Annotated in this window: 51 protein-coding genes and 2 pseudogenes (2 of these 53 running past the window's edge); 23 read left to right on the top strand and 30 right to left on the bottom strand. The window is 68.2% G+C overall.

The genetic code is table 11. The features are described 5' to 3' along the window. On the top strand, positions 1-307 hold the end of the coding sequence (locus ACXJJ9_RS10950) for a peptidoglycan DD-metalloendopeptidase family protein (protein ID WP_457097203.1). Its footprint begins 1154 nt before the window's first position; only the last 307 of its 1461 coding nucleotides appear in the window; its start codon lies off the left edge, out of view; its stop codon occupies positions 305-307. Between the two features lie 79 nt (positions 308-386). Continuing rightward, on the top strand, positions 387-1541 hold the full coding sequence (locus ACXJJ9_RS10945; protein ID WP_457097202.1) for an anhydro-N-acetylmuramic acid kinase: 1155 nt from the start codon (positions 387-389) through the stop codon (positions 1539-1541). Positions 1542-1680: 139 nt separating this feature from the next. Here ACXJJ9_RS10945 and ACXJJ9_RS10940 read toward each other — a convergent pair. The 3 genes and pseudogenes from ACXJJ9_RS10940 to ACXJJ9_RS10930 form a co-directional block, all read right to left on the bottom strand. Then, positions 1681-1899: pseudogene (locus ACXJJ9_RS10940) on the bottom strand (hypothetical protein); the annotation flags it as partial. Positions 1900-1969: 70 nt separating this feature from the next. Then, positions 1970-3328: an AmpG family muropeptide MFS transporter gene (locus ACXJJ9_RS10935; protein ID WP_457097201.1), complete on the bottom strand. Its 1359-nt coding sequence runs from the start codon at positions 3326-3328 to the stop codon at positions 1970-1972. After that, the gene (locus tag ACXJJ9_RS10930) at positions 3325-4131 is read right to left on the bottom strand and encodes an exodeoxyribonuclease III (protein ID WP_457097200.1); all 807 of its coding nucleotides are present in this window, start codon (positions 4129-4131) and stop codon (positions 3325-3327) included. The genes ACXJJ9_RS10935 and ACXJJ9_RS10930 overlap by 4 nt, the downstream gene beginning before the upstream one ends. A gap of 179 nt (positions 4132-4310) precedes the next feature. On the opposite strand from ACXJJ9_RS10930, the gene pyrE reads away from it, so the two are divergent. Together pyrE and ACXJJ9_RS10920 are read left to right on the top strand one after the other, a co-directional pair. Further along, the gene (gene pyrE / locus ACXJJ9_RS10925) at positions 4311-4976 is read left to right on the top strand and encodes an orotate phosphoribosyltransferase (protein ID WP_457097199.1); all 666 of its coding nucleotides are present in this window, start codon (positions 4311-4313) and stop codon (positions 4974-4976) included. A 76-nt stretch (positions 4977-5052) separates the two neighbouring features. Beyond that, on the top strand, positions 5053-5718 hold the full coding sequence (locus ACXJJ9_RS10920; protein WP_457097198.1) for a hypothetical protein: 666 nt from the start codon (positions 5053-5055) through the stop codon (positions 5716-5718). Positions 5719-5803: 85 nt separating this feature from the next. Here ACXJJ9_RS10920 and ACXJJ9_RS10915 read toward each other — a convergent pair whose 3' ends face one another. From ACXJJ9_RS10915 to coaBC, 3 genes and pseudogenes are all read right to left on the bottom strand, one after another. Further along, positions 5804-8122, bottom strand: a complete 2319-nt coding sequence (locus tag ACXJJ9_RS10915) for a phosphomannomutase/phosphoglucomutase (protein ID WP_457097197.1) — start codon at positions 8120-8122, stop codon at positions 5804-5806. A 27-nt stretch (positions 8123-8149) separates the two neighbouring features. Then, complete coding sequence (gene dut, locus ACXJJ9_RS10910; RefSeq protein ID WP_457097196.1) at positions 8150-8608, bottom strand: dUTP diphosphatase; 459 nt, start codon at positions 8606-8608, stop codon at positions 8150-8152. A gap of 104 nt (positions 8609-8712) precedes the next feature. Then, a pseudogene (coaBC, locus tag ACXJJ9_RS10905) lies at positions 8713-9923 on the bottom strand (bifunctional phosphopantothenoylcysteine decarboxylase/phosphopantothenate--cysteine ligase CoaBC). Between the two features lie 208 nt (positions 9924-10131). On the opposite strand from coaBC, the gene radC reads away from it, so the two are divergent. The 4 genes from radC to ACXJJ9_RS10885 all read left to right on the top strand — a co-directional run bounded on the left by radC (position 10132) and on the right by ACXJJ9_RS10885 (position 14331). Next, entirely contained in the window at positions 10132-10806 is a 675-nt protein-coding gene (gene radC, locus ACXJJ9_RS10900) for a RadC family protein (RefSeq protein WP_457097195.1), read from the top strand. A gap of 148 nt (positions 10807-10954) precedes the next feature. Further along, on the top strand, positions 10955-12643 hold the full coding sequence (gene argS / locus ACXJJ9_RS10895; protein WP_457097194.1) for an arginine--tRNA ligase: 1689 nt from the start codon (positions 10955-10957) through the stop codon (positions 12641-12643). Between the two features lie 76 nt (positions 12644-12719). Further along, positions 12720-13535 (top strand): SPOR domain-containing protein, encoded by an 816-nt coding sequence (locus tag ACXJJ9_RS10890; protein ID WP_457097217.1) that lies wholly within the window; start codon positions 12720-12722, stop codon positions 13533-13535. A gap of 43 nt (positions 13536-13578) precedes the next feature. After that, on the top strand, positions 13579-14331 hold the full coding sequence (locus tag ACXJJ9_RS10885) for an SDR family NAD(P)-dependent oxidoreductase (RefSeq protein WP_457097193.1): 753 nt from the start codon (positions 13579-13581) through the stop codon (positions 14329-14331). On the opposite strand, the gene ACXJJ9_RS10880 is transcribed toward ACXJJ9_RS10885, so the two are convergent. Beyond that, complete coding sequence (locus ACXJJ9_RS10880) at positions 14292-14606, bottom strand: YciI family protein (protein ID WP_457097192.1); 315 nt, start codon at positions 14604-14606, stop codon at positions 14292-14294. The genes ACXJJ9_RS10885 and ACXJJ9_RS10880 overlap by 40 nt on opposite strands. Before the next feature lie 14 nt (positions 14607-14620). Beyond that, positions 14621-16510, bottom strand: coding sequence for an arginine decarboxylase (speA, locus tag ACXJJ9_RS10875; RefSeq protein WP_457097191.1), 1890 nt, complete (start codon positions 16508-16510; stop codon positions 14621-14623). A 291-nt stretch (positions 16511-16801) separates the two neighbouring features. Between speA and speE the strand changes: the two genes are divergently transcribed. From speE to ACXJJ9_RS10860, 3 genes are all read left to right on the top strand, one after another. Then, positions 16802-17650 carry a polyamine aminopropyltransferase gene (gene speE / locus ACXJJ9_RS10870; RefSeq protein WP_457097190.1) on the top strand — a complete coding sequence of 283 codons (849 nt, stop codon included), beginning with the start codon at positions 16802-16804 and terminating at the stop codon, positions 17648-17650. Between the two features lie 130 nt (positions 17651-17780). After that, the gene (locus tag ACXJJ9_RS10865) at positions 17781-19703 is read left to right on the top strand and encodes a diguanylate cyclase (protein ID WP_457097189.1); all 1923 of its coding nucleotides are present in this window, start codon (positions 17781-17783) and stop codon (positions 19701-19703) included. A gap of 136 nt (positions 19704-19839) precedes the next feature. Next, positions 19840-20376: a hypothetical protein gene (locus tag ACXJJ9_RS10860; protein WP_457097188.1), complete on the top strand. Its 537-nt coding sequence runs from the start codon at positions 19840-19842 to the stop codon at positions 20374-20376. Here the strand turns inward: ACXJJ9_RS10860 and ACXJJ9_RS10855 are convergent. Continuing rightward, positions 20373-20711, bottom strand: a complete 339-nt coding sequence (locus ACXJJ9_RS10855) for a P-II family nitrogen regulator (RefSeq protein WP_310055055.1) — start codon at positions 20709-20711, stop codon at positions 20373-20375. The genes ACXJJ9_RS10860 and ACXJJ9_RS10855 overlap by 4 nt on opposite strands. Positions 20712-20925: 214 nt before the next feature. On the opposite strand from ACXJJ9_RS10855, the gene ubiK reads away from it, so the two are divergent. Both ubiK and ACXJJ9_RS10845 read left to right on the top strand, forming a co-directional pair. Beyond that, the gene (ubiK, locus tag ACXJJ9_RS10850) at positions 20926-21201 is read left to right on the top strand and encodes a ubiquinone biosynthesis accessory factor UbiK (protein WP_457097187.1); all 276 of its coding nucleotides are present in this window, start codon (positions 20926-20928) and stop codon (positions 21199-21201) included. Between the two features lie 9 nt (positions 21202-21210). Beyond that, entirely contained in the window at positions 21211-22725 is a 1515-nt protein-coding gene (locus ACXJJ9_RS10845) for a YifB family Mg chelatase-like AAA ATPase (RefSeq protein ID WP_457097186.1), read from the top strand. Positions 22726-22761: 36 nt separating this feature from the next. Here ACXJJ9_RS10845 and ACXJJ9_RS10840 read toward each other — a convergent pair whose 3' ends face one another. From ACXJJ9_RS10840 to ACXJJ9_RS10830, 3 genes are all read right to left on the bottom strand, one after another. Beyond that, entirely contained in the window at positions 22762-23238 is a 477-nt protein-coding gene (locus ACXJJ9_RS10840) for a hypothetical protein (protein WP_457097185.1), read from the bottom strand. Between the two features lie 152 nt (positions 23239-23390). Continuing rightward, positions 23391-23846: a hypothetical protein gene (locus ACXJJ9_RS10835; protein ID WP_457097184.1), complete on the bottom strand. Its 456-nt coding sequence runs from the start codon at positions 23844-23846 to the stop codon at positions 23391-23393. 109 nt (positions 23847-23955) lie between these two features. Next, a complete protein-coding gene (locus ACXJJ9_RS10830; protein ID WP_457097183.1) occupies positions 23956-25161 on the bottom strand; it encodes a putative peptide maturation dehydrogenase in 1206 nt (401 codons plus the stop codon). Between the two features lie 172 nt (positions 25162-25333). On the opposite strand from ACXJJ9_RS10830, the gene ACXJJ9_RS10825 reads away from it, so the two are divergent. After that, positions 25334-25681, top strand: coding sequence for an NHLP-related RiPP peptide (locus tag ACXJJ9_RS10825; RefSeq protein ID WP_457097182.1), 348 nt, complete (start codon positions 25334-25336; stop codon positions 25679-25681). On the opposite strand, the gene ACXJJ9_RS10820 is transcribed toward ACXJJ9_RS10825, so the two are convergent. The 4 genes from ACXJJ9_RS10820 to aceB all read right to left on the bottom strand — a co-directional run bounded on the left by ACXJJ9_RS10820 (position 25666) and on the right by aceB (position 32510). Beyond that, positions 25666-28275, bottom strand: a complete 2610-nt coding sequence (locus ACXJJ9_RS10820) for a putative peptide modification system cyclase (RefSeq protein WP_457097181.1) — start codon at positions 28273-28275, stop codon at positions 25666-25668. The genes ACXJJ9_RS10825 and ACXJJ9_RS10820 overlap by 16 nt on opposite strands. Before the next feature lie 14 nt (positions 28276-28289). Continuing rightward, a complete protein-coding gene (locus tag ACXJJ9_RS10815; protein ID WP_310055041.1) occupies positions 28290-29342 on the bottom strand; it encodes a GGDEF domain-containing protein in 1053 nt (350 codons plus the stop codon). Positions 29343-29511: 169 nt separating this feature from the next. Beyond that, a complete protein-coding gene (aceA, locus tag ACXJJ9_RS10810; protein ID WP_457097180.1) occupies positions 29512-30804 on the bottom strand; it encodes an isocitrate lyase in 1293 nt (430 codons plus the stop codon). Positions 30805-30866: 62 nt separating this feature from the next. After that, positions 30867-32510 (bottom strand): malate synthase A, encoded by a 1644-nt coding sequence (gene aceB / locus ACXJJ9_RS10805; RefSeq protein ID WP_457097179.1) that lies wholly within the window; start codon positions 32508-32510, stop codon positions 30867-30869. A gap of 105 nt (positions 32511-32615) precedes the next feature. Between aceB and ACXJJ9_RS10800 the strand changes: the two genes are divergently transcribed. Next, on the top strand, positions 32616-33584 hold the full coding sequence (locus ACXJJ9_RS10800; RefSeq protein ID WP_457097178.1) for a LysR family transcriptional regulator: 969 nt from the start codon (positions 32616-32618) through the stop codon (positions 33582-33584). A gap of 37 nt (positions 33585-33621) precedes the next feature. Here the strand turns inward: ACXJJ9_RS10800 and ACXJJ9_RS10795 are convergent, their stop codons facing one another. From ACXJJ9_RS10795 to oleC, 8 genes are all read right to left on the bottom strand, one after another. Further along, positions 33622-34233, bottom strand: a complete 612-nt coding sequence (locus ACXJJ9_RS10795; RefSeq protein WP_457097177.1) for a lysophospholipid acyltransferase family protein — start codon at positions 34231-34233, stop codon at positions 33622-33624. A 44-nt stretch (positions 34234-34277) separates the two neighbouring features. Further along, a complete protein-coding gene (gene arfB, locus ACXJJ9_RS10790) occupies positions 34278-34697 on the bottom strand; it encodes an alternative ribosome rescue aminoacyl-tRNA hydrolase ArfB (RefSeq protein ID WP_457097176.1) in 420 nt (139 codons plus the stop codon). 152 nt (positions 34698-34849) lie between these two features. Continuing rightward, positions 34850-35572 carry a pseudouridine synthase gene (locus ACXJJ9_RS10785; RefSeq protein ID WP_457097175.1) on the bottom strand — a complete coding sequence of 241 codons (723 nt, stop codon included), beginning with the start codon at positions 35570-35572 and terminating at the stop codon, positions 34850-34852. A 16-nt stretch (positions 35573-35588) separates the two neighbouring features. Continuing rightward, positions 35589-37265, bottom strand: coding sequence for a ubiquinone biosynthesis regulatory protein kinase UbiB (gene ubiB / locus ACXJJ9_RS10780; RefSeq protein ID WP_457097174.1), 1677 nt, complete (start codon positions 37263-37265; stop codon positions 35589-35591). Continuing rightward, positions 37262-37918 (bottom strand): ubiquinone biosynthesis accessory factor UbiJ, encoded by a 657-nt coding sequence (locus ACXJJ9_RS10775; protein WP_457097173.1) that lies wholly within the window; start codon positions 37916-37918, stop codon positions 37262-37264. Before ACXJJ9_RS10775 ends, ubiB begins: the two co-directional genes overlap by 4 nt. A 57-nt stretch (positions 37919-37975) precedes the next feature. After that, positions 37976-38134 carry a DUF1328 domain-containing protein gene (locus tag ACXJJ9_RS10770; RefSeq protein ID WP_310055029.1) on the bottom strand — a complete coding sequence of 53 codons (159 nt, stop codon included), beginning with the start codon at positions 38132-38134 and terminating at the stop codon, positions 37976-37978. 346 nt (positions 38135-38480) lie between these two features. Beyond that, complete coding sequence (oleD, locus tag ACXJJ9_RS10765; protein WP_457097172.1) at positions 38481-39473, bottom strand: 2-alkyl-3-oxoalkanoate reductase; 993 nt, start codon at positions 39471-39473, stop codon at positions 38481-38483. Then, positions 39470-41146 carry an olefin beta-lactone synthetase gene (gene oleC / locus ACXJJ9_RS10760; protein WP_457097171.1) on the bottom strand — a complete coding sequence of 559 codons (1677 nt, stop codon included), beginning with the start codon at positions 41144-41146 and terminating at the stop codon, positions 39470-39472. Before oleC ends, oleD begins: the two co-directional genes overlap by 4 nt. Positions 41147-41237: 91 nt before the next feature. Here oleC and ACXJJ9_RS10755 point away from each other — a divergent pair, with 91 nt between their 5' ends. Next, on the top strand, positions 41238-41597 hold the full coding sequence (locus tag ACXJJ9_RS10755; RefSeq protein WP_457097170.1) for a YkgJ family cysteine cluster protein: 360 nt from the start codon (positions 41238-41240) through the stop codon (positions 41595-41597). Positions 41598-41602: 5 nt separating this feature from the next. On the opposite strand, the gene ACXJJ9_RS10750 is transcribed toward ACXJJ9_RS10755, so the two are convergent. The 4 genes from ACXJJ9_RS10750 to ACXJJ9_RS10735 form a co-directional block, all read right to left on the bottom strand. Then, complete coding sequence (locus ACXJJ9_RS10750; RefSeq protein WP_457097169.1) at positions 41603-42511, bottom strand: alpha/beta fold hydrolase; 909 nt, start codon at positions 42509-42511, stop codon at positions 41603-41605. Positions 42512-42593: 82 nt separating this feature from the next. Next, positions 42594-43616, bottom strand: coding sequence for a 3-oxoacyl-ACP synthase III (locus ACXJJ9_RS10745; RefSeq protein ID WP_310055020.1), 1023 nt, complete (start codon positions 43614-43616; stop codon positions 42594-42596). 182 nt (positions 43617-43798) lie between these two features. Beyond that, on the bottom strand, positions 43799-44119 hold the full coding sequence (locus ACXJJ9_RS10740) for a DUF4156 domain-containing protein (RefSeq protein WP_457097168.1): 321 nt from the start codon (positions 44117-44119) through the stop codon (positions 43799-43801). 189 nt (positions 44120-44308) lie between these two features. Then, a complete protein-coding gene (locus ACXJJ9_RS10735) occupies positions 44309-47191 on the bottom strand; it encodes a M16 family metallopeptidase (protein ID WP_457097167.1) in 2883 nt (960 codons plus the stop codon). Between the two features lie 266 nt (positions 47192-47457). On the opposite strand from ACXJJ9_RS10735, the gene ACXJJ9_RS10730 reads away from it, so the two are divergent. The 6 genes from ACXJJ9_RS10730 to ACXJJ9_RS10705 all read left to right on the top strand — a co-directional run bounded on the left by ACXJJ9_RS10730 (position 47458) and on the right by ACXJJ9_RS10705 (position 53699). Next, positions 47458-48162: an SDR family oxidoreductase gene (locus ACXJJ9_RS10730; protein WP_457097166.1), complete on the top strand. Its 705-nt coding sequence runs from the start codon at positions 47458-47460 to the stop codon at positions 48160-48162. 14 nt (positions 48163-48176) lie between these two features. Next, positions 48177-48656 carry a tRNA (cytidine(34)-2'-O)-methyltransferase gene (locus tag ACXJJ9_RS10725; RefSeq protein ID WP_457097216.1) on the top strand — a complete coding sequence of 160 codons (480 nt, stop codon included), beginning with the start codon at positions 48177-48179 and terminating at the stop codon, positions 48654-48656. A 70-nt stretch (positions 48657-48726) separates the two neighbouring features. Then, the gene (locus ACXJJ9_RS10720) at positions 48727-49623 is read left to right on the top strand and encodes a helix-turn-helix transcriptional regulator (RefSeq protein WP_457097165.1); all 897 of its coding nucleotides are present in this window, start codon (positions 48727-48729) and stop codon (positions 49621-49623) included. Between the two features lie 71 nt (positions 49624-49694). Then, entirely contained in the window at positions 49695-50054 is a 360-nt protein-coding gene (locus tag ACXJJ9_RS10715; protein WP_310055011.1) for a VOC family protein, read from the top strand. A gap of 68 nt (positions 50055-50122) precedes the next feature. Beyond that, the gene (locus tag ACXJJ9_RS10710) at positions 50123-52255 is read left to right on the top strand and encodes a TonB-dependent receptor family protein (protein WP_457097164.1); all 2133 of its coding nucleotides are present in this window, start codon (positions 50123-50125) and stop codon (positions 52253-52255) included. Between the two features lie 115 nt (positions 52256-52370). Further along, a complete protein-coding gene (locus ACXJJ9_RS10705) occupies positions 52371-53699 on the top strand; it encodes a PQQ-dependent sugar dehydrogenase (protein ID WP_457097163.1) in 1329 nt (442 codons plus the stop codon). 22 nt (positions 53700-53721) lie between these two features. On the opposite strand, the gene ACXJJ9_RS10700 is transcribed toward ACXJJ9_RS10705, so the two are convergent. Further along, positions 53722-54585, bottom strand: coding sequence for a right-handed parallel beta-helix repeat-containing protein (locus ACXJJ9_RS10700; RefSeq protein ID WP_457097162.1), 864 nt, complete (start codon positions 54583-54585; stop codon positions 53722-53724). Between the two features lie 452 nt (positions 54586-55037). Here ACXJJ9_RS10700 and ACXJJ9_RS10695 point away from each other — a divergent pair, with 452 nt between their 5' ends. Continuing rightward, complete coding sequence (locus ACXJJ9_RS10695) at positions 55038-55571, top strand: outer membrane beta-barrel protein (protein ID WP_457097161.1); 534 nt, start codon at positions 55038-55040, stop codon at positions 55569-55571. Between the two features lie 190 nt (positions 55572-55761). Here ACXJJ9_RS10695 and ACXJJ9_RS10690 read toward each other — a convergent pair whose 3' ends face one another. After that, on the bottom strand, positions 55762-56548 hold the 3' portion of the coding sequence (locus ACXJJ9_RS10690; RefSeq protein ID WP_457097160.1) for a rhodanese-like domain-containing protein. It continues 152 nt past the right edge of the window; 787 of the gene's 939 nt are visible here — the last part of the coding sequence; its start codon lies off the right edge, out of view; the stop codon is at positions 55762-55764.

Here is a 56548-nt window from a genome sequence, read left to right as displayed (position 1 = left end):
GATCAGGCCCGGCCAGCGCATCGCCCAGGGCACGGTGATTGGCTATGTCGGCACCACGGGCATGTCGACCGGTCCGCACCTGCACTACGAATTCCGCATCAACGGCGTGCATCGCAATCCCCTGTCGGTCACGATGCCGCCGCCGGAGCCGCTGAGTGGCGTGGCGCTGGCGCAGTTCCGCCAGCAGACCTCGGTCGCACTCGCCCGCATCCGCAAGGTCGAGAACATCATCTATGCCGACGCCGACAGCACACCGAAGCAACCGGTGGCGGCTGTGGGCATGAAGCGGAACGGCCGCTCCGGCTGACCGTCGGCGGCGAACGACACGGCGGTACTTCCTTGACGCATGCCCTGCCGGCACTGCACCGGCGCGGCATACTGCGCCGATGCCGCCCCACTTCCCCGAACCGCAACTCTTCCTCGGCCTGATCTCGGGCACCAGTGCCGATGGCATCGATGCCGCGCTGGTGCGCCTGGGCTCCGACGACACCGACACCCACTGCGAACTGGTCCATGGCCGCACCTATGCATGGCCGGACGACCTCCGCTCACGCCTGATTGCACTCGGCCAGGGCGCCGCGATCCATTCGCTCGACGAGGTCGGCACGCTCGACGTCCGCCTCGGAGAGCATTTTGCGAGCGCGGCCCTGAGCCTTGCGCGCGAGGCCGGGGTCGCGGCAGCTGACATCCGCGCGATCGGCTCGCACGGGCAGACCGTGCGACATCGGCCGGCGGGCGCGGCCTTCGATGGCGTCCATCCCTTCACCCTGCAACTGGGCGACGGCCACGTGATTGCAGAACGCACGGGCATCGCCACGGTGGCCGATTTTCGCCGTCGCGATGTCGCTGCCGGTGGCCACGGCGCGCCACTGTTGCCGGCACTGCACAACGCCCTGCTGCATTCGGCGGACGAAGACCGCGCCGTGTTGAATCTCGGCGGCATTGCCAATTTCACGCTGTTGCCGCGGACGGGCGAGGTGCGCGGCTTCGACACGGGCCCGGCGAACGCCTTGATGGACGCGTGGTGCGCGCGGCATACCGGACAGGCATTCGATGCCGACGGCGCGTTTGCCGCGCAGGGAGCGAGCAATGCCCCGTTGCTGCAGCGGCTGCTGGACGAACCATGGTTCGCGTTGGCGCCGCCCAAGAGCACCGGGCGCGAAGTGTTCCATCTCGACTGGGTGCAGGCGCGGCTATGCGGCGACGAATCACCGGCCGAGGTGCAGGCGACCCTGCTGGAACTCACGGCAGTGAGCGTTGCCGAGGCATTGCGTGCGCAGCAACCGGGGACCCGGCGCGTGCTGGTGTGCGGTGGTGGCGTGCACAACGCCCGCCTGCTGCAACGTCTCGCCGCCAACCTGCCGGAACTGTGCGTGGAATCCAGCGCCGCGTACGGCGTGGACCCGGACTTCGTCGAAGCGATGGGTTTCGCCTGGCTGGCAAGGCAGGCCCTGGCCCAACGCCCGGGCAACCTGCCCAGCGTCACCGGCGCCCGCGGTCCGCGCGTGTTGGGCGTGGTCTACCCGGCGGCGTCAGCCTAGGACAGGGCCGTCGAAACGACCGCGCTCCGGCTCAGACCGGATCCTTGCGCCCCAGGAATTCGGACATGACGAAGTTCGAGTCGACGCTTGGGGACTCCGGTTCTGGCGCCCGCTCCACCCGGCCGATCAGGGAAAACCCGGGATCGTTCGGGACGCCTTCCAGTGCCGCGATCGCAGCGCGCAGCGCATCGCTGTCGGTATCGCTGAAACGCACGTTCATGTCGGCTTCGACCGCGTAAAGCCCCTGCTCCAGCAGGTACAGCAGTGTCTGCGGCAGGTCCCATCGGCGCGCGTCGGCCACGCGGCGGATACGATCCGCCAGCACGGGGTCGATGTCGCGGAGCACGATCTCGGTCATTGGGGACGATGCTGGCATGCTTCTACGCCCAATGCTAACTCGCCTCCTATGCTGGTCGCACTTCCGGCACCTAACTCGCAGGTGACGGTGCGGGTGCCGGCCGGTCGTGACGGATCAGCCACAACACCAGAACCAGCGCGGGTACGCCGATCACCGCTGTGTACACAAAGAACGGCGGATATCCCCAAGCGTCGACGATCTTGCCCCACTGACTGGCGATGCTCTTTGCCGGCAGGCTCCACAGCGTGCCAAACAGCGCGTACTGCGTCGCGGTGTAGGCGGTATTGGTCAACGACGACATGTACGCGATGAAGGCGGTGCCGGCGATGCCGTTGGCGACGTTGTCCGCGCTCACTACCGCGGCCAGCCAGCCCAGGCCCGGGTGGATGGTCGCAATATGCGCATACAGCAGGTTGGCCACCGTCAGCAGCACCCAGCCGACCATCAGCGTTTTGGCAATGCCGACCCGTCGGATCAGCACGCCAGCCAGCAAGGCACCAGCCATGGTCATAAGTACGCCGTAGACCTTGGATACCAGTGCGATCTGGTCGAGGGTGAAGCCCATGTCCAGGTAGAAGGTGTTGGCGGCCACGCCCATCGTGGTGTAGTTGAGCCGATAAGTGATGATCAGCAGCAGGATCGGCACGCCGGTGCGCAGACCATTGCGCGAGAAGAAGTCGACGAACGGACAGACCACCGCACCGATCAGCCAAGCGACCGCATTCTGCAACGTCGCCGGCCAATGCGCGGAACGCTCCAGGAATGCCACCACCCGCGCCTCCTGGGCTAGCGTCGAGCGATCGATAGACGCGTCGGGCTCCGCGATGATCAGCGTGGTGGCCACGCCGACGAGCCCGCAGGCAGCCATCAGGAAGTAGGACATGGTCCAGCCATAACCAGCTGCCGCCACCAGCGCGCCGGCGCCGGCACAGATCAGCGCCACCTGGTAACCCATCTGGTAGGCCGCCGCCATTGCGCCCTGCGACTCTTTGCCGGCCGCCTCGATGCGATAAGCGTCAACCGAGATGTCCTGTGTCGCCGATGCGAAAGCGGTGAACACCGCCAGCAGGGCGACATGCTCGGCATCCACCGCCGGATCCGCCAACGCCAACAGCACCAAGCCGACGATGACGCCGCACTGCGCCAGCAGCATCCAGCTGCGGCGACGCCCGAGTCGATGCAAGCCGGGGAGCGGCAGGCGATCGACGATAGGCGACCAGAAATACTTCAACGAGTAAGCGAGGCCGACCAGGCTGAAATAGCCGATCGTGGTTCGGTCGATGCCGGCCATGCGCAGTCGCGCCGACAGCGTCGTCAACACCAGCGGGAGCGGCAGCCCGGACGCGAAACCGAGGAACAACATCGCGCGCACGCGCGGATTGGCATACACATCGAAGGATTTCCACCAATTGCGCAATGCTTGGGTCATAGGGCGTAATCCACGGCAAATGGAGCATGGTCGGAAAAGCGCGGCGACGCCTGGATGGAGCAGGCCGTCAGCTTGTCCCGCAGCGACGGCGTGACGAACTGGTAATCGATGCGCCATCCCACGTTGTTGGCGCGCGCCGCACCGCGATTGCTCCACCACGTGTAGTCCTGGCCTTCGGCGTGCAGTTGGCGATAGGTGTCGACCCAGCCACTGCCGTTGGCCGCCGCCGGGTCCATGCACAGCCCATTGAGCCAGTCGCGCTCCTGCGGCAGGCAGCCGGAGTTCTTCTGGTTGCTGGTCCAGTTCTTGATGTCGAGCCGGCTACGGACGATGTTCCAGTCGCCGCACAACACATAGTCGCGGCCGGAGGCGAGCCACTGCTGCAGGATCGGCGCCAGCCACCGCATGACTTCGAACTTGAACTCCTGGCGCAGTTCACCCGATGAACCCGATGGAATGTAGAAGGACACGACGCTGAGATTGCCGAAGCGCGCCTCGATGTAGCGGCCCTCGTCATCGAACGCGGGCCAGCCCAGCGCGGTGAGCACCTCGTCCGGTTCGCGCCTGGCGTAGATCGCGACGCCGCTATAGCCCTTCTTGGTGCTCGCATCCTTGAAAAAGCTGCGATAGCCGGGCGGACGGAAGACGTTGTCGACGGGCGCGTCCGGATCGCCGAGCTGGTGTTCCTGCGCCTTGGTTTCCTGCAGGCACAGCACATCGGCATCCTGGGTGCGGAACCAGTCGAAGAAACCCTTGTTTGCCGCGGAACGGATGCCGTTGGCGTTGAAGCTGATGATTCTCATGGCGCGTAGAGTGGGATTCGCGAGGGCGCGCTGAGACTAACCGATGCGGTTGTTCCGGCGCTTGCGAGGCGCCTGCTGCCGGACGACAGGAACAGCTGTCCCGGGGCCAATCGCCAGCAGGACGATCCGGCCGCGACGGCAATGCGACAATCCGGATCCCGAACCCATCTCCAGACCCCGTGCCGCACGATCACCGCTCCCGCTTCCTCCAACTCGCCCTGCGCGCGGACGCGCTGCGTTTTGGTGACTTCACCCTTAAGTCCGGCCGCCGCAGCCCCTATTTCTTCAACGCCGGACTCTTCAACTCCGGTGCCTTGCTGGCAGAGCTCGCCGGCTGCTATGCCGATGCGATCGAGGCGCACGGCCTGGGCTTCGACCTGCTGTTCGGGCCCGCCTACAAGGGCATCCCGCTCGCCACCGCCGTGGCCTGCGAATACGCGCGCCGCGGCCGCGACCTGCCACTGGCCTTCAACCGCAAGGAAGCCAAGGCACATGGGGAAGGCGGCACCCTGATCGGCGCGCCGATGGCAGGAAAGCGCGTGCTGATCGTCGACGACGTGATCACCGCCGGTACCGCGATCCGCGAGGCGCTGACGATCATCCGTGACGCCGGCGGCATCGCCGCGGGCATCGTCATCGCCCTGGACCGGCAGGAGGCCGTCGCCCCCGATGTCTCGCGACGCTCTGCGGCACAAACTGTCGCGGACGAACACGGCTTGCCGGTGGTGTCCGTCGCCAGCCTCGCCGACCTGCTGGAATTCGCCGGAGGCAATGCCGACCTGGTCGCGCAACGCGAGCGGTTGTTGGCCTACCGTGCCGCTTACGGAAGCGAAACCACAAGCTGAGAAGCGGCCCTCGACGCAACAGTTGGCGTGATACTTGCGTGCACGTTCGGCATCGGGCGAACCCTCACAGGACTCCATGAACAAGCTGTATGCCCCCATCGCGCTGGCTCTGACGGCCGCAGTGCTGTCCGCTCCCGCAGGCGCACAGGAAGCGGTCAAGAAGAAGCTGTATTGCTGGAACGAAGCTGGACGCAGAGTCTGTGGCGATGCCTTGCCGGCCTCCGCAACCGACAGTGCGCGCACCGAATTCAGCGCCAAGAGCGGCATGACGACCAGCCAGGTCGGGCGTGCGCTGACCCCGGAAGAGCGCGCCGCCGCCGCCGCGCAGGCAACGATCGAGCAACAGACACAGTTCCAGCTGGCGGCCCAGCGCATGCGCGAACACGCCATGGCCGAGTCCTATGCGACCGAAGCCGACCTGCGCCGCGCCTTCAGCAGCCGCATCGCTCTGCTCGACGACACCATCAAGGCTACCCAGCTCAGCATCGGCGGCCTGCGCCAGAGTCTGATCAGCCTGCTGCGCCAGGCCGGCGAAGCCGAACTGGCGGGCAAGCGGGTACCGGCCAACCTCGCGGGCACCATCACCACCCAGCACAACGAACTCATTCGCCAGCAGGCGATGCTGGTGACGCATCGCCAGGACCGCGGCGAGATCGACGCCGAGTTGGAGCACGCGCTGCAGACTTATCGCGCGCTCAAGGGCCCGAAGGCCGCGGCCGGCCCGCGTGACGGCAGCGCCTGACCTCCTGCCAGCAACCATGAAAAAGCCGGTCGATTGACCGGCTTTTTTTGTGCCGCAGCGAGCGACCCGGGGTCGCCCGCCGGAATCAGAACGGCAACACCAGGTCCGGCTTCAGCGCCAGCAGTTGCTCGCGGAATGCCGTCTGGATTCGCTGGAGCGCCTCCGCACTGTCGGCATCGAAACGCATCACCAGGATCGGCGTGGTGTTCGACGCGCGGACCAGGCCCCAGCCATCGGGGAAATCCACCCGCAGCCCGTCGATGGTCGACAGGCGTGCGCCCTCGAACCTGGCGGCGTTGCGGAAGCGCTCGACGAAGCTGTGCGGGTCGCCGTCGGGCGCATCGACCTTGATCTCAGCCGTGGACACGCCATCGGGCAATGCAGCCAGCGTCGCCGACGGCGTGTCGGGTTGTACCGACAGGATCTCGAGCAGGCGCGCGGCGGCGTAGATGCCGTCATCGAAGCCGTACCAGCGTTCCTTGAAGAAGAAGTGGCCGCTCATCTCGCCGGCCAACTCCGCGCCGGTCTCGCGCATCTTCGCCTTGATCAGGGAGTGGCCGGTCTTCCACATCAGCGGGCTGCCGCCGTGGCGCAGGATGTGGCCCGGCAGGCGGCCGGTGCACTTGACATCGTAGATGATCATCGCGCCAGGGTTGCGCTCGAGCACGTCCTGCGCGAACAGCATCAGCAGGCGGTCGGGGAAAATGTTCTGGCCATCCCGCGTGACCACGCCGAGGCGGTCGCCATCGCCGTCGAAGGCGATGCCGAGATCCGCGTCGAGGCGCTCGACCATGCGGATCAGGTCCGCGAGGTTGTGCGGCTCGCTCGGATCCGGGTGGTGGTTCGGGAAGGTGCCGTCGATCTCGCAATACAGCGGGGTGACCTCGGCGCCGATCGCGGCCAGCACGCGCGGACCGAGGTCGCCGGCCACGCCGTTGCCGGCGTCGACCACCACTTTGAGCGGGCGGTCGATCTGCACGTCGTTGGCGATGCGCTGGACGTACTCGTCGCCGATATCCAGGGAGCGGACCTCGCCGGGGTTGTCCGCATTGAACAAACGACCATCGGCGATGCGATCGTAGAGGTCGATGATCGCGTCACCGGACAGCGTCTCACCACCGACCACGATCTTGAAGCCGTTGTAGTCCGACGGGTTGTGGCTGCCGGTCACCGAGACACAGGAGCCTGCGCGCAGGTGATAGGCGCCGAAATACACCACCGGCGTCGGCGCCATGCCGATGTCGATGACGTTGCGGCCAGCCTTGCGCAGGCCATTGATCAGGCCTTCGGTCAGTTCCGGCCCGGACAGGCGGCCGTCACGTCCGACGACGATGTCGAGCAGGCCCTGCTGTTGCATCAGCGAGCCGATCGACTGGCCCAGCAGGTCGGCGATGCTGGCATCGAGCGTCTTGCCGACCACGCCGCGCACGTCATAGGCGCGGAAGATGCCGCGGTCGATGGCAACGCTGGCCTTGGGCGCCGCGTCCGGCGCCGCCGGCTTCGCTGCCACAGCGGGTTGCGGGGTCAGCAGTTCCGGCGTCATCTGGCCTAGGGTCTGTGCGCCCGCTTCGTCCGCGTCGCCGGCGGCGGCGCCACGGCCATGGGTCAGGCGTGGATAGAGCCACGCCACCACGGCGCCCAGCGCCAGCAGCACCGTAGCGATCGCACAGGCCAGCCAGCCCAGGCCGAAGGGACCGCCCGCGACATCCGGCACCGCGGCGGCGATGCGCAGGTCGCTGCCCGGCACCTTGGCCGCCATCGCCTCCGCGCCGTTTGCCAGCGCTTTGTCACCACGTTCGACCAGATTGGACGCGCCCTGGCGCAGGGCCAGATAGGTTTCCTCGGGAACGTTCGCGCCCTCGACGCTGGTGCCCAGCTTGTCCAGGCGCAGGCTCGCGCTCGCGACGCCGATGGTTTCCTTGCCACGCATCACCGGCGCGGCCAGCGCCAGCTTCTGCTTGCCCAGGCCGTCGGTGACGATCCAGGCCACCGGATTCTGGTCGGCGAGTGCCTGCTCCATCGCCGCGAGACGGCCATAGCCGGTCTTGGGCAGGCCCGCATACGCGGGGTCGAGGTCGGTCGACAGGACTTCGCCGTCGGTCGCCGAACCCCAGCCCTGAGTCAATGCCTCGCCGGCCAGGCGCAGGTCGTTCGCCGCCAATGCCGCCTGCACCGGCGCACTCTGCAGCTGCTTCGCGAACTGTTTCTGCTCGGTCGCCAGCACGCCCTGCACGGCCTGCACCGCGGCGTCGCGCGCCTGCTCCACCGACTGTCGGCGATTGCTGTCGCGCAACTGCTGCCATGCGCTCCAGCCGAACCACGCCGCCAACAGCACCAGCGCCAGGGCGCCCAGCTGGCGCAGCAACTGCGCCTGCGCGGGAGCAAGGGTCTTCTTCTCGGTCATCATCATTTCCTGTTGTAGCCAGCGCGGTCAGCGCACGCCGGTGTGGCCGAAGCCACCGGCTCCACGCGTACTCGCTTCGAATTCGTCCACCACCTGCAGCGTCGCCCGCACGATCGGCAGCACGACGAGCTGGGCGATGCGGTCCCCGGGTTGAATCGTAAAAGCCTCGCGACCGCGATTCCACACGCTGATCATCAACGGCCCCTGGTAGTCCGCGTCGATCAGACCGGTGCCGTTGCCCAGCACGATGCCATGTTTGTGGCCCAGGCCGGACCGCGGCAGGATCACCGCGCACATGGTCGGATCGCCGACGTGGATGGCGAGGCCCGACGGCACCAGGGCCGCATCGCCCGGCTGCAGGGTGAGGGCATCGTCCAGCGCGGCGCGCAGATCGAGCCCGGCACTGGCCGGCGTGGCGTATGCCGGCAATGGCCATTCGCCGCCGAAGCGAGCGTCAAGGATCTTCAGTTCGAGCGTGTGGTGCATGCGGTTCCCTATTGCCGTCAATTGCTGTCGCAAGCGGTGTTGCCATCGTCGGGCGCCGGCGCGGCATCAACGATGGCATGCCATGAAGCCGATCGCGGGCCGCTTCAGCCCAGCCGGGTGGAAATCAATTCAAGCAAGTTGTCTGCCAACTGGATTTTCGGCGCTGGCCCCAGCGCGCGCTCGAAGCCGTCGCGCCCGTACACCACCAGCGCGTTCTCGTCGCTTTCGAAGCCGCTGCCGGCGACGCCGACGCGGTTGGCGGCGATCAGGTCGAGCTGTTTCTTCTCCAGCTTGCCGCGCGCGTATTGCTCGACGTGGTCGGTTTCTGCCGCGAATCCGACCACCAGCCGCGGCCGCCGCGGATGCACCGCGACTTCGGCCAGGATGTCGGGCGTGCGCACCAGTTCCAGCACCAGTGTGTCCATGCCGGCCTGCTTCTTGATCTTGCCCGGGGCGATGGCGCGCGGGGTGAAGTCGGCGACGGCGGCGGCGCCGATGTAGACATCCGCGGGCAACGCGGCCAGGACGGCCGCATGCATCTGCGCGGCGCTGCGCACGTCGATGCGGGTGACGTTGGCGGGCGTGGGCAGCGCGACCGGACCGGCCACCAGCACCACCTCCGCGCCCTGGCGCGCCGCGGCGTCGGCGACGGCGAAACCCATCTTGCCGCTGCTGCGGTTGCCGATGAAGCGGACCGGATCGAGGTCTTCGAAGGTCGGGCCCGCACTGACGATGACGCGGCGTCCGCGCAGGCTCATCGCCTCGCCTCGGCGAGCGCGGCGACGATCGCCTCCGGCTCGCTGAGGCGACCCGGTCCGGACTCGCCCTCGGCCAGGGGACCGTCTTCGGGCCCGACCACCTGCACGCCGCGTTCGCGCAGCGTGGCGACGTTGGCTTGGGTCGCCGGATGCAACCACATGCGGTGGTTCATCGCCGGCGCCACCATGATCGGCGCGGTCGTGGCGAGGCACAGTGTGGTGACGAGGTCATCGGCGAAGCCATGGGTGAGCTTTGCCAGGGTATTCGCGGTGGCGGGCGCGACGACGACATGGTCGGCCCAGCGCGCCAGTTCGATGTGCCCCATCGCGGCCTCGGCCGCCTCGTCCCACAGCGAAGTCCGCACCGGCATCCCCGACAGCGCCTGGAATGTCGGCGTGCCGACGAAGCGCGTGGCTTCCTGCGTCATCGCCACCTGCACCTGCGCACCGGCGTCGCGCAACCGGCGTACCAGTTCGGCAGCCTTGTACGCGGCGATGCCGCCGCACACGCACAGCAGGATGCGCCGGTCTTGCAGGCGGGCGCGGGCGTCGGCCATCGGCTCGGAATTCCTACCGCGAAACGGGTGGTTAGCTTACCCGAACGCGTGGAGCTGCCTGATCCAAGGGACCGCGCGTTGCGGCGAAGCTGCATTCCTCCCGGATGCGGCGAGATTGCACCCACCTGCCGTCCCGGCTCGTCCAGGCCTGCGGGCAGGCGCTTGCTGGCCGCGTCCGGGAACCTCTCCTTCCTAACCCTGATGCCACATGCATATCCGCGACTGGCCCGCCGCCGAACGTCCCCGCGAGAAACTGCTCGCCCGCGGCGCCGGCGTCCTGTCCGATGCGGAACTGCTGGCGATCTTCCTCGGCTCCGGCCTGCGCGGCCGCGATGCGGTCGCCACCGCGCGCGAGCTGCTGGCCGAACACGGTCCACTGCGCACGCTGCTCCAGCGCCCGCCGAAGGAACTGCAGCGCCTGCGCGGGCTCGGCCCGGCCCGCGCCTGCGCGCTGACGGCGGCGCTCGAGCTCGGCCAGCGCCTGCTGCAGGCGGAACTCGAACGTGGCGCCGCCCTTAGCGATCCGCAATCGGCCGGCCGCTACTTCGCCCAGCGCCTGCGCGGCTTGCCGCAGGAAGTATTCGCGGCGTTGTTCCTCGATACCCGCCATCGCGTCATCGCCTTCGAGGAATTGTTCCAGGGCTCGCTGGACGGTGCCGAGGTGCACCCGCGCGAAGTCGTGCGCCGCGCGCTGGGCCACAACGCCGCTGCCGTGATCGTGGCCCACAACCACCCGAGCGGGAATCCGGAACCGTCCGCCGCCGACCGGGCGGTGACGGTGCGCCTGAAGCAGGCCCTGGCGCTGATCGACCTGCGCCTGCTGGACCACTTCGTCATCGGCGACGGCGAGCCGGTGTCGCTGGCCGCGCGCGGCTGGATCTGAACGCAGGGGCGGGCGGCTCGCGAGCCCGAAGCGCAGGACCTCGGCCGGCCCGCGTGGCCGGCCGCTGGCGCGGCCCCGGCTTCTGGTCTGTGGAAGTGGATCGGGGGCCCGTACAATGCCCGGCCCGCTACACCAGCCGAAAATTCCCGTGAAATCGACTCTCCGCGGCCTTGTCGCGGCCGCCATCGACTCCCTGCGCGCCGCCGGCACGATCCCCGCCGACCTGGCCACGCCCGACTTCGTGATCGAGCGCCCCAAGACCCGCGCCCAGGGCGACTTCTCCAGCAATGCCGCGATGCTGCTGGCCAAGCCGGCCAAGTCGAACCCGCGCGCGATCGCGCAGGCCCTGGTCAATGCGCTGCCGGCCAACGACGCGATCGCCAAGGTTGAGATCGCCGGACCGGGCTTCATCAATTTCTTCGTCCACGAAGCGGCGTGGCGCGCCCAGGTCGGCGACGTGCTGGCCCAGGGCGCGCGCTACGGCCGCAACGAATCCGGCAAGGGCCACCGCGCCGGCGTCGAATACGTGTCGGCCAATCCCACCGGACCGCTGCATGTCGGCCATGGCCGCGCCGCGGTGATCGGCGACTGCATCGCGCGCGTGCTCGACGCCAACGGCTGGTCGGTGATGCGCGAGTTCTATTACAACGACGCCGGCGCGCAGATCAACAACCTCGCCATCTCGGTGCAGGCGCGCGCGCAGGGCAAGGGTCCCGACGACGCGGGCTGGCCGGAAGACGGCTACCGCGGCGACTACATCAACGACGTCGCGCAGGCCTACCTGCGCGGGGACATGGTCGAGGTCGAGGGCCATACGGTGGTCGGCGCGAAGGATGCGAATGACCTCGACGCGATCCGCCAGTTCGCCGTGGCGTACCTGCGCCGCGAACAGAACCTCGATCTCGCCGCCTACGGTGTCGGCTTCGATGTCTACTTCCTCGAGAGTTCGCTGTACCGCGACGACAAAGTCGAGGAGACCGTGCGCGAGCTGGTCAAGCACGGCCACACCTACGAGGAAGGCGGCGCACTGTGGCTGCGTACAACCGATTTCGGTGACGACAAGGATCGCGTGATGCGCAAGTCCGACGGCACCTACACCTATTTCGTGCCGGACGTTGCCTACCACCTGTCGAAGTGGCAGCGCGGCTACGAGCGCGCGATCACCGAGCTGGGCGCCGACCACCACGGCTCGCTGGCGCGCGTGCTCGCCGGCCTGCAGGCGCTCGATTGCGGTATTCCGCAGGGCTGGCCGGAATACGTGCTGCACCAGATGGTCACGGTGATGCGCGGCGGCGAGGAAGTGAAGCTGTCCAAGCGCGCCGGCAGCTACCTGACCCTGCGCGACCTGATCGAGGAGGCCGGGCGCGATGCCGTGCGCTGGTTCCTGATCGCCCGCAAGCCCGATTCGCAGCTCACCTTCGATATCGACCTCGCGCGCTCGCAGTCGCTCGACAACCCGGTGTACTACGTGCAGGTCTCGCATGCGCGCATGTACGGCCTGACCCGCCAGCTCAAGGAGCGCGGCCTGTCGTTCGACCAGGCCAATGGCCTGGCCCAACCACTCGACCTCGACGACGACAGCGCGCGCGAACTGGTGACGACGCTGCTGCGCTATCCCGACGTGATCGAGGTGGCCGGCCGCGACCTGGAGCCGCACCAGATCGCCGCCTACCTGCTGGAACTCGCGCAGACGTTCCAGACGTATTACAACGATCACCAGTTCCTGGTCGACAACGCCAACCTGCGCGATGCCCGCCTCGTGCTCGCACTGGCCACGCGGCAGGTGCTGGCCAACGGCCTCGAACTGTTGGGCGTGGGGGCACCGGAAGTGATGTGACCGCGCCTTCGGGCGTGGTGGAATGAACGATTCATGGCGTAATCAGGCGGGCGACATCGCCCCAAGGCAGAACGAAGTGGCAGCAAAGCGTGGCAAGTCGCAGGCGCGACGCAGTGGCGGCAACGGCAACACCATTCCCGGCTGGGCCTGGCTGGTACTCGGCGTCCTGCTGACGATGGTCGTGGTCATCGTCGCGCCGAAGTACCTGAAGTCCGATGGCGACGGCTTCTTCCGGCCGCGGCCCAATCCTGACGCGCAGCCCGTGGCGGTTGCGGAGGACGAAGACGCAGTGGCCCCCGAGGGCGATTTGCCGGCGCCGAAGTCCGCGAAGGACAAGGACGCGAAGAAGGACGGCGAGGACTACGACTTCTACACCCTGCTCCCCGGCAAGGAAGTGCCGCTGAGCGACGCCGAAATCGCCGCCACCGAACGCGCCGAGGCCCGGCGCGAAGCCGAGCGCCAGAAACAGGCACAAGCCACCCCGGACACTACCGCCCAGAACCCGCTGCCGCAGCCGGTCGACGATGGCGAGGCCCCGTCGGCCCCGGTGCAACCGCCGAAGCAGGTGGCCGCGGCCACGCCGGCAACGGGCGCCCAAGCCACGGCCGCGACGCCGGCAACGACGCCGGCGCGGGCTTCGGTGGTCTCCGTCGATGACAACACCCGCTATCTGCTGCAGGCCGGCGCCTTCCAGGCATCGGGCCAGGCCGAGGAACTCAAGGCGAAGATCGCCCTGCTCGGCCTCGGCGCCCGCGTCGAATCCGCCGACATCAAGGGCAATACGGTTTTTCGCGTACGCATGGGGCCGTATGGCACCGCGGGCGACCTCGCCGAGGCCAAGCGCAAGCTGTCCGCTGGTGGTTTGCAGGCGCTGGCGATCAAGGTGAAGTAATCACGCGCGCCGGATCGGCGCGCACGACGACTGGGGAACAGCAATGACGCGGACCGCATTGATCACCGGCGCCACGTCGGGCTTCGGCGCCGCCGCCGCCCGCCGCTTTGTCGCCGCAGGCTGGCGCGTGATCGCCACCGGTCGCCGCGCCGACCGCCTGCAGGCACTGATCGACGAACTGGGCGCCGGCCAGGTCCATGGCGCGGCATTCGACATCTGCGATGCGAATGCGATGAATGCCGCGCTGGACGCGCTGCCCGAGGATTTTCGCGGCATCGACCTGCTGGTCAACAACGCCGGCCTCGCCCAAGGCACCTCGCCGGCGCAGGGCGCGCGCCTCGACGACTGGCAGCGCATGATCGATACCAACATCACCGGGCTGGTGACCCTGACCCGGCGCGTGCTGCCGACGCTGATCGAACGCCGCGGCGCGATCGTCAACATCAGCTCGACGGCGGCGACGTACCCCTACACCGGCGGCAACGTGTATGGCGGCACCAAGGCCTTCGTCAGCCAGTTCTCGCTCGGCCTGCGCTCCGACCTGCACGGCACCGGCGTGCGCGTGACCGCGCTGGAGCCGGGCATGGCGGAAACCGAATTCACCCTGGTGCGCACGCATGGCGACCAGTCCGCCTCGGACGCGCTGTACAAGGGGGCACGGCCGATGACGGCACAGGACATCGCCGACACGATCTTCTGGATCGCGACGCTGCCGCCGCACCTCAACATCAACCGGCTGGAGATGATGCCGGTGAGTCAGTCGTTCGCCGGCTTCCAGGTCGCCCGCGACGCCTGATCGCGCGCAGGATCCAGGTCCTGCGCCACGTTCCATTCGTACACCATCACCCGCGACGATCCGGTCAAATGCACCGGATCGCTGAAGGCGATCGCCTGCGCCTCGTCGAGGCTGGCGGCACGGACGAGGTACGCGCCGCCGCTGCGGTCTGCGAATGGCCCCGACAGTTCCAACTGTCCGCGCGCGCGCAACTGATCCAGGTGCAGGCAGTGCGGCACCAGCACGGAGGGGTCGAACTGCGCCGTGCGCAGCGTGAGCACCAGATAGCGTTTCATGGCCACGCTTTCCGTCACGCGAGCGGTTCGTCGCTGAGGTAGGTGTACGCGGTCAACCCCGCCTCCAGCGCGGCATTCATGCGCTCGGCCTCGTCTGCCGCCAGGTGCGCTTCGGCGACCTTGCCGCGATACGCCGCGCGCAGGTCGGCCAGCTTGTAACCGACGTAATCGAGCATCACATCGGCGGTATCGCCGCGGCGCTGCTGGCTCATCGCATAGCCGTTGCCGTCGATGTGCACCTCGATCGCGTCGGTGTCGCCGAAAAGGTTGTGGATGTCGCCGAGGATCTCCTGGTACGCGCCCACCAGGAAGAAGCCCAGGCGGTACGACTCGCCGTGCTTCATTTCGTGCAGCGGCAGCGAGCTGTCGAGGCCCTCGGTCTCGACGTAGGTGTCGATCATCCCGTCGGAGTCGCAGGTCATGTCGGCGATCACGCCGCGGCGCGTCGGCGCTTCGTCCAGGCGTTCGATCGGCGCGATCGGGAACACCTGGTCGATCGCCCAAACGTCCGGCATCGATTCGAACACGCTGAAGTTGACGAAGTACTTGTCGACCAGGCGGTCGTTGAGTTCGTCGAGCAGGTCGCGGTGGCTCTTCTCGTCGTAGGTCAGGCGCGCGCGCACGGCATGCGCGATCGCGTAGAACAGGTCGTCGATGCGGGCGCGATGGGTGAGGTCGATCTGGCCCAGCGCATACAGCGACTGGCCTTCGCTGTGGTGGTGCTGCGCTTCGTGGAACAGCTCGATCGCCGGGCGCTGGTCGATCTCGCCGTGGATCTCGCGCAGGTGGCGGATCACCGCCGGTTCGTCGTCGTGCTGGTCGGGCACGCGGCCTTCCGGCGCCTGCTCGACCTCGCTGACATTCGCCACCAGCACCGCGTGGTGCGCGGTCATCGCGCGGCCACACTCGGTGATGATGCGCGGCGGCGGCAGCGCGTATTCCTCGCAGGCTTCCGCCAGCGGCTGGACGATGCTCGAGGCGTACTGGTTCACGCCGTAGTTGATCGAGCAGTAGCTGCGCGAGCGCGTGCCTTCGTAATCGATGCCGAGGCCGCCGCCGACGTCCATGTAGCGCACCTTGGCGCCGAGCACGGACAGTTCGACGAAGTAGCGCGTCGCCTCGCGCATGCCGTTGGCGATGTCGCGCACGTTGGAGATCTGCGAACCCATGTGGAAATGCAGCAGGCCCAGGCAATCCTCGAGGCCCGCGTCGCGGAGCTGCTTCCACAGGTCGAGCACCTGGCGCGGCGAGAGCCCGAACTTGGCCTTGTCGCCGCCGCTGTTCTGCCATTTGCCGGCGCCGAGCGAGGCCAGGCGCATGCGCACGCCCAGGCCCGGCTTGACCCCGAGCGCGCGCGCTTCCTCGATGATCAGCGGCAGCTCGGAGGGCTTCTCGACCACGATGAAGGTCTCGAGCCCGAGCTTGCGGCCGATCAGGGCGAGGCGGATGTATTCGCGGTCCTTGTAGCCGTTGCATACGATCAGGCCGCCCGGCCGCGACAGTGCCAGCACAGCCATCAGCTCGGGCTTGCTGCCAGCCTCCAGGCCAAAGCCCTCGCCATGGTGCGAAGCCAGCGTGCCGGCCACGCCCGCGTGCTGGTTGACCTTGATCGGATACACCGCGGTGTAGCCGCCGGCGTAGTCCCAGTCGCCCATCGCCTGCGAGAACGCAGCCTGCAGCTTGCGCAGGCGGTCGCCGAGGATGTCGGGGAAACGCACCAACAGCGGCAGCTTGGCGCCCTGCGCCTTGGCCTTGTCGATCACGTCCGGCAGCGGGATCGACGGCCCCTGTGGTCCGCGTGGCGCCACGGTGATGCGGCCCTGCGCGTCGACATCGAAGTAACCCTCCGACCAGTGCGGAATCGAATAGGTCTTGCGGGCGTGGTCGAGCGACCAGGCGGTCATCGGCGTACTTCCTTCGGCGAAAAATGGGGGCGAACAGGTGTGGATCGGGGGCGAACAGGCGCGCATTCTAACGCGCGCCGCCATCAGCCCTCAGACGCCGCTTCGCTGTGCCGCCGCCGGCCCGCGACTCGCCCAAAGCCCCGACTTCGCCGGCGCCGCGCCCGCGGCTGGGAATGCCAAGCCGCAACGCGGTTCGTCCAGGCTGGCGCGGCTTGGGCCGTAACCAGACCCTTGGTCGACGTCCGTTACAATCCGCGCCCCCCACTGATTTGCCCTGATCTGGAGCCGACGATGACCGACACCACCTGGCACTACGAGAACTTCGAGCGCGCCGGCTCGGCCATCGGTTACCGGATCACCAGGAAGCTGGACGAGGTGCAGTCGCCGTTCCAGTTCATCGAGATCTACGAGAGCACCGACTGGGGCAACCTGATGCTCATCGACGGCGCGATGATGCTCACCACGCGCGACAACTTCCTCTACCACGAGATGATGTCGCACCCGGCGCTGTTCACCCACGCCAGCCCGAAGCACGTCGTCATCATCGGTGGCGGCGACTGCGGCACGCTGCGCGAGGTGCTCAAGCACAAGGGCGTCGAGAAGGCCGTGCAATGCGACATCGACGAGCAGGTCACGCGCATGGCCGAGAAGTGGTTTCCCGAACTGTGCGATTCCAACCACGATCCGCGCGCCGAACTGCTGTTCGACGACGGCATCGCCTACATGGCCAACTGCGCCCCCGGCAGCGTCGACATCGTCATCGTCGACTCCACCGATCCGGTCGGTCCGGCCGAGGGCCTGTTCAACAAGGCCTTCTACGAATCCTGCTTCCGCGCGCTCAGGGACGACGGCATCCTCGTGCAGCAGTCCGAATCGCCGCTGGTGCTGCTCGACCTGATCCAGGAGATGCGCGGCGAGATGGGCAAGGCCGGCTTCACCACGTTCAAGACCCTGCCGTTCCCGCAGCCGTGCTATCCCACCGGCTGGTGGAGCGCGACGCTGGCGAGGAAGTCCGGCGGTTTCGAGTTCCGCGAGGCCGATGCCGCCGCCAAGGGCTTCGAGACGAAGTACTACAGCGCCGGCATCCACCACGGCGCCCTGGTCGCGCCGCCCTTCGTCGCCGCCGCGCTGGGCGACTAAGCCGTAGCATCGCGACGCACGGCAGCGGAATGGCGCCGTGCGTCTCGGGACCCCGCCCGGGGCTGTGTTACGTTGGCCCCAGGACGGGTGTCCACGTGCACGCTGTCTGCGCTCGATCCGGGGGGATGTCTTGCGCCTATTGGGATTCACTTTGCTGGCCATGCTGGGCTGGTGCGTCGCTGCGGACGCGCCGGCGCAGCCGGCTGCGCCCGGCCCTTCGTCCGATCTCGCGGCGTTCGGTTCGTCGCCGGACGCCGGCCAGTTCGACCGCCTGATCGAGCAGGTCGAACGGGGCGACCTCATCGTGTCCGGTCCGCAACGAGTCCGCGAGGTGGTGCGACGCCTCGATGCCCTGCGTCCCAGGGACGACCCCCACCGCGAGCTGCGCCTGCGCGGCTTCCGCTGCGACTACGACGACCTCGGCCAACCCGCCGTGGGGCTCGCCTTTGCCCGTGCCGCCATGGCCGATGCGGTGCGGCTGCGGGATGTCGGTGGACAGATCCGCTTCGGCCTGTGCGAAGCCAACTACATCGATGGCTCCGGGCAGACCTCGCAATCGATTACGGTGGTGGAAAGCGCCCTCGCGCTTGCCCGCAAACACAACGACCCGCGCCTGCTGGCGCAGACCCTGGCCCATCGTGGCAGCCTGCGCTCGCTGCTGGGACAGCAGGCGGCAGCGCTGACCGATTTCCTCGAAGCCCAGCGCGTGTACGCCGGCGCCGGCCTGCGCAAGGAAGCCGAAGCCGGCCTGGGCGACATCGCCTCCGCCTATCGCCGCATGGGCGACCACGCCAAGGCAATGGAATACCTGCGCCAGAGCATGGCTTTCGCCGAACGCCAGGGCGACCCCGGCCTGCAGTCGGTGGCACTGCTGCAGATCGCGTTCCTGCACCAGGACCTCGGCCGCTACGACGAGGCCCTGGAGGTATTGCGGCGCGCGATCGACGTCGCGGCCGGGCACGGGCTGGAATACGAGGTGGCCGCCGCCCATCTGGCGATGGCGTCGGCGCTGGTGAAGAAAGGCGACTTCAGCGGTGCGGAAACCGCGCTCGCCACTGCGCGCATCAGCTTCGAACGCCTCGGCGACCGCTCCAACGAAGCGATGCTGCAGTTGCTCGAGGGCATGGTCCTCGCCGGTCGCGGCGACGACGTCCAGGCGCTCGATCACTACGACCGCGCCACGCGCGCGTTCGATGCCGATCCAAACCTGCGTTACCAGGTCGACCTCTACGCCGCGCGCGCGCTCAGCCACGAGGCGCTGGGCGATTACCGCGCCGCGATGGACGACCTCAAGCTCGAACGCACCGGGCGCCGCAAGCTCTATGACGACGCGCGTACGCAGCAGTCATTGTTGCTGCAATACCAGTTCGATACCGCGCGCCGCGACCTTGAAAACGCGCGCCTGCAGGCGGAGCGGCGCAGCCAGCAGCAGCGCCTGAAGGTCGTCGAACGCGCCAACCGCTGGCAGCTCGTGGCCCTCACCAGCAGCGGCCTGCTGATGGTGCTGCTGCTGGCGCTGTTCCTGCGCCAGTGGCGCAACATGCGCCAGATCAATCGGCTGGCGCTCACCGATGCGCTCACCGGCGTGGCCAACCGGCGCCACATAGAAGTTGCCGCGGAGCAGGCGGTGACGCATGCCCGCAGCAGCAGCGAACCGATGGCGGTGATCACCTTCGACCTCGACTGGTTCAAGCGCATCAACGACGGCCACGGCCACGCCGGCGGCGACCAGGTGCTGGTGCGCGTTGCGCGCGCCTGCGAAGCCGTGCTGCGGCAGAACGACCTGCTCGGCCGCATCGGCGGCGAGGAGTTCATCGTGCTGCTGCCCAGCACGTCCCCCGATGCCGCGCTGCTCGTGGCCGAGCGCCTGCGCGACAGCGTGCATCGCCTCGACCTGTCGGACATCGCCGAGAACCTTGGCGTCACCATCAGCCTGGGCCTGGCCATGTTGCGCACGCAGGACGACGGCGTGCACGACGTGATCGACCGCGCCGACGCGGCGCTGTACCGGGCGAAGGAAGCCGGGCGCAATCGCGTGGCGGTCGAGTCCTGAGCGACCCACTGTCGCGCGCCCTTGGCAGCCCGCGCACCCCGGGAGAATCGGTCGCGGCGGCATCGCCCACTTCACGGCGCTCATCCGTGCGGCCGTCCCCGATAAAGGAGGGAACCATGCTCACTGGAAAGGCGCCGTGTTGCTGGCCGTTGCATTGGCATTCCCCGCCCATGCCGCAGAGCCGAGCCCTCCAGGAGAGGAATGCTGGAAGGCCACCTTCACGGAACAGCTGAGCGGTCCGGTGCGCGAACTGCGCACCTCCGGCGGCACCTCCGGCTACATCAACAGCTACGACGGCGATTTCAAATGGATCGGAAAGCCCACTGCCACGACGATCGCGTCGGAGTACGTGTTCTGTTTCAGTGATTCGCTCGACAGCGGCGGCAAGCTGCTCGTCAACGGCAAGTGGATCGCGCTCGACCGGATCGGTTCGATCCGGAGGCCGCCGGTCGCCTTCGAGGGTGCGATGTCGAGCTACACCTCCACCCGCCACGTCCGCGACTACCCGGCTCTCTACGGAATCTTCAGCACCCCGGGCAAGCCCGATAGCAGCCTGGAAATCCAGCTGGATCCGCTGCGCGGGACCGCCACCGTCGCAGCGGGCAGCAGGGCCAACGGAAAACGCACGGTCAGCTACATGAGCGGAACGGCCGTGCGTACTACTCCGCCCTAAAGCGCGTCGCCGTCCATCTCGCCGGTGCGGATGCGCACCACGCGGTCCAAGTCCCACAGGAAGATCTTGCCGTCGCCGATCTTGCCGGTGCCGGCGGCCTTCATGATGGCCTCGACCACGGCATCGGCCTGGTCGTCGGTCACCGCTACTTCGAGCTTGATCTTGGGCAGGAAGTCGACGACGTATTCGGCACCGCGGTACAGCTCGGTATGGCCCTTCTGGCGGCCGAAGCCCTTGACCTCGGTGGCGGTGATGCCCGCGACGCCGGCTTCGGCCAGCGCTTCGCGCACGTCGTCGAGCTTGAACGGCTTGATCACCGCCATGACCATCTTCATCGCATTGTCTCCGTGGCTGCGCACGCAGGATAAGCCGCGTGGCGATGTGGAGCGAGCGCGACATGAGGCGTGCCGGCGCGACTGTGACCGGCAGGCCGGGGCCGCCCTACAATGGCGCAGATCGGATTTTCCCCACCCCACGACGCGGCACGTCCCGACTGCGCCGCTTCGGTCCGGGCTCCAAGCTGGGCCCATTCCCGGAGGAGCCACGCCCATGATCGACCTCAACCACCTCGACGACCTCGCCCGCCGCCTGAGCGCACTGGTACCGCCCGGCATGCGTGAGGGCCGCGAAGAGCTGCAGCAGAGCTTCAAGGCGGTGCTGCAGTCGGGCCTGACCAGGCTCGACCTGGTCACCCGCGAGGAATTCGAAGTGCAGCGCGCGGTACTGCTGCGCACGCGCGAGAAACTCGAGGGACTGCAACGCACCCTGGCCGAGCTGGAAGCCCGGCTGGACGACGGTTCGAACACGTCCGCTCCCCGCCACTGAATCCGCGCCATGAACCTGGCACTCGTGCACAGCCGTGCGCGAACGGGCGTGCGTGCGCCCGCAGTCCGCGTCGAGGTGCACCTGTCCGGCGGACTGCCGCGCTTTTCCCTGGTCGGCCTGCCCGAGGCGGCGGTGCGCGAAGCCAAGGATCGCGTGCGTGCCGCCATCAGCTGCGCGCAATACGAATTCCCGGCGCGGGTGATCACCGTCAACCTCGCGCCCGCCGACCTGCCCAAGGACGGGGGCCGGTTCGACCTGTCCATCGCGCTCGGGATCCTCGCCGCGAGCGGGCAGATTCCGTTGGAGGCCCTGGGCGAATATGAATTCCTCGGCGAACTCGGCCTCACCGGGGAGTTGCGCGCGGTCGATGGCGTGCTGCCCGCCGCGCTCGCCACCGCGCAGGCCGGACGCCGGCTGATCGTGCCCGAGGGCAACGGCCCCGAAGCCGCGCTGGCTTCGCGGGTGGAGGTCCGGACCGCGCGCACCCTGCTCGAGGTCTGCGCGATGCTTGCTGGCCACAAGCAGCTGCCGCTGGCGCAAGCGCTTCCGGTGCAACGCATCCCGGCGGTCGACCTCGCCGATGTGCGCGGGCAGGCGCATGCGCGCCGCGCCCTGGAAGTCGCCGCGGCCGGCGGTCACCATCTCCTGCTGATCGGGCCGCCCGGCTGCGGCAAGACACTGCTGGCTTCGCGCCTGCCCGGCCTGCTGCCCGATGCGAGTGAAGACGAAGCACTCGAAACCGCGGCAATCGCCTCCGTCAGTGGCCGTGGCCTCGATCCATCGCGCTGGCGCGAGCGGCCCTTCCGCGCGCCGCACCATACCGCCAGTGCGGTTGCCCTGGTCGGCGGTGGTGGCGAGCCGCGTCCTGGAGAAATTTCTCTCGCCCACCATGGCGTGCTGTTCCTGGACGAACTGCCCGAATGGGACCGGCGCGCGCTCGAAGTGCTTCGGGAACCGCTGGAGTCCGGTGTCGTCACCATTTCGCGGGCCGCGCGGCAGAGCGAGTTCCCCGCCCGGTTCCAGCTCGTCGCCGCGATGAACCCCTGCCCCTGCGGCTGGGCCGGTGACGCCAGTGGCCGCTGCCGGTGCAATCCCGACGCCGTACGCCGCTACCGCGGGCGCATTTCCGGTCCGTTGCTGGATCGCATCGACATGCACGTCGAGGTGCCGCGACTGCCGCCGACGGAGCTGCGCCCGGACGCCCCCGCCGGGGAATCCAGTGCCGACGTCCGTGCCCGCGTGCTGGGTGCGCGCGCCCTGCAGCACTCCCGCGCCGGCAAGACCAACGCGCGGCTGGGCCAGTCCGAGATCATGGCGACCTGCCGCCTGTCAGCCCAGGATCAGTCGCTGCTTGAGCGCGCCGTCGATGCGCTGCAGCTGTCCGCGCGTTCCATCCACCGCATCCTGCGCGTGGCGCGGACGATCGCGGACCTCGACGATCGCTCGCAGATCCTCACTGCGCATTTGACCGAAGCGCTGGCTTACCGGCGCGCGGATCGGGGAGCGGACGCGCGCGCGGCGTAGCGGACGCGTCGGACCCGACAATGCTTGCCGCGGGTATCAGCCGCCGCCGCAACCGGGCGGAACGCAGACCCTGCCCTTCTCCAGGAAATCACGCGCACCTTCCCGTGCCTCGCGCATTTCGGCCTGGGTGCCGCAGCGGGTCTTCTTCATCGTCGTCCCGCTGACCCGCTCCCGCCAGCACACGTTCTGATTGTTGCTGGCCGCGCGGGTGTTGACGATCTCGGCGTTGATGCGCTCAAGCGCGTTCTCGAGGCGGATCTTTTCTTCCATGGACAGGTCGTCCAGCCGGCTCTTGCCTTCGGACACCGCGAAGACCTCGATCTGGGCCTTGCGCACGATGGTGTTCTGGCGCGGCGTGAGGCCGTCGATGCCGCCGTCGTCCAGGTCGGCCTTCAGTGCCTGCTGTTGCTTGAGGATCATCTGCAACCCATCGTCTTCCGCGGTCGACGCGGGCTGGGCCAGGGCGACGCTTGTGGCAACGAACAGGGCCAGGGCAAGCAGAGTTCTACGCATTGCGGATCTCCGGAAGTGGCGGCGGGAGAGATCAGCGGATGCCTGAGAGTTGGCATCGCCGTGCCGGCCCGACACTACTCCCGGCCCACGCCCCTGGGCAATACGAATACGCCATACGAAAAGGGCGGCCCGGAGGCCGCCCTTGGATTCCATCAATAACCAAGATGCTGATCGAGCATTCGGCGGCGCGCTTCTTCCTTCATCCGCGCCTCATCAGCCGCGGTACGGCACACGCGGGTGAAGCGGGTGCTGCCGATGACCTTTTCGCGATGGCAGATCATCTGCCCGCCGTCCTCGTTGTTGATGGCGGCCTCGATCCATTCGAGCGTGTTGAAGACTTCAAGACGCTGGTCTTCGCTGAGCTCGTCGGCGGTCTGCTTGTCACCCAGCACGCTCAGCAATGAGGCCTGCTTCGTCAGGATGGTCGTCCGCGTATCGGCGGACAGGGACGCATAGCGACCGGTGCGCGCCATCAGGCCATCCCGGATTTCTGCCTGCTGCGTGCGAACGGCATTCAAGTCCAACACCTTGGTGGCGAACGCGGCAGGTGCGGATACGACAAGGATCAACGCAAGGGCCATCATGGCGAAGGACTTGGAAATGCGCATTGCTTACGGCTCGTGGGTGGCCTGAGGGAAGGCGGACCATACCGTGCGGTTTGTCCCGGTGTCGACTGCCAAAAGACACGGCAAAAGCGTTCTGTCTGCCCGGTCGCATTCAGGCAGTCGGTGAGGCCTCCGCTGGCACCCACACGACTCCGGCGGGATCGAGTTCGGCGGTGGCCATTTGCTCTGCACGCCAACCGAAACCACAGATCGCCAGCGCCCCTTGGCTGATGGGGTCCAGGCCGAAAGCCTGCTCCAGCTCCTGCTCGTTGATCGCGCCGGTAATGAAGGCGCCCAGGCCGGCTTCGGTGGCTGCCAGGTACAGGGTCTGGGAGATGTGGCCGGCCTCCAGGGCGACAACGCGGTAGCCCTTGGCATGCTGGCGGTATTTCCAGAAGGTGCGGTCGAAGCGTGGGGACAGCAGGACGACGACGTGGGCATCGGCAAACCAGTGCTGCTGCGCGACCATGTCCTGCACGAACCGGCGCAGGCCGCCGTTGTCCCATGTGCGACCTTCGGGGATCGGCAACGGCTCCAGTGCGTGCTCGACCGACTGGTAGTGATACAGCCCGGGGGCGACGCCCTCGACGTGCTGCACGACCAGGTAGCACTCCATCGGATGCAAACCACCACCGGACGGCACGCTCTTCTTCAGGAATACGGTGTCCTCATTCACCCGCACTTCCGCCTGCGCGGCGAACACGCGCTGCAGCACCTGTGCGAACAGGTCGAACGGCAGCGGTCGCGACGGATCGAAGTTGCGGCAGGTGGCACGACGGGCCAGCAGGCGGTCGAAGTCGGTAGGCGCGCTGCGCGGCAGGTTGAGGCGGGCGGCAGGGTCGGCGCGGGTGGCGGCTTCCACCGGTGGCGCGCCGAGCACTGCGCGCATCTGCACGGCCGTCTCGGTGCCGCTATCGCGCGTGTTCGCCACGGCGTCGACGCCGGTCCAGCGCGTGAAAGCATGCAGCGTCGCCGCCAGCGGATGCCAATGCACATTCCGTAGCGCGTCGTCGCGCTCGCGCCAATGCGCATGCTCGGCCGCATCGCTGACGAGCAGCCCTTCGGCCAGCAATCGCTGCAGAGCCGCGGCCGGGTGCCTCGCCAGCGTCGCGGCCTCCACCCATTGGCTGGAGCCCAATGCGCCGAGCACTTCGCGTTCGTCCGCATCGATCTCCAGTTCCTCGCCACGATGCGGTGCGAGTGCCAGCCAACGCAGGGTACGGCGCAAGCCATCGCCGCCCGAGAGCAGYACGTCGAGATCGAAGCGGGCCTCTTCGCGTGCTTCGAGGAAGACGATGGCGCAGCGGCGGATTTGCATTCCCGACTCCGGTTGGCAGGCCTGGCATTGTGCGGCGTATGCGCTCTTTGGGGGCAGCACGAACGCGAAGCGGCAACGGTGCGCAGCCGAGCGTGCCTGGTTGTTCCGCAATCGCGTCAGGGATAGATTCGCTGCGGACCGGTCCGCTCTCGGGCCGGATAGGGGAATGCCAATGACCGGGAAAATCACCACCGCTCCGCTCGACGCCGAGCTTGCCGATCGCCTGCTCGACCTGCTCAGCACGGATGATCTGTTCCGCGAGCGCTTCCAGCGCGACCACCTGGCCGCCCTGCAATCCATCGGCTATGAATCACCCAGCCCGGGACTGATGACCGCGTGCGGTGCGGTGCCGGTGGCGCAGCCCGAGGCATTCCGCGACTGCAAGGTGACCGAGCTGGCGCCCAAGGACGCCATCGCCGCGGCCCGCGACGAGATTCGCACCATGCTGCTGCGGGGCCTGAACCAGACCACGCCGAAGCTCGACGTGGGCAACGCGGGCGGGCATTACCGGCTCAAATAAGCGGACTGCTGCGACGCCGGCCACAGGCGGTTGAATGCCGCCAGCCGGCGGGCCGCTGCTTCCGGGCTGCCGCTGGCTTGCAGCAGCTCCGCTTCGCGCCTGATCGCGAGGGTGGAGTCGGCAACGTTCAGCGCCTGCAGGCAATGGCCGCACTCCAGTTCGACATACGCCAGGCCACGCCGCTGCTGCAGCCAGCGTGCCTGGGCGACGGCTTCGGCATTACGGCCCTGGGCGGCAAGCGCCTCCATCAGTTCGACGTGCGTCTGGTAGCGCTCGCGCCCGGTCAGGAACGGCTTCAACAGTTCGACGGCCTCGTCCGCATCCCCGGCCCGGCGCGCGTGCCCGGCGCGGATCACGGCGGCCAGTTCCGCCACCTGCGGCAAGGCCATCAGTTCCGGTCGCGACTGCAGCGCCGCCAGGACCCTGTCCGATTCATCGGGCGCGCCGAGCCGCTGTGACACCAGCACCGCAGCCAGCGCCAGCATGGCGTCTTCCTTGGCGTCCGCCGATAACGGCAGCTGCAATGCCGACAGCGCCTTGCCGATGGCAAGCCCGGCCTGCTTCCGCGCCGAGGCGGCGTCGCCCGCCATCCAGTCGGCAACGGCAAGGGGCAGCACGAGGTAGCGGCTGTCCACCGCGCCCGCCTGCGCGAGGCCCAGCGCCCTGCGCGCCGCCGCCTGCGCGTCCGGCCAGCGCGCCTGATCGATCGCGAGGCTGGTGCGCTCGATGTACGCGGAGGAATTGTCGGCCTCGAGGCGCGTCTCGTACCGGCGCGCCGCGGCGAAGTCCCGGCGCGCCGCGGCGGTGGACACCAGCCGGCGCATGCTGCCGCCACCACTGCTCGCGAACGAACGCTTGAACGCCGCTTCCGCCTGCGCGTACTGCTCCATGCCCAGGTGGGCGCGGCCCACCGAATCGAATTCCTGTCCTTGCAGCGCGTTCTGCGGGATYGCCGCCGCCAACGCATGTCCCAGCGCTTCCTGGAAACGGTTGTCGATGTACAGCCAGGTCGACGCGTTGCCGCGCCCCGGCAGGTAGTCCGGGTAGAGGCGGGCGAGCTCCACCCACTTCGCAGTGGTCTGCGCCGGCGCATCGAACTCGGAGACCCAGGCGTCGAGGTACAGCTGTTCGCGCGGGGTCAGGTGCGCGCGCAAGGCCTGCGCGCGGCGCAGGGCCGGCATGGCGCGCGTGGCGTTTTCCTGGCTGTAGTGGACGCGCACCTGGCCCACCCACGCCAGCGCAAACTGTGGATCGAGTTCGGTGGCGCGCTGGAACAGCTGCAGCGCTTCGGGGTAGTTGAAGCGGGCCTGTTCCTTCTGCGCCAGCGCATACGCACGCAGTGCATCCAGGTTCTTCGAGGTGACGTCGGGCAGTGGCGCGGAATCGCGCTCGATCGACTGCACCGCTTCGCCGAGCTTGCCGCGCAGGGACGCGGTGACCTTGTCGATCGAGCCGAGCGCGGAATCGAAGCCGCGCCCGTCGGCTGATTCCGCGTACACCGTGGTCTGCGTATGCGGATCGATGACTTCGGCGCTCACCCGCACGCGTCCGCCGACTTCGGCCACGGTTGGGAGGATCACCGCGCGCGCACCATCGCGGATCGCGATTTCCGAGGCGATCGCACGGTCGAGCACGGTGCCGGGCGCGCGCTGCATGCGGCCCAGGGTGTCGCGCGCCTTGAGGTCGCTGAGTACGTTGACGTAGCGCGACTGCTCCAGGCTGATGCGGAAGGCCTGCTCGAGCGAATCGTCGAACGTGCTCTGGCCGGTGAGGTTGCGCAGGTCGCCGACAACGACCCAGTCGCGCTGGTTGAAGGCGATGGCGGGTTCGGGCCTGGTGATGAACCACAGGCCGAGTGCGCCGCCGGCGAGCAGCAACACTTCGGCGGCCAATGCCGCCGGACGCCGCCACAGCGGAATGTCGCGCCAGGCTTTCGGCGTGTTGGCGGGTGCGCGCAGCGGCGCGATACCCGGCTCGCCCACTTCGAAGATCTGCTGGGCCTCGGGTACGCCCTTGAAACGCCAGCGGCCCCACGATTTCCACGCCAGGTGTTGGCCGCGTTCGCCGAGTTCGCGCGCGGCGCGGTGCGCCAGCGGCTCGGCAACGGCGGAGAGCAGGATCTGCCCGGGGCGTGCCATCGCCATCAGGCGCGCGGCCATAGGTTTGGCCAGTCCTTCCACTTCCAGCGGCTTGGCGCCAACGCTCACGGCTTCGGGACTGTTTCGCCAGGTCAGCACTTCGCCGACATGCAGGCCGACGCGGGCGCGCAGGTCGATGTCGCGCTCGTTGCCCAGTTGGATCAGGCCGCGTGAGTAATCGAGGGCGAAGCCGAGGCCGTCGATGGGGCGTTCGAACAACAGCAACATGCCGTCGGAACGATCGATCAGGCGACCGCGCCACTGCTGCTGCAGTTGCAGGACGAGGCGGTCGTGGGCGCGGAACAGATCGCTGGCCGGCGTGTCACCGAGGCGTTCTACCAGGCCGGTGGAATCGACGAGATCGGTCAGCAGCAGCGTGCGCAGCTGCGGCGCGTTGTCGGACGGGCGCGGTGTCGGCTCGGGAGTCGGATCGAACGTTTGCACCGCGGTATCCATGCGCTTCAATCCTTTCAAGCTGCAGCGAAGGCGTCGTCCTGCCATTCCACGCGATTGCCGCCCAGGCGCTTGGCGCGGTACAGCGCCATGTCGGCCTGCGCGTACCAGTCGTTCCAGTCGCGTTCGCCATCGAGCAGGCAGGCCCCGATGCTGACGGTGGAGATCAGCGGTACCTGGCCAGGCTCTGCGTGGCGCGGCACCTGCTGCAGTCCACGCGTGGTGGTGACGATGAAATCGGCGAAGCTGAGCACGGCGTCGCGGCTGTCGGCACTGACCAGTAAACAGAACTCGTCGCCGCCGAGGCGGCAGGCGATGTCGCCATCGCCGACCACGGAACGCAGGATGTTGGCGACGCTCTGCAGCACGCGATCGCCGACGAGATGGCCGTGTTCGTCGTTGACCTGCTTGAAGCGATCGCAGTCGACCAGCACCAGCCCCAAGCCCTTGAGCGAGCCGGTGCGGCGGCGTTCGGCCAGATGCTGGGCGAGGCCGCGGCGGTTGTGCAGGCCAGTCAGTTCGTCGGTGCGGATCAGCGCTTCGGTCTGGTTGAGCTGGTGCGCGGTCGCGCGCAGCGAATCCAGCGCGGACTGCAGGTCCTGGTTGCGGCGGCGCAGGCGCCGGATCAGGCCTTGCTCGTTGAGCACGACGCGCATGATCGCGCGGCGCAGGAAATGGGAGACCAGGCCGGGATCGCTGTCGACCAGGCGCTGGAATTCCTCATGGCGCAGTTCGATCAGTTCGCCATCGGTGCTGGCGACGGCATCGGCGCTGCGGGCGTGGTCGCCGATCAGCAGGCCGAGTTCGCCGAAGAATTCCAGCGGGCCCAGGCGCTTGGCGATCAGGTCGTCGCCGAAGTCGAGATCGATCGCGCCGGAAGCGATCACGTACATGGTGGTGCCCAGGTCGCCGCGGCGGAACAGCGTTTCGCCTGCGTAGCAGCGGCGCGGGCGGCCGACCTGCGCAAACAGGGCGTTTTCGGCAGGCGTCAGCGCCGCGGTCACCGTATCGGGTGCCAAGGTCGGCGTACCGGTTTCCTGCGGCGTGTGAGCCGAGGTTCTGCGCTTCATCCACACAATCCGGGGCCTGCGGAGGGATCGAGAATATCACCCGCTCCCCCCTACTACGCGGGCTGGCGAAGCCCACGGCCAATGCGTTCGCGACGTGCGGACCCCATGCAGGCCGTGCGGCAGGCACACGACAGTGCCTGCCACGGTGCCATCCCGCGGCGGCCCGGGTTCAGGCCGCCTTCTGCTCGTGGAACTGTTCTTCCTCGGTCGAGCCCTTCAGCGCGGTGGTGGAGGACTGGCCGTTCTGGATCACCTGGGTGACGGCGTCGAAGTAGCCGGTGCCGACTTCACGCTGGTGTTTGACGGCGGTGAAGCCCTTTTCGGCGGCAGCGAATTCAGCTTCCTGCAGGTCGACGAACGCGCTCATCTGCCGGCGCGCATAGCCGTGGGCGAGATTGAACATGCCGTAGTTGAGACTGTGGAAGCCGGCCAGGGTGATGAACTGGAATTTGTAACCGTAGCTCGCCAGTTCCGTCTGGAACCGCGCGATCGTTGCGTCATCGAGGTTCTTCTTCCAGTTGAAGCTGGGCGAGCAGTTGTAGGCCAGCAGCTTGCCCGGGTACTTCGCATGGATCGCCTCGGCGAACTTGCGCGCGAATTCCAGATCCGGCTTGCCGGTCTCGCACCACACCAGGTCGGCGTACGGCGCGTAGGCGAGGCCGCGGCTGACTGCCTGGTCGAGGCCGTTGCGCGTCTTGTAGAAGCCTTCCACGGTGCGCTCTCCGGTGACGAACGGTGCATCGTTGGGATCGATGTCGGAGGTCACCAGGTCGGCGGCCTCGGCATCGGTGCGCGCGACGATCAGGGTCGGCACACCCATCACGTCGGCGGCGAGGCGCGCGGCGACCAGCTTCTCCACCGCTTCGCGCGTGGGCACCAGCACCTTGCCACCCATGTGGCCGCACTTCTTGACCGAGGCGAGCTGGTCCTCGAAGTGCACGCCGGACGCGCCGGCTTCGATCATGCCCTTCATCAGCTCGAACGCATTGAGCACGCCACCGAACCCTGCCTCGGCATCGGCCACGATCGGCTGCAGGAAGTCGATGTCGCCACCGCCTTCGGCGCACTGGATCTGGTCGGCACGCAGCAGGGTGTTGTTGATGCGGCGCACGACCTGCGGCACGGAGTTGGCCGGATACAGCGACTGGTCGGGATACATTTCGCCGGCGATGTTGGCGTCGGCCGCGACCTGCCAGCCGGACAGATAGATCGCCTTCAGGCCGGCCTTGACCTGCTGCATCGCCTGGTTGCCGGTGAGCGCACCCAGCGCATTGACGTAGTCCTGCGTGTGCAGCGAATGCCACAACTTTTCCGCACCAAGCCTGGCGAGCGAGTGCTCGACCGGCACGGTGCCGCGCAGGCGCACCACGTCGTCGGCGCAATAGGGACGGGTGACGCCCGCCCAGCGCGGGTTGGTCTGCCAGTCGTGGCGGAGTTGGGCGGCGGTGGCGTGCGTGCTCATGGCGATGTCCCTCGATGGTTCCTGTAGCGCGTGGTGGGTAGGAGTGGTGGTGGAGCAACGGATCATTCGAGCCGCGCGTACGCGGGCAGGGTCAGGAACTCTTCAAGCGTGTCGGCGTTGGTGAGGCGGTCGAGCATTCCGATCGCTTCGTTGATGCGGCTGCCGCCGGGCAGCGTGCTGCGGTCGCCGAGCTTGCCCGGCAGGTTGATCAGGGCGCGCTCGAACAGGGCGAAATCGAGTTCGCTGCCATCGTCGAGGTGGAGTGCGCGCTCATCGGCGCGATGCAGCCATTGCCACAGCTGGGTGCGCGCGATCTCGGCGGTCGCGGCGTCTTCCATCAGCCAGTGGATCGGCACGCAGCCGTTGCCGTCGAGCCATGCGGCGAGGTAGCGCACGCAGACCTCGACGTTGTTCTCGAAGCCGGCACGCGTGATCGAGCCGATGCTGGGCCGGATCAGGTCGTCGCGGGTCACGACCACGTCCTCGCGGCGCACGTGGTGCTGGTTCGCGGCGGGCATGCGTTCGTCGAAGATTTCGCGCGCCAGTGGAATCAGCGCGGGATGCGCGACCCAGGTGCCGTCGTGTCCGGCCGTGACTTCGCGCAACTTGTCCGCGCGCACCTTGGCCAGGGCGGCTTCGTTCGCGGCGTCGTCGCCGCTGATCGGGATCTGCGCGGCCATGCCGCCCATGGCGTGCGCGCCGCGCCGATGGCAGGTCTGGACCAGCAGCTCGGAGTACGCGCGCAGGAACGGCTGCGTCATCGTGACCTGGCCGCGCTCGGGCAGGACCCGGTTGCCATGCATGCGGAACGTCTTGATGTACGAGAACACGTAATCCCAACGTCCGCAGTTGAGGCCGGCGATGCGGCCGCGCAGCGCGTGCAGGATCTCGTCCATCTCGAACACCGCCGGCAGCGTCTCGATCAGCACGGTGACCTTGAGCTGGCCGTCGGGCAGGCCGAGCCCGGCTTCGATATGGGCGAGCACGTCGTCCCACAGCTGCGCCTCCTCCATCGACTGCAGCTTGGGCAGGTAGAAGTACGGGCCGCGATCCTTGGCGGCGAGCGTGTGCGCGTTGTGGAAGGCGAACAGGCCCAGATCGAACAGCGATGCCGACATGGGCTGGGCATCGACCCGGACGTGCTTTTCGTCGAGGTGCCAGCCGCGCGGACGGACCAGCAGCACGGCCTGCTGCGCGTACGGCTTCAATGCGTAGCGCTTGCCGGGTACGCCGTCGGCGGCGGGGGCAATGAACTCGAGCGTGCCCGCGATCGCCTCGCGCAGTGCGCGCTGGCCGATGAGCAGGTTGGCCCAGGTCGGCGCGGTGGAGTCCTCGAAGTCGGCCATGTAGCAGCTCGCGCCGGAATTGAGCGCGTTGATGACCATCTTCGGATCGGTCGGGCCGGTGATCTCGACGCGGCGGTCGAGCAGTGCGCCCGGCAGCGGGGCCACGCGCCAGTCGGCGGAGCGGATCGCCGCGGTATCGGCGCGGAAGTCGGGCAGGCCGCCGGCGTCGAAAAACGCCTGGCGCTCGCGGCGTGCGGCCAGGCGGGCCTGGCGGGTGACTTCGAAGCGCCGGTGCAGGCCGGCGAGGAAAGCGATGGCGGCGGGGGTGAGCAACTCGCCCTGCCCGGGCTGGTCCGCGATCAGCTCAACGCCGGATTGCGGAGCTGGAGAGGGGAGTGCCGAAGCGGGTTGGGCCGACATCGCGGGGTCCAGTGATACGGGCCCTGACCATGCGGCAGCGTGTGGTATAAGGCAAACTAGATTTTTCAATACATATCATTTGCCCAACTAATAATTTCACCTTCAGTGGACATCAAGCCGCCCCCTGCCCCCCGCTTTGCCTACAAGGGCGATCGCCTCAAGCCGCTGCGGGCCTTCTGCCAGACCGCTCGGCTCGGCTCGATTTCGCGCGCGGCCGAAGCCCTGTTCCTCAGCCAGCCCGCCGTGACCCTGCAGCTGCAGGCGCTGGAGCGCGATCTCGGCACCCGCCTGCTCGAGCGCAGCGGCCGCCGCATCAGCCTGACCCGCGAGGGCCAGGAGCTGTACGAGCTGGCCCGCCCTCTGGTCGAAGGCCTGGACGGGTTGGACGCCACCTTCCGCCAGCGCGTGCAGGGCCTGGACGCCGGCGAACTCAACGTCGCGGCAGGCAGCTCGACCATCCTCTACCTGCTGCCGAAGATCATCGAAGCCTTCAAGGCGCAGCACCCCGACATCCGCCTGCGCCTGCACAACGTCACCGGCGCGGGCGGACTGGAGCTGCTGCGTTCGGACGCGGTCGACCTGGCGGTGGGTTCGATGCTCGACGTACCGGCCGACCTCGACTACGCCCCGGTCTACCGCTTCGAACCGATGCTGATCACGCCACGCAACCATCGCCTGGCGAGCAAACCCGAACTGGAACTGTCCGACCTCTCGCCCTACGGCCTGATCCTGCCGCCACAGCGCCTGACCACCTACCGCCTGGTCGACCTGGTATTCCAGCAGAACCGCGTGCCCTACACCGTGGCGCTGGAAGTCGGCGGCTGGGAAGTGATCAAGCAGTACGTGGCGATGGGCATGGGCATCAGCATCGTCACCGCGATCTGCCTCTCCGAGAGCGATCGCGAGCGCCTCGCGGCGCGCTCGCTGGCGAAGTATTTCCCCTCGCGCAGCTACGGCGTGGTGGTGCGCAAGGGCCGGTTCCTGTCGCCGCAGGCACGCGCCTTTACCGAACTGATCAAGCCGGCCCTGTTCGAACGCAGCGACTACTACGCGACCGGACAGTCAGAGCGCTAGCGGACGGTCGGCGCCAGGCGGGTTGCGGCCCCGCGCCTCACACGTCGTGCAACTTGCCCTTGGAGACGCCGCGGTACCACTCGCGGATGCGGGCGAGGTCGTTGGCCATGTCATCGCCCAGGGTGAAGGCCGGGCCGATGCCGATGACCTTGTGCCCGTAGTGGAAGTACGCCGGCAACACCGGCACGCCGGCGGCCTTGGCGATCTTCCAGAAGCCGGTCTTCCAGCGTTCCACCGGCTTGCGCGTGCCCTCGGGGGCGAGGCCGTACCAGAACTTGTCGGCGCGCCGGATCATCGCCGCGGACTGCTCGACCACGCCGTGCGCGGCGCTGCGATCAACCGGGATGACGCCGAGGCGGCGCAGGAGCAGCCCCATCACCGGCACCTTGAACAGCGAGTCCTTGCCGAGGATCTTGATGTCCAGCCCCAGTGCCAGCTTCGCCCCCAGGCCCCAGATCCCGTCCCAGTTCGACGAATGCGGCGCGCCGATCAGCACCAGCTTGGGCAGGTTCGGGAACTCGCCGACCATGCGCCACCCGCCCAGCCGCAGCAGGGTCAGGCCCAGCCAGCGGGTGAAGGCGTTGGGCTTTACCCGCGGCGCATTGGGCGGCAGCGGCAAAACGGTTTGTCGCTTGTCGTCGTCGCTCATCTGCCCTGCCGGTTTCCCCGTGTGCGCCGGGCGCCGCGGGAACGTCAGTCCCAGTTCCGGCGGGTGCGGTCGCGCTTGATCGTACTGCGTTCGCGTTTGTCGTCGAGCCGTCGCTTCTTCGCTGCGCGGCTCGGCCTGGTGGCGATTCTAGGCACGGGTGCGTGCAGGCCGGAAGCGATGAAGGCCGCCAGGCGGTCGCGCGCGTCCTCGCGGTTGCGGTCCTGGGTTCGGAAGCGTTGCGCGTTGAGCACCAGCACGCCCGCGTCGGTGACGCGGCGGTCGCGCTTGGCCAGCAGGCGTTCGCGCACGGCCTCGGGCAGCGACGGCGACTGCGCGATGTCGAAGCGCAACTCGACGGCGGTGGCGACCTTGTTGACGTTCTGGCCGCCGGGACCGGACGAGCGCACGAAACGTTCGACCAGTTCGTCGTCGGCAATGGCCACGATGGCGGAGATCTGCAGCATGCGCGGATTGTAGGGCGCCGCGACAAACAACCAGCCGCGGCGCAGTCAATCGCGCCGCAGCGCGTGATACGAGTCGGCGTGCGGGATCCGCGGCAGACTCCAATCGCGCCGCCGCGCGCGGTACGACCCGGCGTCCGGCATCGACGCCCCGATCACTCCTCGATGTCGAACAAAGCAAGCGCCTTGGCGAACTCGGCGTCCACCGGCGCGTCCACCGTGATGCGCTCGCCGGTGCGCGGATGGGTGAATCCAAGGCGGCATGCATGCAGCAGCATGCGGTGCACGCCGAGCATGCGGAAGTTGCGGTTGTGGCGACCGTCGCCGTGGCTGGTGTCGCCGACCAGATGGTGGAACACGTGCTTGAGGTGGCGGCGGATCTGGCGGAAACGTCCGGTTTCCGGCTGCGCCAGCAGCAGGGCGTAGCGCGAGGTCGCGAAGTCCTGCGATGGCAGCGCGACCTCGCACGTTGCCAGGCGGGTGAAGCGGGTGATGGCGGGCTTCTTCTGTGGCTTGCCGGGGCCACCATCGAGCGGGTGGTCGACGACGAAGTTTTCTTCCGGCCAGCCGCGGCATACCGCCCAGTAGTGCTTGTCCACCCCGCGCGACATCAGCACCTGCCCCAGTTGCGAGGCCGTGTCGCGATCGAACGCGAGCAGCAGGCAACCGCTGGTCGCGCGATCGAGGCGGTGGACGAGGAAGATCGGGCGGCCCAGCTGCTCGCGCAGGCGGTCGGCGAGGAAGTCGGATTCGCCGCCGGCGAGCTTGCTGTCGTGGACCATCAGCCCCGCGGGCTTGTTGACCACGGCGAGCGCGTCGTCGATGTGGAGCAGCTGCAGCGTGGCGGCCGGCTCCGGCGATGGCGGCATCGGCTCCATGGCAGGACGCGCTTGGTCAGCCGCGCCGCGGCCACGCCGCGCGTAGCGCCCACAGTCCGCCGACGGCGGCGATCCACGCGAATGCGGGCACGCCGAGCAGGCGCGGACCGCCGGCTTCCAGCGCATACAGCAGGGACGCGACGATCAGCAGCCCGGTGCCGAAGATGGCCGCGATCGTGCGCCGCTGCGCACTCTGCAGCGCGCGGGTCAGCGCGCGCAGATCGTGTGACTGCATGTTCAGTGCATGCTTGCCCTCGACCTGCTGCTGCAACCACAGGTGCAGCAGGCGCGGCATCTCCGGCGCATGCGTCACGAACTCGGGCAGGCGCTTGCGGAATTCGCCGGCCAGGCGCTGCGGGCTGTAGCGCTCGACCAGGATCTTCTGCAGTACCGGTTGCGCCACCGCCCAGATGTCGATCTTCGGATCGAGCTGGCGGCCCAGGCCCTCGATGTTGAGCAGGGTCTTCTGCAGCAGGATCAGCTGCGGCTGCAGGGTGAGTTCGTAGCGCTGCGCGGTGCGGAACAGCTTGACCAGTACCTCGGCCAGCGAGATCTCCGACAGCGGCCGGGTGAAGTACGGCTCGCACACGGCGCGCGCGGCGGCTTCGAGCTCGTCGATGCGGATGTGCGAGGGCATCCAGCCGGCCTGCACGTGCAGCTCGGCGATGCGGCGGTAGTCGCGGTTGAAGATCGCCATGAAGTTCTCCGCGAGGTAGTACTGATCCTCGTCGGAGAGCTGGCCCATGATGCCGAAGTCGAGCGCGATGAAGCGCGGATTCGCCTTGCGCGCAGGGTCGCTGTCGACCCAGATGTTGCCGGCGTGCGCGTCGGCGTGGAAGAAGTTGTCGCGGAACACCTGCGTGTAGAACACGCCCACGCCCTTGGCGGCGAGTGCGTGGCGATCGATTCCGGCCGCATCCAGCGCAACGATGTCGTCGGACGGGATGCCGCGCACGCGCTCCAGGGTAAGTACGCGGTCGACGGTATGCGACCAGATCACCTCCGGCACGTACAGGTCGTCGCTGCTCGCCCAGAAGCGGCGCAGCACGCTGGCGTTGCCACCCTCGCGCTGCAGGTCGAGCTCGGCGGCGAGCGTGTTCTCGATCTCCGCGACGATCTCTTTCGGACGGATCTTGTCGGCGGCCGGATGGGTGCGCTCGACCACGCCGGCGACCGCGTTGAGCAGCGCGATGTCGGCGGCGATCTTCTTCTCGATGTCGGGGCGCAGCACCTTGACCACGACCTCGCGCGGCGCCGCGTCGCCCTGTGCGTGCAAGGTGGCGGCGTGCACCTGGGCGATGGAGGCGGACGCCAGCGGCGTGGTGTCGAACGAGGCGAAGGACTCGTCGATGCGCCGCGCCAATGCGGTTTCGACAATGGCGCGCGCGACCTCGCCGTCGAACGGCGCGACGCGATCCTGCAGCAGCGCCAGTTCCTCGGCGATATCGGTCGGCACCAGGTCGCGGCGCGTCGACAGGATCTGTCCGAACTTGACGAAGATCGGACCGAGTTCCTGCAGCGCCATGCGCAGGCGCGCGCCGCGCGCCTGCGCCGCGACTTCCGCCGACGCGCCCGGTACGAACGGTCGCGCGAGTTTCAGCCAGCGTTCGGCCGGGGTGTCGTCGAGCAGGTCGTCGAGGCGGTAGCGCAGCAGCACGCGGCCGATGCGCCAGGCCCGGAAAACCGGCGTCATGCGCGCGGGCTCCCGCTCGGGCCGGTCCTGCTCAGGCGTGCCACGCGCGCGGCGATGCGCTCGACGTCGTCGCGCAGGGTGTCGACGTCGTCGTGGAAGGCGTTGAGCTCGTCGCGGCCGACCACGTCGCGTGATTCCTCGGTGACGTATTCGGCGGCGCTGGTGGCGAAGCTGCCGCCAGCCTCGCGCATCTGGCCCAGGCCGGCGCGCAGGGCGTTGGCGATCTGCACGCCGACGATGTCGCCGAACACCGCGGTGAACGGCTGCTGCCAGTCGGGATCGAAGCGTTCGGCCAGGCGCTGCAGGCGGCGCGCGAGGTCGGCATCGCCCTCGATGCGCAGCTTGCCCACCGGCGGTGCGCTGTCGTTACGGAAGAACGGCAGCTGCGCGATCAGGCCGCCCAGCGTGCTGCGCACCGACAGGTCGGCGTCGGCGCCATCGGCGACCGGCCCCACCTGCAGGCGCTCGCCTGCCACCGTTACCTGCAGGGCGAGCCGGGGTGCGGCGACATGCAGCGCGACGCTGCGGCCATCCAGCGCGCGCAGGCCGTCACGAGTATCGGGGTCGAGCGCCAGCGCACGATTCAGCGTGGCCTCCAGCGTGCGGCCGGCGAGGGGCTTGAGCGAATCGAAGGGGCTGGCGCGTTCGGTCATGCCCGCATTGTAGCTCCCGCGCGCGCGCCGGCCCGCGCGGGAGCGAGGCGCGCGGGGTCAGACGCGGCGGCCACGGAGCAGGGAAATGACGCCGAGCACCAGGAAGACCAGGAACAGGATCCACGCGATGTTGCTGGCGGCACCGGCGATGCCGCTGAAGCCGAGCACCGCGGCGACGAGCGCGATTACAAAGAAGACAACGGCGTAGTGCAGCATGGGAATCTCCGGTCAATACGCCAGTTCGGCGTGACTGCATGCTGGTAGCGGCGCGGTCGTCATGCGGTGATGGTGGCGGCGTCCGTCAAGGCGGCCTTCAGCCGCGTGAGCCCCCCGTCAATTCACACCGCGCGGCCGCAACCCTCATGTGCCGATCGCGCCGCCGCAGCACTCACGTGCCGCGCCCCCGCACCGCTTACGTGCCGATCAGTCGTAACGCGCCGCCGCGCGTGGGGACCTTGGATACGGACTTTTTGCTTCAACCCGCGCCGCCACAGCACTCACATGCCGATCCGTGTAAACGCGCCGCCGCGCGCGGGGGAGCCTGGATACGGGGTTTTTTGCTTCAGCCCCGGTATGCCGCCGCCAACCGCGCCAGGCCTTGGTCGATCGTCACCGTCGGCACATAACCGAAATCGTTTCGTGCCGGGGTCATGTCATACCAGTGCGTCGTACTCAGCTGCTCGGCGAGAAAGCGCGTCATCGGCGGCTCGCCCTTGAGGGGAAACGCGTGCCACAGCCCTTCGCAGAACATGCCGGCGGCGTAGGCGACGGCGAAAGGGATGGTCTTGTCCACGGCCGGCGCGCCGGCGGCTTGCAGCAGGCCATTGACGATTTCGCGCACGCTGCGCGGCTCGCCGTTGCTGATGAAGTAGGCGCGTCCGGCGCAGCGCGCGCCCGGCGCGAGGTGGTCGAAGGCGGCGAAATGCGCCTGCGCGGCGTTGTCGATATACGTGGTGTCGATACGGTTGTGGCCGTCGCCGACGAAGCGCAGGCGCCCCGCTCGGGCGCGTTCGACCAGGCGCGGCAACAGCTGGTTGTCGCCGACGCCCCAGATCAGGCGCGGGCGCAGGGCGACGGTAGCGAGCACGGCATCGTTGGCTGCGAGCACGAGCTTTTCCGCGATCAGCTTGGTCGCCGCATAGGGCGCCTTGAGATGTTCGCCATAGGGCACGGTGTCGGCACTGCCGCCTTCGACCGGGTGCGTGGCGCGATGGGTGACGCTGGGTGTCGAGGTGTAGACGAGCTTGCCGATGCCGTGCGCGCGGCAGGCGTCGATGACGTTGCGCGTGCCGACGACGTTGGCCTGGTGGTAGCTGTCGTAGCTGCCCCAGGCGCCGGCCTTCGCCGCGTTGTGGAAGATCGCGGTGCAGCCCTGCGCCGCGGCGATCACCGCATTGCGCGAAGCGAGATCGCCCTGCACCTGCGCCACGCCGATCGCATCGAGCGCGTCGTAGTGGCCGCGGTTGAAGCTGACCACGTCGTGCCCGCGCGCGCGCAGGCCGCGGCACAGGGCCTGGCCGAGGAAGCCACCGCCGCCGGTGACGAGGATCTTCATGCCGGGATTCCTTGCTGCTGTGCCCAGACCGCGAGTTTCTCGCGACCGATCTTGGCGTTGTGGCGGATGTCGACGGGGAACTTCGGATGACGCAGGAAACGGGTGACGCGCGCGGTGTGCGGTTGCGTCTGCGCGAGCACGTACAGCTCGCGCTCGATGCGCGGCCATTCGCCCGCGGCCACGCCGGCCACGAGCTCGACGCACAGCACCGGCACCTGCGCGCCCTGCGCGCCGATGCCGACCAGGGCGGTACGGCGCACGTCGGGGTGGGTGTTGAACACGGGCTCGACCTGTTCGGTGTACAGCGGACCCTCGCTCGCCTCGACCCGATGCGACTTGCGACCGCAGAACCACAGCCGGCCTTCGCCGTCGAAATAGCCGACATCGCCCATGCGGTGCACGATGCGATCGCTACCGTCGGTACCGCGTTCGCGGATCTTCGCCAGGCGCGTCTGCGCGTCGCGGTTGAAGTAACTGTCGGTGGCGGTGGGGCCGGCGACGGTGATCTCGCCGACGACGCCGTCGCGCAACAACAGTTCGTCCGACCACGCTGCGATCGCACCGTCGTCGATGCGGATGATGCGGACCTCGTTCGGCGCGACCGCGCGACCGACGCAGGTGCCGGCACCGGTTTCGGTGGCCTGACGAGTGGCCTGCAGCTCACGCCCTTCGATCACCGCTACCGGCAGGCATTCGGTAGCGCCGTACGGCGTCCACAACTGTGCGTCGGCGGGCAACAGTTCGCGCATGCGGGCGACGACTTCGGCCGGCACCGGCGCGCCGGCCGAGGTGACGCGGCGCAACGTCGGCAGCGGCTGGCCGTGTCGGGCCAGCACGCCCATCAGGGCAGGCGAACCGAACAGCTGGTCGATGCCGAAGCGCGCGATCGCGTCGTGCAGCTTGCGCGGATCGGCGAGCGCGGGCTTGGTCGGATCCATGTCGGGGATCACCGAGGTCAGCCCCAGCGCGGGATCGAACAATGCGAACGGCGGGAACGTCGGCAGGTCGGCGCCCTCGGCCTCGATGCCGAAGGCCTCGCGCAGCAGAGCGACCTGGGCGACGAAATGACGGTGGCGGTACACCACGCCCTTGGGAACACCGGTGGAGCCGCTGGTGAACAGGATCGCGGCGACTTCATCCGGTTGCGTGTCGGCCATCCTGAAACCAGCCAGCTGCGCGCCCTCGCGTTCGACCTGCGCCAGCGTCGCGTCCGCGAGCAGCGCGCGACGGCCTGTGGTGATGCGCACGCGGGCCGACTTCGCCCAGCCCAGCATTACGCGCGCGACCTGCGCCAGCGGAATGCCGACGAATGCCTGCGGCTGCGCTTCGTCGAGGCACTGTTTCAGCGCGCGCCGGTCGATGCCGGGATCGACCAGCACCGGCACTGCGCCGGCCTTGAACAGCGCGAACATCAGCAGGAAGAACTCCGGCGTCGGCCGCACCATCACCACGGTGCGCACGCCACGGCCGATGCCATGCCGGGCCAGGCCCGCGGCAATGGCGTCGCTGCGCGTATCGAGCTCGCGGTAGGTCAGCGTGGTGTCGTAACGGGCGAACCCGTCGCGGCCGCGCGTGCCGGGGCAGCGCATCGCGATGCGCTCGGGAAACTGCGCGGCCAGGCGCGGCAGGGAGGCGGCGATGTTGCAGATGTCGTCGCGGAAGGGAGCCGTCATCCGCATATTGTCGCCGATGCCACGGAACCGCCGCGGCCAGCGAACTAAAATGCGGGGTCCCGGGGTCGCCATCGCCATCGCCACTGCTTCCGTGCCCCACCCCTGCCTCAGCTGCGGCGCCTGCTGCGCCACCTACCGCGTCAGCCTGCACTGGTCGGAGTCCGAACCGGCCCTGGGCGGCCTCGTCCCGGCGGAGCTGACCGAGCGCATCGACGCCCACCAGGTGGCCATGCAAGGCACCTGCTGGAGCAAGCAGCCACGCTGCATCGCCCTGGATGCGGACATCGGCGTGCGCAGCGCGTGCCGCATCCACCCGCTGCGGCCGCAGGCGTGCCGCGATGTGGCGGCGTCTTGGGAATTCGGCGCCGCCAGCCCGCAGTGCGACAAGGCGCGGCGCACGCATGGGCTGCCGGCGCTCACGGCAGCGGACTGGCCGTTGCGCGACGATTAGGACGACTAGATAGGGTTCGCGTCCAGGAAGCGGCGGATCGCCGGCACCAGGACCTCGGCCTTGTCTTCGAGCACGTAGTGGTTGGCGTCCGCGAACGCATGCACCTCCGCCTGCGGCAGCGCCTGGCGGAATCCTTCGAGGAAGTGTTTGTCGAAGACGAAATCGCGCAGGCCCCAGCCGATGAAGGCGGGGCGGTCGGCGAATTCCGGCAGCTGCCGTCCGGCTTGCGCCAGCAACGGCCACGCACGGTCGTCCGGGCCCAGCGGAATGTCCTGCATGAAGCGCACCGTGCTGATCCGGTTGGCCCACGAGTCATATGGTGCGACGTAGGCGCGGCGCACGGCACGTGGCATCTTCTTCGACACGCCCACGTACGAGGCGCCCGCGGAGAAGGCGTTGAAGGCGCGGATCACCAGGGCGCCGACCTTCCAGTCGCGGCCGAAGGCGATCTGCCACGGCATCGGCTTGGCCATCGGCAGCGGGAAGGCGGCGGTATTGGTGATCACCAGCCGCTTCACCTGCGCGGCGTGCGACAGCGCCCAGCCGAAGCCGATCATGCCGCCCCAGTCGTGCACCGCCAGCGTCACCGGGCCGGTGATACCCAGCCGCGTCAGCAACGAGGCGACGTCGTCGACGCGCGACTGCAGCGTGTAGGCGTAGTACGCGTCGCCGGGCTTGTCCGACAGCCCCATGCCGACGTGGTCGGGCACGATGCAGCGATAGCGGTCGCGCAATCCCAGCACCAGCTTGCGCCAGTAGTAACTCCATGACGGATTGCCGTGCAGCATGACGACGACTTCGCCATCGCGCGGACCTTCGTCGAGATACGACATCGCGATGCCGGGACGGACTTCGGTCCGCTGCGGAGTGAAGGGATAGTCGGGATACATCGGCGTGGTCATGTCGGACTGCATGGCAGGAAGCGCACCGCTGTGGAACTCACCGCAATGAAAAGGGCCGGACGAACCGGCCCTTGGTGTTAGTGCCGCTGGCGGCTTACCAGACCACTTCCGCCATCGAGCAATTCAGGCCCGAGCCGATGCCGAGCAGGGCAACGCGCGTGCCCTTCTTCAGGCGGCCCATCTCGCGCAGCTTGCTCAGCACGATCGGCACCGAGGCCGGGCCGATGTTGCCGTGCTCGCCGAAGATGGTCATGACCTTCTTCGGGTTGATGCCGAAGGCCTTGAGGAAAGCCTGGGTGTGCGCCTTGCTGACCTGGTGGATGACGAATTCGTCGAGCTCGTCGACCACCCAGCCCAGCGCCTGGCGCGCAGCGGCGAAGGTCTTCTGGCCGAGCTTCACGCCTTCGATCATCAGCATGCGGCCGTCGGCGACCATGCGGTCGTGGGCGACGTCGCCGCGGCACAGGTGGTTCCACTCGGTGGCCGAACGGGTGACGCTGCCGCGGTAACGCGGCGCGCCCGGCACGAGTTCGGCGCGCGCCAGCACCATCGCGGCAGCACCGGAGCCGAGCGTGAGCGTCGCCATCTCGTCGCGGAACTGCTCGGCGGTGACGGCGTCCTTGCTGAGCCGCTCCATGGTCTTCTCGTAGGCGAGGTTGGCGGTTTCGCCGTCGACCACGAGGGCGTAGTCGATCTCGCCGCGCTCGATCATGCGTCCAGCGATGTCCATGCCGTTGAGGAACGCAAGGCAGGCGTTGGCGATGTCGAAGTTCTGGCAGTTCTCGCCCAGGCGCAGGTTGCCGGAGACGATCGAGGCGGTGGACGGCTCGAGGTAGTCGCGGCTGACCGAGGTGTTGACCAGCAGGCCGATGCGGTCGGCATCGATGCCGGCATCGGCCAGTGCCTTGACGCCGGCCAGGGTGGCGGCGTCGGACGGCAGCATGTCGCCGTCCCACAGCCGGCGCTCGTTCACGCCGGCCACGTCCTGCAGCACGTTGGTCTTGATGCCCAGACGATCCATCGTCGGCTTGAGTCGGGCGTGGATCTCGTCGGAGGTCAATCGACGCGGAGCGTCGATGTGGGCCAGACCGGCGATGGCAACGTGTTGGAACAACATGGCAGGCAACCGTTTGCGAGACAAAGCACGTCAGATTAACGCTTTATCGACGTGGATGCATCGGCCGCCGGTCTCAAGGTCCCGGCGCAGGTCGTCCCGATGCGCCATTCAGGCGGGTATGGCACCTTCTGGCTGGGGCCACGCCACATGAACAGGCGACAGGAGGCCTCCCGGCCCAATGGCTATGCGCCGCAGCGATAGGCCGCGAAGCGCTGCTCGCCGTCGTGCGGCTCGTCCAGCGGTTGCAGGGTGTTGGCCTGCAGGCCCGGGCCTTCGTTGCGCGCCAGGGTCTCCAGTTCCTCGCGCACGCGCAGCGGGTTGCGTTCGTAGAAGCCGACCTTGCCCTTGACCGAGACGGCCACTTCCCCGCGCTCGACGCAGCCCGTCGGGGCGGCGCCGGCAGGAATCACGCGCACCGCCGAGGCGCCGGGCGCCATGTGCACCCAGGTGCAACCCGAGGCGGTGAGGACAACGGCAAGGCCAAGGACCACGGCAGCACGCATGCGAATCTCCGGAAGGCAAACAGCCCGCATTGTTGCCGAGCGCGGTGAACGGGGCAGGAATACCCTTCTCAAAACACACTTGTCGACGCGCACTTGTCGACGCAGCGGCAACACGCTGCACAGAACGCGTGCCTCGAAAGCAGCAGGCCCGCCATGTGGCGGGCCTGCTGTGGACGATGAAGCGGAAACTTACTTCGCCGGCTTGGTCGAACCCACCGGCTTGCCGTCGGCGTCGACGATGGTGACCGCGCCGAGGTTCAGCGCGCGCACCTTGGCTTCCATCTGCTTGAGGTCGCCGACCACGACCCAGGTCAGCGCCTTCGGGTCGATCGCCTTGGCGGCGGCATTCACCTGCGCCGCATCCATGCCTTCGATCTCGGCCTTGCGCTTGAACACGTAATCGTCCGGGCGCTGGTAACGCACGATGCCGCCGATGGTGCCCATTACCGAACCCGCGGTCTCGTACGCACCCGGCAGGCTGCGGATCTTGATCGCCTGGATACGCGTGACTTCGGCCGGCGTGGCCGGCTTGCTGCCATCGACGTACTCGGAGATCTCACGGCGCATCTCGGCGATCGACTCTGCAGCCTTGTCGATCTGCACCGGCGCCACCGCCAGCCACGGGCGCTGGCCCAGCGAATCACGCAACGACGTGCGCGCGCCGTACGACCAGTGCTTGTCCTCGCGCAGGTTCATGTTGAGACGCGCGGTGAAGTCGCCACCGATCACGGTGTTGGCGATGTCGAGCTTGATCGCGCCCGGATCCATCGTCGACGGCATCAGTTCGCCGGCGTAGATGTTGGCCTGCACCGAGCCGGGCTGGTCGACCAGGAACACGCGCGGCTGGGCCGGGCGCGCCACCGTCGGGATCTGCAGGGCGGCCGGCTTGGCACCGTCCACCTTCCAGTTGCCGAAGTGCTTCTCCAGCAGCGGCACGATGTCCTTGAGCGTGGTGTCGCCGACGACGATCAGGGTGGCGCCGTCCGGACGCACCCAGGCGCGGTGGTAGGCGAGCAGGTCATCGCGGGTCAACGCCTTGATCGAGGCCTCGGTGCCGGTGCCGCTGAGCGGCATGGCGTACGGATGGCCTTCGCCGTACAGCAGCGGCGGCAGCACGCGCGTGGCCGCACCGCTGGGCTCGGCCTTCTCCTGCGCGATGCCGGCCAGCCAGGTGCCGCGCAGGCGCTCGATGTCCTTCTCCTCGTAGCGCGGGCGCTGCAGCATGTCGGCGAACAGCGACAGCGAGGGATCGAGGTTTTCCTTCAGCGACGACAGGTAGGCGTTGCCGCCGTCGAGCGAGGCGCCGGCGCCGAGGCTCGCGCCGAGCGATTCGGCGCGATCGCCGAAGGCCAGGGCGTCGTACTTGCCGGCACCTTCATCGAGCATGCCGAGGGCGAAGTTGGCGGTGCCCAGCTTCTTGCCGGCGTCGGTGGCGTAACCGCCATCGAACAGGTAGCTGAACTGCACGACCGGAACGTCATGGCGCTCGGCCAGGATCACCTGCGTGCCGTTGCTCAGCTTGGTGCGCTGCAGCGCCGGGAATTTCAGCTCCGGGAACTCCTTGGGCACCTGCACGCCAGCCTTGCGGTCGAGGTCGGACTTCACCGTCTTGTACTTCGCATCGGGCTTGGGCAGCGTCAGCGGCGCCGGGGTCACGGCCGCCTCTTCCGGCAGCGCGGTGCGCGCACCGGGCTCGACGACCAGGGTGTGGTCGCCCTTGCCCAGCCAGCGCTGGCCGGTGGCCTGCACGTCGGCGACGCTGGCGGTTTCGATGGTCTTGAGGCTGTCGCGGTAGCAGTCGGGCTTGCCGGTGTAGACGGTGCACTCGGCCAGGGTATCGGCCTTGCCGCCGAAGCCGCCGATGCGCTCGATGCCACGGATGAAGCCGGCCTTGAACACCGTGCGCGCCTGGTCGAGTTCGGTCGCGCTAGGGCCTTCGGCGAGCAGCTTCTTCAGCTCCTCGTCGATTACCGCCTCGACCTTTTTCTCGTCCACGCCCTGCTTCACGTCGGCGGTAATGACGAAGTTGGAACCGAGCTGCGAGGCGTACGCACCCGCGGACACACTGTCGACCAGCTTGTCCTGGTGCAGCAGGCGCTTGTCCAGGCGCGAGCTGCGACTGCCGCCTAGCACCTGCGCCAGCAGCTGCAGGCGATCGAGGTCGGCCGCGCCGTACTCGGCGACATTCCACACTCGGTAGATGCGCGTCTGCGGGACCTGGTCTTCCATCGTCGAACGCGTCGACTCGGCGCGCGGCGACGGATCGACCTTGGGCTGCGCCATGCTCGGCGTCGCCGGGATGTCGCCGAAATAGCGCGCGACCTTTTCCTTCGCCGTCTTCGCATCGATGTCGCCAGCCAGCACCAGCACTGCGTTGTTCGGGCCATACCAGGTGCGGAACCAGTTCTTCACGTCCTCCAGCGAGGCCGCGTTGAGGTCGTTCATCGAACCGATGACGGTGTGGTGGTACGGGTGGCCCTTCGGATACATGACCTCGGTCAGGACGTCGAACGCCTGGCCGTAGGGCTCGTTCTCGCCCTGGCGCTTCTCGTTCTGGACCACGCCGCGCTGTTCGTCGAGCGTCTTCTGGTCGATCGCGCCGACCAGATGGCCCATGCGGTCCGACTCCATCCACAACGCCATGTCCAGCGCGGTGGTGGGCACGTTCTCGAAGTAGTTGGTGCGGTCGGTGTTGGTGGTGCCGTTCTGGTCGGTCACGCCGACCTGCTTGAAGGGCACAAAATATTCGCCCGGGTGGTTCTCCGAGCCGTTGAACATCAGGTGCTCGAACAGATGGGCAAAGCCGCTGCGGCCGGCCGGCTCGTCCTTGCTGCCCACGTGGTACCAGAGGTTCACCGCCACGATCGGCGCCTTGCGGTCGGTGTGCACGACCACGCGCAGCCCATTGGGCAGGGTGAACTCTTCGTAGGGGATGGCGACCTCGGCGGCGGGCGCCTTGGCAAAGGCGACCTGGGGCGCGAAGGCCACGCCGCCGATGGCGGTGGCCAGGGCAACGGCGAGTACGGCAGCGCGCGGGCCGTTATGGGCGCGCTTGAGCGAAGCGAATGACATGCGAACTCCTGTTCAGTGGGTAGCGAAAGCTACGGGGCAAAAGGTGGGCGGCCCACCACCTGGTCTGGGCATCGTACCGATGGGGCGCGGCGCAGGCATGGGTCACAAGTCCCGCCGCGCCGCGATCGCGCCGCGATCAACCCCCGGTCGCGGGACTGGTGAACGCGCCGCAGCGCGCCGCGATCTCCAAGCCGCTAGCCTGAGACCCCGCCGCAACCACCCCCCCGCCTTTCGCCGATACTTCCGCCGTCCCCGGGAGACCGCCCATGCCCCAGCACCCCCGCCGCAGCCTCGTCACCGGCGCCAACCGCGGCCTTGGCCTGGAGTTCGTCCGCCAGTTGCTGGCGCACGGCGACCACGTGATCGCCGCCTGCCGCCATCCCGGCAAGGCCACCGACCTCAACCGCCTCGCCGGCGACCATCCGGCCCGCCTGCACGTGTTGCCGCTGGACGTGGCCGACGAGAAGTCGCGCATCGCCTTCGCCCACGAACTGCCTCTGGTCACCGACGGCGTCGACCTGCTGGTCAACAACGCCGGCGTGCTGCACTCGGGCGAGCGCTGGGGCAACGTGAGCGCGGCCAACCTGGAAGACAGCCTGCGCACCAACGCGATGGGCCCGTTCCTGCTCACCCAGGCGCTGGCGGCACAACTCGTCGACGGCGCGATCGTTGCGAATATTTCGTCGGGCATGTCGTCGCTGAGCGACGATCCCGACTTCCATTCGCCCAGCTACCGCATCAGCAAGACCGCGCTGAACATGGCGACGAAGATGCTGGCCAAGGCGCTGGAACCGCGCGGCATTACCGTGATCGCCCTGTGTCCCGGTTGGGTGCTGACCGACATGGGCGGCAGCGGGGCGGAGATCAGCGCGAGCGAATCGGTGGCGAAGCTGCTGCAGGTCATCGCCGCCGCGAGCCCGGGACACAGCGGCCGCTTCCTCGATCGCTTCGGCGCCACGATGCCGTGGTGAGTGCGCGTACCGGCATGTTCCACGTCATCCTGTTCCAGCCCGAGATCCCGCCCAACACCGGCAACGTGATCCGCCTGTGCGCCAACACCGGCGCACGCCTGCACCTGGTGAAGCCGCTGGGTTTCTCGCTGGAGGACGCGCAGCTGCGCCGCGCCGGCCTCGACTACCATGAATACGCAACGCTGCAGGTGCACGACTCGCTCGATGCGGCGCTCGCCTCCATCGCGAATGCGGGCGGCGCACCGCCACGCGTGTTCGCGCTGAGCACGCGCGCCAGTACCCGCTTCGACACGCCGCACTACCAGGCCGGTGATGTCTTCCTGTTCGGACCGGAGACGCGTGGCCTGCCCGCCGACGTGCTGGAAAGCGTGCCCCCGGCGCAGCGCCTGCGCCTGCCGATGCGGCCGGACAACCGCAGCCTCAATCTCTCCAACACCGTCGCCGTGGTGGTGTTCGAGGCGTGGCGGCAGCAGGGATTCGAAGGCGGCGCCTGAACCGGGCGGCCCGGCGTTGCCGCCATCGCCCGACACTGCCGGGTAATGCGCACGGGCGTACGCTTGCCGCATGCCGACGCCTGCTCCCACCGGTACCGTTCCCACCGGTACCGCCATGCACGTCGCGCCGCTGCATCGCGGTGCCCTGTCGGTGCTCGACTTTCGCTGCCAGGCGGGCCCGCACACGCCGGTGCGTGTCGAGCGCCACGACCTCACCTCGGTGTCGTACGTGCGTCGCGGCAGCTTCGGCTGCCGCGCGCGCGGCGAGGATTTCGAGCTGGTCGCCGGCTCGGTCCTGGTCGGCCATTGCGGCGACGAGTTCGAGTGCACGCATGCGCACCACCACGGCGGCGACGAGTGCCTGTCGTTCAAGCTGGCGCCGGAACTGGTCGACGAGTTCGACGCGCGCGTGCAGCGCTGGCGCGCCGGCGGATTGCCGCCGCTGCCGGAACTGATGGTGCTGGGCGAACTGGCGCAGGCCGCCGTCGCCGGCGATAGCGATTTCGGCGTGGACGAAGCCGGCCTGCTGCTGGTGGGCCGATACCTGTCGCTCGCCGACGGCCGCCGCCCGCCGTTGCAGGCCACGGCGCGCGACCGCCGCCGCGCGGTGGAGAGCGCCCTGTGGCTCGATGACCACGCCCACGAGGACATCGACCTGCAAGGGACGGCGGAACAGGCCGGCCTGAGTGCGTGGCACTTCCTGCGCCTGTTCGCGCGCGTGGTCGGGGTGACGCCGCACCAGTACCTGCTGCGCGCGCGCCTGCGCCATGCCGCGCGCATGCTCGCCGAGGACGGACGTGCGATCACCGACGTCGCGCTCGACGCCGGCTTCGCCGATCTGTCGAATTTCACGCGCAGCTTCCATCGCGTGGCGGGAGTGCCGCCGCGCCACTTCCGCAACGCCGCGCGCGGCGACCGCGAACGCATCGCCCTGCTCGGCCGGCGGCTGGGCCGCCGGCGCCACTAGCCACCGCAATTTTTTCCAAGAACCGCGCGCGCCGCGGCGCGATGCTGGTCGTCCCAACCACGGAGGCTGCCATGTACGACCACCTCGGACTGCAAGTGAAGAACCTCGATGCCAGCGTGCGTTTCTACGAGGCCGCACTCGGCTCGCTCGGGCATGTGCTCGATTCGCGCGACGACGGCGGCGCCGGACTCGGCCCCAAGGGCGCGCCCGCCCTATGGCTGTACGCAAACGCGAAGGCGCAGGGCGGTTCGCACGTCGCCTTCCAGGCCGGCGACCGCAAGGCCGTCGATGCCTTCCATGCCGCCGGCCTCGCCAATGGCGGCCGCGACAATGGCGCGCCCGGCCTGCGCCTGGACTACGCACCGACGTATTACGCCGCGTTCCTGATCGATCCGGACGGCAACAACGTCGAAGCCGTGTGCATGGCATAGCCCCTGCGGGTTCACCGCGACATCGCCAGCCGCCGTTGTACGCTGCGCGCGCCTGACAAGGGGTGCGCATGCGGCTTTCGGATCCTCGCCAATGGATGGGTTGCGCGGCGCTGCTGCTGGTCGGCGGCGTGGCGCTGGCCGTGCCGCCGCAGGACGTCACCACGCTCGATCGCGTACAGGTCACGGCGACGCGCACGCCGCACGACCCCAACGACGTGCCGGCGGCGATCAGCGTGGTCGACACGCGCGCCCGGCGCCACGATGGGCTCGGCGCCAGCGTGGCCGAACAGCTCCCGGGCGTGCCCGGCGTGCTCGCACGCACGCGGCAGAACTTCGCCCAGGACGAACAGTTGTCGATCCGTGGTTTCGGCACGCGTGCGGCCTTCGGTATCCGCGGAGTGCGCCTGTACGTCGATGGCATCCCGGCGACGATGCCGGATGGACAAGGCCAGCTGTCGCATTTTCCGCTACTGGATGCCGCGCGCATCGAAGTGCTGCGCGGGCCGTTCTCCGCGCTGTACGGCAATGCCGCCGGTGGCGTGATGCAGCTCTTCACCGTCGACGGCGTGGCGCCGCGCGAGATCGGCGTGGCGGCGGGCGTGGGCAGTGACGGCAGCGGCCGCGTCGGCGGGGAACTGCGCGACGCCCGCGGTGATGCCGATTACGTGCTAGGCCTCAATCACTTCGCCACTGACGGCTACCGTGAGCACAGTCGCGCCGAGCGCACGCTGTTCAATGGCAAGGTGAACATCGCGCGTGGCGATACCCGATTGACCGTTGTGGCCAACGCGTTGTCGGCACCTGATGCACTGGACCCGCTCGGCCTCGACCGTGCGCAGTTCGAATCCGACCCACGCCAGGCCATCGACGCCGCGCTTCGCTTCAACACGCGCAAGTCGGTGTCGCAGGGCCAGATCGGCGCGACGCTGGCGCATGCGATCGGCGAGCGCGTGCAGTTGCGCCTGCTCGCCTATGCCGGCCAGCGCGAGACCACGCAGTTCCTCGCGATCCCCGTGGCCACGCAGGCCAATCCGCTCAGCGGCGGTGGCGTGGTCGACCTGTCGGCGCCGTACGCCGGCATGGACGCGCGCTGGACGTGGGCGGCGACGCTCGCGCAGCGTCCGTTCGAGATCGTCGCCGGCATCGGATTCGATCGCCAGCAGCAGGATAGACATGGCTACGAGAACTTCCTCGGGGCGCAACTGGGCGTGCGCGGTGCGTTGCGACTGTCGCAGGACGACGACGTGCGCGCGTTCGACCAGTACGCACAGGCGACCTGGCATCCGGCCGTTGACTGGTCGCTGATGGCCGGCGTGCGCCACAGCGACATCCGTTTCCATTCGCGTGACCGCTACATCACCGTCGACAATCCCGACGACAGCGGCGAGGTGCGTTACCACGCAACCTCGCCGGTGCTGGGCGTCGGCTGGAAGCCATCGCCGCAGTGGCAATTATTCGCGGCCTGGGGCCGCGGCTTCGAGACGCCCACGTTCAACGAACTGGCCTACCACAGCGATGGCGGCAGCGGACCCAACTTCGCCCTGCGCGCGGCGCGCACGCGCAGTACCGAGGCGGGCGTGAAGTTCCGGCGCGGCGAAACCGCTTCGGAACTCGTGCTGTTCCGCGCCGACACGCGCGACGAACTCACCGTCGCCACCAGCAGCGGTGGCCGCACCACGTTCCAGAACGCCGGCGCGGCACGGCGGCAGGGCGCCGAATGGTCGGCGCGCGCGCCGCTTGGCGCACGGGCACGCGGCGAGCTCGCGCTCACCTGGATCGACGCGACGTTCCGCGACGATTTCCTCGCCTGCACCAGCACGCCGTGCGCGGTGGCCAGCACGCCGGTCGCGGCCGGCACGCGCCTGCCCGGCGTGCCGCACGTGACGGCCTACGCCGCGATGCAGTGGGGCGACGACACAGGCTGGTACCTGCGCCTGGACGCCCAGCATGTCGGCGCGGTGCCGGTGAACAATGTCGACGACGAGCGCGCACCGGCGTACACCGTCGTCGGCACGAGCGCTGGCTACGGCTATCGCGGGCGCCTGGGCGAGGGAAGGCTTTTCCTGGCGATCGGCAATCTGTTCGATCGCGCCTACGCCGGCTCGGTGATCGTCAACGAAGGCAATCGCCGCTATTACGAACCCGCGGCGGATCGCACTTTCGCCGCCGGCGTCGAATGGCGTTGGCACGCTGCGCGATGACGCGGCGTTCACGCGGCGCACGCCAGGTCACGCCGACTTCATAGCGCCTGGCCCACGCTGCGGCCGCAGGCGGAGCCTGCCGTGCTTCGCCGTCCTTCGCCGTGGAGGCCGTTCCATGCCTCGTGTCCATCGACTCGCACGCGCATCCGCGTTCGCATTGTCCGTGCTGGCGCTCGGCGCCTGCGGCCAGTCCGCGCACCTCGCCGCCAGGGCCGACACCGGCCCCCATCCGATGTTGCCCGCGCCCGAGCCCTCGCTCATTCCCATGGTCAAGGTTGCCAAGGCGATCGGATGGCCCGAAGGGATGACGCCGACGCCGCGCGCAGGCTTCGCGGTGAATGCATTCGCCACCGGCCTGGAACATCCGCGCTGGCTGTATGTGCTGCCCAATGGCGACGTGCTCGTCGCCGAAACCAATCGTCCGCCCACCGAGGATCCGCCGACCAATGCGATCCGCGGCGCCTTCATGAAGTCGGCGTTCGAGAAGGCGGGCGCGGCAATCCCCAGCCCCAATCGCATCACGCTGTTGCGTGATGGCGACGGCGACGGCGTGGCGGAAACGCGCACCGTCTTCATACAGAACCTGATGTCGCCGTTCGGCATGGCGCTGGTGGGCGGCGATTTCTACGTCGCCAATGCGGACGCGGTGGTGCGCTTTCCGTATCGCAGCGGCGACACCCGCATCGACGCTGCGCCGGTGAAGCTCGCCGACCTGCCCGGTGCGCCGCGCAACCACCACTGGACCAAGAGTCTGCTCGCCAGCCGGGATGGCACCAGGCTCTACGTCGGCGTCGGCTCCAACAGCAATGTCGCCGAGCACGGCATGGCGATCGAAGCCGGTCGCGCCGCGATCCAGGAGATCGACGTGAAGACCGGCGCCAGCCGCATCTTCGCCAGCGGCCTGCGCAATCCCGTCGGCCTCGCCTGGCAGCCGCAGGGCGGTGCGTTGTGGACGGTGGTGAACGAGCGCGACGAACTCGGCAGCGACCTCGTGCCCGACTACCTCACTTCGGTGCGCGAGGGTGCGTTCTACGGCTGGCCGTACAGCTATTACGGCGCCCATGTCGACGTGCGCGTGCAACCGCAGGATCGGGCGCTGGTGGCGCGCGCGATCGCGCCCGACTACGCGTTGGGCGCGCACGTCGCGGCGCTCGGACTCGCGTTCTACGACGGCAGGTTGTTGCCGGGGCGCTACGCGAACGGCGCCTTCATCGGCCTGCACGGCTCCTGGAACCGCGATCCACCCAGCGGCTACAAGGTCGTGTTCGTGCCGTTCGCCAACGGCCAGCCTTCCGGTCCGATCGAGGACGTGCTGACCGGCTTCCTCGATGCGCAGGGACAGGCGCATGGCCGCCCCGTGGGCGTGGCGGTCGATCGCCGCGGCGCGGTGCTGGTGGCCGACGATGTCGGCAACGTGATCTGGCGGATCGTGCCGGCGCGCTGATCGCTTCTCCGGCGGCTTCTTGTCAGTCCAGCCCCTTGCGAGGGGCAATCTTGTTGTCGAAGGCGTTGCAGCCCACGACCGGGCTATCAAAGCCCACGATGATGTTGGCAAAGACCGGGCCTGGCGCCTCACCGCACCGGAGGCCGATCGTGCTGAATCCTCCGGGGAAGCGACCCGGGTTGGCATTCAAGTGGTTCCCGGTGACCACCACGGATTCGCCATTTTCAGTGAGCGTTATGCCCAAGCGAGCCACATCGCGAACGCGGTTGCCGATGACACTGCCAGCGGTGTTGAGCTCGGTCAAAATGCCGGTTCCGGTTGAGCCGATGACCGTGTTGTCGATGATGTCGATGGAACCGATCATGATCATGGCTGATTCGTCGACGATGTTTGACGGGCCGGTGTCGCGCACGACGTTGCGTCGCACCACGGACTTCTCGCCGCCGATCACCTGCACGCCATACACGATGTTCAGATCGAGCTGGTTGTCCTCGACCAGATGGCCGCCTCCGGTACTCAGGAAGTTGGCGTCCAGGTCCACGCCAGTCCCGAAGCCGCGAACCTTGCACTGGCGTACCGTGATGTGCCGGCGGTCTTCGGAGAAGATCGCTCCCCCGAGAGAGTCGGGGCCCGCCGCCAATCCGTCGATCGTGAAATGGTTGCAATCGATCGTGACGTTATTACTGTTGATGGCAATCGCAGCGCCGCGGTCGATGGCAGTGGCGAGGTCGTGCCGAAGGCACCAGGTGCCTGGTGTAGAGATGGTCACCGGCAACGAATCGATGAAGCCGGTGCAGTGGTCGAACCTGCGGGCGGCCTGCGCCGATGCAGGGATGATGCTGGCCGCCACCATCAGGCCAATGGAGATGTAGCGAACTGCTTTCATGATCCCGCTCCCGACAGACCAAGTGCTGTAAGGACGCCGCGTTACTGAACTGGTCCGTAGCGTCGCTCGAAAACGGGACATCATCGTTCCTGCGTGGTGATCGATGCGAGAAGTCGGCGTGACGCCGATGTATGCCAAGCTGCGGCTCCCCGGCGGCGAATAGGCGCTTGGCCGCTATTTCTCCGCTTCGGGTAGCGCCCACGCTGATCAGGAAAGCCTTCGGCAGTGCGTCCTGACGGCCAAAAAGGTCAGGTTCGTTTGCGCGCGGGCCCTGTCACGCGAGGTCAAATCGTCCCGTTGGCGGGAAAAAGAGTTCCTGAATTGCGCAATTGTTCCATGGGTGATGGCCCATACAACGGTTGCGCTGCGATGGCAGTCCGGGATGGGCCCGGACCCACGCGCCGATCGACGGCATCCGCCGCGGTCGGAATCCCCCACGGAACCCACGAACCATGCGCAAGACCAAGCTGCTTTCCACCCTCCTGCTGTCCGCCACCCTCGGCGCCGCCGCATTCGGCGCCCAGGCGCAGGACAAGGGCTTCTACGCCGGTGCCGGCGTCGGCCAGTCGTTCGTCGACGAAGGCTCCTACGACGACGAGGACACCGCGTTCTCCGTCTTCGGCGGCTACCAGTTCAACAAGTACTTCGGCCTCGAAGCCGGTTACGTCGACTTCGGCAAGATCGAGTCCGACACCGTCGGTCCCGACCTGGAAGGCGACAGCGCCTACCTGACCGCCGTCGGCACGCTGCCGATCACCGACAAGTTCTCGGCCTACGCCAAGGCCGGTCTGCATCGCTGGAATCTCGACACCGCGCTGCCGGGCCTGACCGGCAACAACGACGACAGCGGCAGCGATCCCACCTACGGCATCGGCGCGCAGTACCGCTTCACCGATCGCGTCGCCCTGCGCGGCGAATACAGCCGCTTCGAGGTCGAGGATCTCGACGTCGATCTCGCCCAGGTGCAGGTCCGCTTCGACTTCTGACCGGTTCCACGGAAGTCGTGCAGCAGAGCCGCCGGATACGTCCGGCGGCTTTTCTTTTTACTGCACCCCGTGAAAAGCCGTTGCGGCCGCGCAAGAACGCGCCGCGGCGCGTGTCTGCGGTGAACGATGAGACGTACGGAATGTCGACTGCCCCTGCACCACGGCCTGCCGCGCTTTTGTGTTGCCTCGCTCAGGCGGCGATTTGCTCAGGCATCGGCAGATTCACCTGCCGCCCCGATTCCTTCCACGCCGCGAAGCCGCCGGCCAGCGGCCGCACGCGGCGGAAACCGCGCTGCTGCAGTTCGCGCGCCAGCACCGCTGCGGAAATCTCGTTCGGACAATCGCAGTAGACGACCACTTCGTCCTGCACCGGGATATCGACATCGCCCGGCGCGAAGGCGAAGACCGCGCCGGGAATCCAGCCGCTGGCCGCACGCTGGTCGGGCGAACGAACGTCCAGCACCAGCGGCGGCTGCTCGCCTTCCAGCAATTGGTGCAACTCGTCGACGGAAATTCGCGCCATCCGCAGCTGGTGCAGGAAGTGGCGCCGACGCAGCCACTTCCACGCCACGAACGCCACCAGCAGCGCGAGCAATACCGGAATCGCGTAATGGCCCAGCTCTTCCAGTTGCAACAGCACGCGATCGACCGCGTGATGGAAGACCACGCCCAGCGCGACCGCGACACCCGACCACAGCAATGCACCGATGCCGTCATACACGAGGAATTTGCGTGTGCTGGTGCCGGTTTCGCCGGCGAGCGTGGTCGCCACCGCGGCGAAGCCCGGAATGAACTTCGCAACCGCGAGCGAACTGATGCCCCAGCGCGCGTATACGCCGCGCGTCGTGCGCACGCACGAATCCGGCGACAGCGACAGCTTGCACATCAAGCGCACCAGCTTCGCGCCGAGACGGCGGCCGCCGAGGAACCACAGCCAGTCGGCGAGCACCGCCGCGACGGCCGCCACCGCCAGCACC

It is taken from the genome of Lysobacter sp. P5_B9 (genome assembly GCF_054049835.1).
The sequence above is the reverse complement of the archived record's forward strand: the minus strand, read 5'-3'. Positions and strand labels throughout refer to the sequence as shown.

Bases quoted from the DNA above. Each gene is read 5' to 3' on its own strand.
- ACXJJ9_RS10945 (WP_457097202.1), top strand. From the start codon at position 387: ATGCCGCCCCACTTCCCCGAACCGCAACTCTTCCTCGGCCTGATCTCG.
- ACXJJ9_RS10935 (WP_457097201.1), bottom strand. From the start codon at position 3,328: ATGACCCAAGCATTGCGCAATTGGTGGAAATCCTTCGATGTGTATGCC.
- ACXJJ9_RS10930 (WP_457097200.1), bottom strand. From the start codon at position 4,131: ATGAGAATCATCAGCTTCAACGCCAACGGCATCCGTTCCGCGGCAAAC.
- ACXJJ9_RS10920 (WP_457097198.1), top strand. From the start codon at position 5,053: ATGAACAAGCTGTATGCCCCCATCGCGCTGGCTCTGACGGCCGCAGTG.
- ACXJJ9_RS10915 (WP_457097197.1), bottom strand. From the start codon at position 8,122: ATGACCGAGAAGAAGACCCTTGCTCCCGCGCAGGCGCAGTTGCTGCGC.
- dut (WP_457097196.1), bottom strand. From the start codon at position 8,608: ATGCACCACACGCTCGAACTGAAGATCCTTGACGCTCGCTTCGGCGGC.
- radC (WP_457097195.1), top strand. From the start codon at position 10,132: ATGCATATCCGCGACTGGCCCGCCGCCGAACGTCCCCGCGAGAAACTG.
- ACXJJ9_RS10885 (WP_457097193.1), top strand. From the start codon at position 13,579: ATGACGCGGACCGCATTGATCACCGGCGCCACGTCGGGCTTCGGCGCC.
- ACXJJ9_RS10880 (WP_457097192.1), bottom strand. From the start codon at position 14,606: ATGAAACGCTATCTGGTGCTCACGCTGCGCACGGCGCAGTTCGACCCC.
- speA (WP_457097191.1), bottom strand. From the start codon at position 16,510: ATGACCGCCTGGTCGCTCGACCACGCCCGCAAGACCTATTCGATTCCG.
- speE (WP_457097190.1), top strand. From the start codon at position 16,802: ATGACCGACACCACCTGGCACTACGAGAACTTCGAGCGCGCCGGCTCG.
- ACXJJ9_RS10855 (WP_310055055.1), bottom strand. From the start codon at position 20,711: ATGAAGATGGTCATGGCGGTGATCAAGCCGTTCAAGCTCGACGACGTG.
- ubiK (WP_457097187.1), top strand. From the start codon at position 20,926: ATGATCGACCTCAACCACCTCGACGACCTCGCCCGCCGCCTGAGCGCA.
- ACXJJ9_RS10845 (WP_457097186.1), top strand. From the start codon at position 21,211: ATGAACCTGGCACTCGTGCACAGCCGTGCGCGAACGGGCGTGCGTGCG.
- ACXJJ9_RS10840 (WP_457097185.1), bottom strand. From the start codon at position 23,238: ATGCGTAGAACTCTGCTTGCCCTGGCCCTGTTCGTTGCCACAAGCGTC.
- ACXJJ9_RS10835 (WP_457097184.1), bottom strand. From the start codon at position 23,846: ATGCGCATTTCCAAGTCCTTCGCCATGATGGCCCTTGCGTTGATCCTT.
- ACXJJ9_RS10825 (WP_457097182.1), top strand. From the start codon at position 25,334: ATGACCGGGAAAATCACCACCGCTCCGCTCGACGCCGAGCTTGCCGAT.
- ACXJJ9_RS10815 (WP_310055041.1), bottom strand. From the start codon at position 29,342: ATGAAGCGCAGAACCTCGGCTCACACGCCGCAGGAAACCGGTACGCCG.
- aceA (WP_457097180.1), bottom strand. From the start codon at position 30,804: ATGAGCACGCACGCCACCGCCGCCCAACTCCGCCACGACTGGCAGACC.
- aceB (WP_457097179.1), bottom strand. From the start codon at position 32,510: ATGTCGGCCCAACCCGCTTCGGCACTCCCCTCTCCAGCTCCGCAATCC.
- ACXJJ9_RS10795 (WP_457097177.1), bottom strand. From the start codon at position 34,233: ATGAGCGACGACGACAAGCGACAAACCGTTTTGCCGCTGCCGCCCAAT.
- arfB (WP_457097176.1), bottom strand. From the start codon at position 34,697: ATGCTGCAGATCTCCGCCATCGTGGCCATTGCCGACGACGAACTGGTC.
- ACXJJ9_RS10785 (WP_457097175.1), bottom strand. From the start codon at position 35,572: ATGGAGCCGATGCCGCCATCGCCGGAGCCGGCCGCCACGCTGCAGCTG.
- ubiB (WP_457097174.1), bottom strand. From the start codon at position 37,265: ATGACGCCGGTTTTCCGGGCCTGGCGCATCGGCCGCGTGCTGCTGCGC.
- ACXJJ9_RS10775 (WP_457097173.1), bottom strand. From the start codon at position 37,918: ATGACCGAACGCGCCAGCCCCTTCGATTCGCTCAAGCCCCTCGCCGGC.
- ACXJJ9_RS10770 (WP_310055029.1), bottom strand. From the start codon at position 38,134: ATGCTGCACTACGCCGTTGTCTTCTTTGTAATCGCGCTCGTCGCCGCG.
- oleD (WP_457097172.1), bottom strand. From the start codon at position 39,473: ATGAAGATCCTCGTCACCGGCGGCGGTGGCTTCCTCGGCCAGGCCCTG.
- oleC (WP_457097171.1), bottom strand. From the start codon at position 41,146: ATGACGGCTCCCTTCCGCGACGACATCTGCAACATCGCCGCCTCCCTG.
- ACXJJ9_RS10750 (WP_457097169.1), bottom strand. From the start codon at position 42,511: ATGCAGTCCGACATGACCACGCCGATGTATCCCGACTATCCCTTCACT.
- ACXJJ9_RS10745 (WP_310055020.1), bottom strand. From the start codon at position 43,616: ATGTTGTTCCAACACGTTGCCATCGCCGGTCTGGCCCACATCGACGCT.
- ACXJJ9_RS10740 (WP_457097168.1), bottom strand. From the start codon at position 44,119: ATGCGTGCTGCCGTGGTCCTTGGCCTTGCCGTTGTCCTCACCGCCTCG.
- ACXJJ9_RS10735 (WP_457097167.1), bottom strand. From the start codon at position 47,191: ATGTCATTCGCTTCGCTCAAGCGCGCCCATAACGGCCCGCGCGCTGCC.
- ACXJJ9_RS10730 (WP_457097166.1), top strand. From the start codon at position 47,458: ATGCCCCAGCACCCCCGCCGCAGCCTCGTCACCGGCGCCAACCGCGGC.
- ACXJJ9_RS10725 (WP_457097216.1), top strand. From the start codon at position 48,177: ATGTTCCACGTCATCCTGTTCCAGCCCGAGATCCCGCCCAACACCGGC.
- ACXJJ9_RS10720 (WP_457097165.1), top strand. From the start codon at position 48,727: ATGCCGACGCCTGCTCCCACCGGTACCGTTCCCACCGGTACCGCCATG.
- ACXJJ9_RS10715 (WP_310055011.1), top strand. From the start codon at position 49,695: ATGTACGACCACCTCGGACTGCAAGTGAAGAACCTCGATGCCAGCGTG.
- ACXJJ9_RS10710 (WP_457097164.1), top strand. From the start codon at position 50,123: ATGCGGCTTTCGGATCCTCGCCAATGGATGGGTTGCGCGGCGCTGCTG.
- ACXJJ9_RS10705 (WP_457097163.1), top strand. From the start codon at position 52,371: ATGCCTCGTGTCCATCGACTCGCACGCGCATCCGCGTTCGCATTGTCC.
- ACXJJ9_RS10700 (WP_457097162.1), bottom strand. From the start codon at position 54,585: ATGAAAGCAGTTCGCTACATCTCCATTGGCCTGATGGTGGCGGCCAGC.
- ACXJJ9_RS10695 (WP_457097161.1), top strand. From the start codon at position 55,038: ATGCGCAAGACCAAGCTGCTTTCCACCCTCCTGCTGTCCGCCACCCTC.